The 42,204-nt window shown below is 73.4% G+C and carries 38 protein-coding genes (1 of these 38 cut by a window edge); 23 read left to right on the plus strand and 15 right to left on the minus strand.

The window, feature by feature from the left end:
- Positions 1-639, minus strand: the 5' end (the start) of a protein-coding gene (locus D7I43_RS07790) for a UDP-glucose dehydrogenase family protein (protein ID WP_120327711.1). It extends 789 nt beyond the left edge of the window; the window shows 639 of its 1,428 coding nt (coding positions 1-639); the start codon lies at positions 637-639; its stop codon lies off the left edge, out of view.
- A 245-nt stretch (positions 640-884) separates the two neighbouring features.
- Between D7I43_RS07790 and D7I43_RS07795 the strand changes: the two genes are divergently transcribed.
- Positions 885-2,048 (plus strand): acyl-CoA dehydrogenase family protein, encoded by a 1,164-nt coding sequence (locus D7I43_RS07795; RefSeq protein WP_120327712.1) that lies wholly within the window; start codon positions 885-887, stop codon positions 2,046-2,048.
- Positions 2,049-2,116: 68 nt separating this feature from the next.
- On the opposite strand, the gene D7I43_RS07800 is transcribed toward D7I43_RS07795, so the two are convergent.
- Positions 2,117-2,764, minus strand: a complete 648-nt coding sequence (locus D7I43_RS07800) for a hypothetical protein (protein ID WP_120327713.1) — start codon at positions 2,762-2,764, stop codon at positions 2,117-2,119.
- Between the two features lie 23 nt (positions 2,765-2,787).
- Here D7I43_RS07800 and D7I43_RS07805 point away from each other — a divergent pair, with 23 nt between their 5' ends.
- Positions 2,788-3,306: an acyl-CoA thioesterase gene (locus D7I43_RS07805; RefSeq protein ID WP_120327714.1), complete on the plus strand. Its 519-nt coding sequence runs from the start codon at positions 2,788-2,790 to the stop codon at positions 3,304-3,306.
- Between the two features lie 227 nt (positions 3,307-3,533).
- Entirely contained in the window at positions 3,534-5,552 is a 2,019-nt protein-coding gene (locus tag D7I43_RS07810) for an acetoacetate--CoA ligase (RefSeq protein WP_120327715.1), read from the plus strand.
- 149 nt (positions 5,553-5,701) lie between these two features.
- Here D7I43_RS07810 and D7I43_RS07815 read toward each other — a convergent pair whose 3' ends face one another.
- Positions 5,702-6,391 carry a TIGR03089 family protein gene (locus D7I43_RS07815; RefSeq protein ID WP_120327716.1) on the minus strand — a complete coding sequence of 230 codons (690 nt, stop codon included), beginning with the start codon at positions 6,389-6,391 and terminating at the stop codon, positions 5,702-5,704.
- A gap of 151 nt (positions 6,392-6,542) precedes the next feature.
- Here D7I43_RS07815 and D7I43_RS07820 point away from each other — a divergent pair, with 151 nt between their 5' ends.
- Entirely contained in the window at positions 6,543-7,688 is a 1,146-nt protein-coding gene (locus D7I43_RS07820; RefSeq protein ID WP_120327717.1) for a glycosyltransferase family 4 protein, read from the plus strand.
- Between the two features lie 51 nt (positions 7,689-7,739).
- Entirely contained in the window at positions 7,740-8,828 is a 1,089-nt protein-coding gene (locus tag D7I43_RS07825; RefSeq protein WP_120327718.1) for a mannose-1-phosphate guanylyltransferase, read from the plus strand.
- Here the strand turns inward: D7I43_RS07825 and D7I43_RS07830 are convergent.
- Positions 8,797-9,447 (minus strand): NUDIX hydrolase, encoded by a 651-nt coding sequence (locus D7I43_RS07830; RefSeq protein WP_120327719.1) that lies wholly within the window; start codon positions 9,445-9,447, stop codon positions 8,797-8,799. The genes D7I43_RS07825 and D7I43_RS07830 overlap by 32 nt on opposite strands.
- A 375-nt stretch (positions 9,448-9,822) precedes the next feature.
- Here D7I43_RS07830 and D7I43_RS07835 point away from each other — a divergent pair, with 375 nt between their 5' ends.
- A complete protein-coding gene (locus tag D7I43_RS07835) occupies positions 9,823-10,815 on the plus strand; it encodes an ArsR/SmtB family transcription factor (protein WP_120327720.1) in 993 nt (330 codons plus the stop codon).
- A gap of 219 nt (positions 10,816-11,034) precedes the next feature.
- Here the strand turns inward: D7I43_RS07835 and D7I43_RS07840 are convergent, their stop codons facing one another.
- A complete protein-coding gene (locus D7I43_RS07840) occupies positions 11,035-12,120 on the minus strand; it encodes a coenzyme F420-0:L-glutamate ligase (protein ID WP_120327721.1) in 1,086 nt (361 codons plus the stop codon).
- Entirely contained in the window at positions 12,117-13,064 is a 948-nt protein-coding gene (cofD, locus tag D7I43_RS07845; protein ID WP_120327722.1) for a 2-phospho-L-lactate transferase, read from the minus strand. Before cofD ends, D7I43_RS07840 begins: the two co-directional genes overlap by 4 nt.
- 97 nt (positions 13,065-13,161) lie before the next feature.
- Between cofD and D7I43_RS07850 the strand changes: the two genes are divergently transcribed.
- From D7I43_RS07850 to D7I43_RS07860, 3 genes are all read left to right on the plus strand, one after another.
- Positions 13,162-14,112: a hypothetical protein gene (locus D7I43_RS07850; protein WP_120327723.1), complete on the plus strand. Its 951-nt coding sequence runs from the start codon at positions 13,162-13,164 to the stop codon at positions 14,110-14,112.
- A 135-nt stretch (positions 14,113-14,247) separates the two neighbouring features.
- Positions 14,248-16,761 (plus strand): bifunctional FO biosynthesis protein CofGH, encoded by a 2,514-nt coding sequence (locus tag D7I43_RS07855; RefSeq protein ID WP_120327724.1) that lies wholly within the window; start codon positions 14,248-14,250, stop codon positions 16,759-16,761.
- 691 nt (positions 16,762-17,452) lie between these two features.
- Complete coding sequence (locus D7I43_RS07860) at positions 17,453-17,710, plus strand: WhiB family transcriptional regulator (RefSeq protein ID WP_120327725.1); 258 nt, start codon at positions 17,453-17,455, stop codon at positions 17,708-17,710.
- 183 nt (positions 17,711-17,893) lie between these two features.
- Here the strand turns inward: D7I43_RS07860 and D7I43_RS07865 are convergent, their stop codons facing one another.
- Positions 17,894-18,343, minus strand: a complete 450-nt coding sequence (locus tag D7I43_RS07865; protein ID WP_120327726.1) for a metallopeptidase family protein — start codon at positions 18,341-18,343, stop codon at positions 17,894-17,896.
- A gap of 165 nt (positions 18,344-18,508) precedes the next feature.
- Between D7I43_RS07865 and D7I43_RS07870 the strand changes: the two genes are divergently transcribed.
- Positions 18,509-18,871 carry a DUF3499 domain-containing protein gene (locus tag D7I43_RS07870; protein ID WP_120327727.1) on the plus strand — a complete coding sequence of 121 codons (363 nt, stop codon included), beginning with the start codon at positions 18,509-18,511 and terminating at the stop codon, positions 18,869-18,871.
- Between the two features lie 99 nt (positions 18,872-18,970).
- Here D7I43_RS07870 and D7I43_RS07875 read toward each other — a convergent pair whose 3' ends face one another.
- From D7I43_RS07875 to D7I43_RS07890, 4 genes are all read right to left on the minus strand, one after another.
- Complete coding sequence (locus tag D7I43_RS07875) at positions 18,971-19,324, minus strand: nitroreductase/quinone reductase family protein (protein ID WP_120327728.1); 354 nt, start codon at positions 19,322-19,324, stop codon at positions 18,971-18,973.
- A 177-nt stretch (positions 19,325-19,501) separates the two neighbouring features.
- On the minus strand, positions 19,502-20,878 hold the full coding sequence (locus D7I43_RS07880) for an NAD(P)/FAD-dependent oxidoreductase (RefSeq protein WP_192902102.1): 1,377 nt from the start codon (positions 20,876-20,878) through the stop codon (positions 19,502-19,504).
- Positions 20,878-22,224 (minus strand): aspartate aminotransferase family protein, encoded by a 1,347-nt coding sequence (locus D7I43_RS07885; protein WP_120327729.1) that lies wholly within the window; start codon positions 22,222-22,224, stop codon positions 20,878-20,880. The genes D7I43_RS07880 and D7I43_RS07885 overlap by 1 nt, the downstream gene beginning before the upstream one ends.
- Before the next feature lie 189 nt (positions 22,225-22,413).
- Positions 22,414-22,926 (minus strand): Lrp/AsnC family transcriptional regulator, encoded by a 513-nt coding sequence (locus tag D7I43_RS07890; protein WP_120327730.1) that lies wholly within the window; start codon positions 22,924-22,926, stop codon positions 22,414-22,416.
- 210 nt (positions 22,927-23,136) lie between these two features.
- Here D7I43_RS07890 and D7I43_RS07895 point away from each other — a divergent pair, with 210 nt between their 5' ends.
- The 8 genes from D7I43_RS07895 (at position 23,137) to D7I43_RS07930 (ending at position 32,155) form a co-directional block, all read left to right on the plus strand.
- A complete protein-coding gene (locus D7I43_RS07895; protein ID WP_120327731.1) occupies positions 23,137-24,321 on the plus strand; it encodes a polyamine ABC transporter substrate-binding protein in 1,185 nt (394 codons plus the stop codon).
- A 7-nt stretch (positions 24,322-24,328) separates the two neighbouring features.
- Positions 24,329-25,495 carry an ABC transporter ATP-binding protein gene (locus tag D7I43_RS07900; RefSeq protein WP_120327732.1) on the plus strand — a complete coding sequence of 389 codons (1,167 nt, stop codon included), beginning with the start codon at positions 24,329-24,331 and terminating at the stop codon, positions 25,493-25,495.
- Positions 25,496-25,651: 156 nt separating this feature from the next.
- Positions 25,652-26,566: an ABC transporter permease gene (locus tag D7I43_RS07905; RefSeq protein ID WP_120327733.1), complete on the plus strand. Its 915-nt coding sequence runs from the start codon at positions 25,652-25,654 to the stop codon at positions 26,564-26,566.
- Between the two features lie 58 nt (positions 26,567-26,624).
- Positions 26,625-27,461: an ABC transporter permease gene (locus tag D7I43_RS07910; protein ID WP_120327734.1), complete on the plus strand. Its 837-nt coding sequence runs from the start codon at positions 26,625-26,627 to the stop codon at positions 27,459-27,461.
- A complete protein-coding gene (locus D7I43_RS07915; protein ID WP_120327735.1) occupies positions 27,458-28,879 on the plus strand; it encodes an NAD(P)/FAD-dependent oxidoreductase in 1,422 nt (473 codons plus the stop codon). The genes D7I43_RS07910 and D7I43_RS07915 overlap by 4 nt, the downstream gene beginning before the upstream one ends.
- Positions 28,879-30,081 (plus strand): saccharopine dehydrogenase family protein, encoded by a 1,203-nt coding sequence (locus D7I43_RS07920; protein WP_120327736.1) that lies wholly within the window; start codon positions 28,879-28,881, stop codon positions 30,079-30,081. Before D7I43_RS07915 ends, D7I43_RS07920 begins: the two co-directional genes overlap by 1 nt.
- Positions 30,078-31,091: an agmatinase gene (speB, locus tag D7I43_RS07925; protein ID WP_120327737.1), complete on the plus strand. Its 1,014-nt coding sequence runs from the start codon at positions 30,078-30,080 to the stop codon at positions 31,089-31,091. The genes D7I43_RS07920 and speB overlap by 4 nt, the downstream gene beginning before the upstream one ends.
- A 215-nt stretch (positions 31,092-31,306) precedes the next feature.
- Entirely contained in the window at positions 31,307-32,155 is an 849-nt protein-coding gene (locus D7I43_RS07930) for a DUF559 domain-containing protein (protein ID WP_240032841.1), read from the plus strand.
- A gap of 114 nt (positions 32,156-32,269) precedes the next feature.
- Here D7I43_RS07930 and D7I43_RS07935 read toward each other — a convergent pair whose 3' ends face one another.
- The 3 genes from D7I43_RS07935 to D7I43_RS07945 form a co-directional block, all read right to left on the minus strand.
- Positions 32,270-32,629, minus strand: a complete 360-nt coding sequence (locus D7I43_RS07935) for a DUF779 domain-containing protein (protein WP_120327777.1) — start codon at positions 32,627-32,629, stop codon at positions 32,270-32,272.
- 269 nt (positions 32,630-32,898) lie between these two features.
- Positions 32,899-34,404, minus strand: coding sequence for an acetaldehyde dehydrogenase ExaC (exaC, locus tag D7I43_RS07940; protein WP_120327738.1), 1,506 nt, complete (start codon positions 34,402-34,404; stop codon positions 32,899-32,901).
- 40 nt (positions 34,405-34,444) lie between these two features.
- Positions 34,445-35,749, minus strand: coding sequence for a GAF domain-containing protein (locus D7I43_RS07945; RefSeq protein ID WP_120327739.1), 1,305 nt, complete (start codon positions 35,747-35,749; stop codon positions 34,445-34,447).
- A gap of 234 nt (positions 35,750-35,983) precedes the next feature.
- Between D7I43_RS07945 and D7I43_RS07950 the strand changes: the two genes are divergently transcribed.
- From D7I43_RS07950 to D7I43_RS07970, 5 genes are all read left to right on the plus strand, one after another.
- On the plus strand, positions 35,984-36,649 hold the full coding sequence (locus D7I43_RS07950) for a response regulator transcription factor (RefSeq protein WP_120327740.1): 666 nt from the start codon (positions 35,984-35,986) through the stop codon (positions 36,647-36,649).
- Positions 36,646-37,704 (plus strand): sensor histidine kinase, encoded by a 1,059-nt coding sequence (locus tag D7I43_RS07955; protein ID WP_120327741.1) that lies wholly within the window; start codon positions 36,646-36,648, stop codon positions 37,702-37,704. The genes D7I43_RS07950 and D7I43_RS07955 overlap by 4 nt, the downstream gene beginning before the upstream one ends.
- 133 nt (positions 37,705-37,837) lie before the next feature.
- Positions 37,838-40,135: a pyridoxal-phosphate dependent enzyme gene (locus D7I43_RS07960; protein ID WP_240032842.1), complete on the plus strand. Its 2,298-nt coding sequence runs from the start codon at positions 37,838-37,840 to the stop codon at positions 40,133-40,135.
- Positions 40,132-41,265 carry a D-alanine--D-alanine ligase family protein gene (locus D7I43_RS07965; RefSeq protein WP_120327742.1) on the plus strand — a complete coding sequence of 378 codons (1,134 nt, stop codon included), beginning with the start codon at positions 40,132-40,134 and terminating at the stop codon, positions 41,263-41,265. The genes D7I43_RS07960 and D7I43_RS07965 overlap by 4 nt, the downstream gene beginning before the upstream one ends.
- The gene (locus D7I43_RS07970; protein WP_120327743.1) at positions 41,262-41,897 is read left to right on the plus strand and encodes a M15 family metallopeptidase; all 636 of its coding nucleotides are present in this window, start codon (positions 41,262-41,264) and stop codon (positions 41,895-41,897) included. The genes D7I43_RS07965 and D7I43_RS07970 overlap by 4 nt, the downstream gene beginning before the upstream one ends.
- A 65-nt stretch (positions 41,898-41,962) precedes the next feature.
- On the opposite strand, the gene D7I43_RS34060 is transcribed toward D7I43_RS07970, so the two are convergent.
- Entirely contained in the window at positions 41,963-42,085 is a 123-nt protein-coding gene (locus D7I43_RS34060) for a hypothetical protein (protein WP_275670821.1), read from the minus strand.
- Positions 42,086-42,204 lie beyond the last annotated feature (119 nt).

Below are 42,204 nucleotides of genomic sequence, written 5' to 3' on the forward strand. Positions count from 1 at the left end.
GCCCTTGTGGGCGGCGTAGAGCATGCCGTTGGCCCACTCGCTCTTCACGCCCACCACGATCCGGTTGGGCCGCAGCACGTCGTCGACCGCGAAGCCCTCCTGGAGGAACTCGGGGCTCCAGGCCACCTCGACGCCGAGGTCGGCCGGCGTGTGCTTGCCGACGAGCTGCTCGACCCACTCGGCGGTGCCGACGGGGACGGTGGACTTGCCGACGATCAGCGCCTTGCGCCTCAGGTGCTGGGCCAGGCTCGTGACGGCGGCCTCGACGTACGACAGGTCGGCGCCCATGCCGTCCGCGCGCTGGGGGGTGCCGACGCAGATGAAGTGCACGTCGCCGAAGTCGGCGATCTCGGCGATGTCGGTGCTGAACCGCAGCCGCCCCGCGGCGAGATTGCGCTTCAGCAGCTCGTCCAGGCCGGGCTCGTGGATCGGCACCTGGCCGGCGTTCAGCATGGCGATCTTGTCGGCGTCCACGTCGAAGCCGAGCACGTCGTAGCCCAGCTCCGCGTAGCAGATGGCGTAGGTCGCGCCGAGATACCCGGTGCCCAGGAAGGTCACCCGGGGCCGGGAGGCGCCCGACGGCGGGGTCACCGCGGCGATGGGCGGTACCGGCTGGCTGTTGGGGTAGGGAACTGTCACGCCTGTCTTCTCCGCTCGCACTGGGCGGCGCACCGTTGCGTCGCGTACTGCTGCGGCGCCTGGCCGGGCACCGGAGAGCTAGCTCGCCTTCCATGGTCGCCGATCCCGCGGTGGTGCTCGCCGAGTACGAGCCTACGCCGCGGTAACTTGTATCTGAACCCTGGTCGCTACCCTTCAGTCTGCGCGGTCAGCGGTCAGGGGACGGTACAGACTGCGCATGATAGCGGTGAAGGGGAGGGGCCGGTATGCCCGCAGAGGAGTCGTTCGACGTCTACCGATTGCCTGAGGAGCACGAGGCGATCCGGGAGGCGGTGCGTGAGGTCTGTGCGGCGAAGGTCGCCCCGCACGCCGCCGAGGCGGACGAGACCGGCGAGTTCCCCAAGGCCTCCTACGACGCGCTGCGGGCGGCCGACTTCCACGCGCCGCACATCCCCGTCGAGTACGGCGGCGCCGGAGCCGACGCGCTGGCCACCGCCATCGTGATCGAGGAGGTGGCGCGGGCCTGCGCGGCGTCCTCCCTGATCCCCGCGGTGAACAAGCTCGGCACCATGCCGCTGCTGCTGGCCGGTTCCGAGGAGCTCAAGCGGCGCTACCTGACCCCGGTGGCCGCCGGTGACGCCATGTTCTCCTACTGCCTCTCGGAGCCGGAGGCCGGCAGCGACGCGGCGTCGATGACCACCCGGGCGGTGCGTGACGGGGATCACTGGGTGCTCAACGGCGTGAAGCGGTGGATCACCAACGCCGGTGTCTCCGAGTACTACACGGTCTTCGCCGTCACCGACCCGTCGGCGCGGTCCAAGGGCATCTCCGCCTTCGTCGTGGAGAAGTCGGACCCCGGGGTGAGCTTCGGCGCCCCGGAGAAGAAGCTCGGCATCAAGGGCTCCCCGACCCGCGAGGTCTACCTGGACGACGTGCGGATCCCGGCGGACCGGATGATCGGCGCCGAGGGGACCGGTTTCGCCACCGCCATGCGGACCCTGGACCACACCCGGGTCACCATCGCCGCCCAGGCCGTCGGCATCGCGCAGGGTGCGCTGGACTTCGCGAAGGGGTACGTGCGGGAGCGCCGGCAGTTCGGCAAGGCGGTCGCCGAGTTCCAGGGCGTCCAGTTCATGCTCGCCGACATGGGCATGAAGCTCGAGGCGGCGCGGCAGCTGACGTACGCGGCGGCCGGAAGGTCCGAGCGCGGTGACGCGGATCTCACCTACTTCGGCGCGGCGGCCAAGTGCTTCGCCTCGGACGCGGCCATGGAGATCACCACTGACGCGGTGCAGCTGCTCGGCGGCTACGGCTATACCAAGGACTACCCGGTCGAACGGATGATGCGCGACGCCAAGATCACCCAGATCTACGAGGGCACCAACCAGGTGCAGCGCATCGTGATGGCCCGCCAGCTGCTGCGCGACTGAGCCACCGGTCGGGGCTGGCCGAGCCACCGCTCGGGGCGGGCCGGTGACACCACCGGCCCGCCACGGTCTCAACGGATGCCGGTGGTGTCCTCCGGCTTGCGCGGCGGGGCGGACCACGGCGACTCGCCGCCCGTACGCCGGGGCAGCGGCTCGGTCGGCGTCGACGGGTACGCCAGCGTGATCGGTGGGGTGTCCGTGTCCCGGTCGGTCAGGGTCGGCGGCCAGTCGGCCAGCGTGGGGGCGTTGTCCTTGTCGTTCTCCGTGGCCACCGCCGCCGGCTCGGCGTCCGGCGCCGGCCAGCGGCGCCAGCGCTGCACGCTGAACGTCGCCATGAGCAGCAGCAGGCCGATCAGGAAGAGCGTGCCGTTCTCGACCGGCAGCTGGAGCGGCAGCGGATCGCCGAACACCGTCCAGCCGTCGGGCACGGCGTCGCGGACCGCGAACGGCGCGACGAACATCCCGACGTACGGGGTGACGAGCAGCAGCCCGGCCACCAGCGGGCCGAGCGGCGAGATGCGCAGCGTGCCGAGCAGGCCCAGGAGGATGCCGCCGACACCGAGGTAGACGGCCGGCTCGATCAGGTTGGCCGTGTTGAACGTCCCGATCTCCACCCAGCGGTCGATCGTGCGGCTCGACCCGTCCTGCCCGAGCGTGACCAGCACCCAGGTGATGGGCGCCACCACCAACCCGGCGAGGAAGCTCCAGAGATGTCGCATCCGCGCACCGTACCGTTTCCGTCATGACCGAGCACCCCTCCGCCGCCCCGGCCGGCAAGCCGACGTCGTACTCCCGGGTCACGTTGAGCCGCATCATGACGGCCGTCGACGTCAACCTCTACGGCACCGTGCACGGCGGCGTGCTGATGAAGTTCGTCGACGACGTGGCGGGGGCCGCCGCGGCCCGCCACAGCGGCGGCACGGCGGTCACCGCGGCGATCGACGAGATCGTCTTCTCCGAGCCCGTCCGCGTGGGTGACCTCGTGCACGCGCACGCGCAGGTGAACTGGACCGGCCACAGCTCGATGGAGGTCGGCGTCCGGGTGGTCGCCGAACGGTGGGACTCGGCCGAGGAGGAGCCCATCCGGGTCGCCACGGCGTACCTCGTCTTCGTCAGCGTCGACGTCGGCGGCACCCCGCGACCGGTCCGCCCCGTGCTGCCGGAGACCCCGGAGGACGAGCGCCGCTACCGGGAGGCGGAGATCCGCCGGGCGCACCGTCTCGCCCGCCGGCGCGCGATCCAGGCGCACCGCGCCGGCTGAGGCACACGCACCAGGCGCACCCGCGCCGGCTGAGGCACACGCAGGGCCCCTCGACAGCCGCCGTCGACGGGGGCCCGTGCCTGGACACACAGGTTCGCTGCTCGCCATGTGGATCGACCACGCCCCGTGGGCGGGGACGGGTGCGGACAATGGCGCTTCGAGGTGAGGCAAGATGGCGCCACGGCCCATTTCACAGTGTCGTGTCCGGGCCAGGGGAGGGTGGAGCAGTGGGTGACGTGCTGTGGACGCCGCCGGCGGACGTACGCGAACGGTCCCGCATCGGGGACTACCTGCGCTGGCTGCGGGAGCACCGTGGTCTGGACTTCGCCGACTACGACGCGCTGTGGCGCTGGTCGGTCACCGACCTGGACGCGTTCTGGCGCTCGATCTGGGACTACTTCGAGGTGGTGGCGCACACCCCGCCGACCGCCACGCTGGCCGACCGGGGGATGCCGGGCGCGCGCTGGTTCCCCGGGGCGACCCTGAACTACGCCGAGAACGTGCTGCGCATGCCGGGCCGGGCCGACGACGACCCGGTGGTGATCGCGCGCGGGCAGACCCGGCCGCCGGCCACCCTGACCGCCCGCGAGCTGCGGGAGCAGGTCCGCCGGGTCGCCGCCGGCCTGCGCCGGCTCGGCGTGGGCCCGGGCGACCGGGTGGCGGCGTACGCGCCGAACATCCCCGAGACGTACGTCCTGCTGCTCGCCACGGCGAGCCTCGGCGCCATCTTCTCCTCCTGCGCGCCCGAGTTCGGCACGCGCAGCGTCACCGACCGGTGGCAGCAGATCGAGCCGTCGGTGCTGGTCGCCGTGGACGGCTACCGGTACGGCGACAAGGCGGTGGACCGGCGCGCCGAGGTGGCCGCCATCCGGGCCGCCCTGCCGTCGCTGCGGCACACCGTCGGCATCGCGTACCTCGACGTTGCGGACGCCGACGGCGGCGCCGCGGACCGGACGCAGGCCGCGCCCGACGGCGCCATCCCGTGGGCCGAGCTGGCGGCGCCCACCGACGAGCCGCTGACCTTCACCCCGGTCGCGTTCGACCACCCGCTCTACGTGCTGTACTCCTCGGGCACCACGGGACTGCCGAAGCCGATCGTGCACGGGCACGGGGGCATCCTGCTGGAGCACCTGAAGATGCTCGCCCTGCACCACGACCTGGGCCCGGCCGACCGGTTCTTCTGGTTCACCACCACCGGCTGGATGATGTGGAACTTCCTGGTCTCCGGGCCGGCGGTCGGCGCGGCCATCGTGCTCTTCGACGGCAACCCGGGCCATCCGGACCTGGGGGCGCTCTGGCGGATGGCGGAGGAGACCGGCACCACGTACTTCGGCACGTCCGCGCCGTTCCTGCTGGCCTGCCGCAAGGCCGGTCTCGTGCCGCGGGAGATCGCCGACCTCTCCGCGCTGCGCGGTCTCGGCTCCACCGGCGCGCCGCTGCCCGCCGAGGGCTTCACCTGGGTGTACGAGAACGTCGGTGACCGCCTCCAGCTCCAGTCGCTGTCCGGTGGCACGGACGTCTGCACGGGTTTCGTGGGCGGTGTGCCGCTCGTGCCGGTGCACGCCGGGGAGATCGCCTGCCGGGCGCTGGGCGCCAAGGTGGAGGCGCGGTCGTCCGACGGCAGCCCGGTCCTCGACCAGCTCGGCGAGCTGGTGATCACCGAGCCGATGCCGAGCATGCCGGTGGGCTTCTGGAACGACCCGGACGGCTCCCGCTACCGGGAGGCGTACTTCGACGTCTACCCGGGCGTCTGGCGGCACGGCGACTGGATCACGATCAACGCGCGGGGCGGCTGCGTGATCACCGGACGCTCCGACGCGACCCTCAACCGGGGCGGCGTGCGGCTCGGCACCGCCGAGTTCTACTCGGTCGTGGAGGGGCTCGACGAGGTCGTCGACTCGGTGGTGGTGCACCTGGAGGACGACGAGGGCGGCGCCGGTGAGCTGCTGCTCTTCGTGGTGCTGGCCGAAGGGCTGGAACTGGACGACGAGCTGCGGCGGAAGATTTGCCGGGAGCTGCGGACCGCGCTGTCGCCGCGGCACGTGCCCGACGAGATCCACCAGGTCCGCGCGGTCCCGCGCACGCTCTCGGCGAAGAAGCTCGAGGTGCCGGTCAAGAAGATCCTCACCGGTACGCCGGTCGACCGCGCCGCCGCCAAGGGGGCCCTGGCGAACCCGGAGTCGTTGTCGGCGTTCGCCGCGTTCGCCCAGCGCCGCGCAACCGAGGACCACCCCGCCCGAGCCTGACCCCCGCCCCCTCCCGCGCCCCGGGATCTCTCCCCCGCGCCCCGACCCTCTCCCGCGATCTTGCACTTTCTGCCCCGGCATATGGGGCATCACGCCCAGAACGGGGGCACGAACTGCAAGATCGCGGGGGAGTGGCGGGGCGGGGCGGGTCAGGGGAGGCGCTTGGTGACCTTCTCCGCGGTCTCCCGGGTGGACTGGCGGGACGTGTCCAGGTTGCCGCAGAGCACCACGGTGGCGCCGGCCACGAGGGGCCCCAGCAGCCAGTCCACCGGGTCGGGATACCGCCCGGCGTCGATCAGCACCCGGTCGCCGGGGGCGAGGCCGAACTCCGCGGCACGGGCCCGCGCCGCGGCGACCAGCTCCGCGTCGGTCGCGCCACCCGGGGCGTACGGCGTGAAGCGGTCGCCGTGGCCGCGTACGTCCACGACGTAGTCGACGAAACCGGGAGGCACCTCGCGCAGCGGCAGCGCGAACGGGGCGAGCGCGAGCGCGTACCGCTCGTCGGCGGGCCAGGCGTCCGCCTCGGCGATCCGGTCGGCCGCCGAGAAGAGCACGTCGACCGGGCCGGCGGCCGCGGCCACGGTGAGCCCGGCCGACCAGCAGCCGAGCAGCACCGCGGCGGTCTGCCAGTGCGGCGGGAGCAGTACGCCGGCCGTGTCGTCGGGCCCGAGGCCGAGCCCGTCGACGAGCAGGTTGGCCGTCTTGGCCACCCAGTTGGCCAGTGTGGCGCCGGACAGTTCGGTCCGCTCGCCGGAGGCGTCGTCGTACCAGGTGAGCAACGGTCGGGTGGGGTCGGTGGCGATCGCGTCGGCGAAGACCCCGGCAATGTTCTCGGCCATCGGCGCGAACGATACGCCGTCCCGGTCCGTACCCGATGGCGATGACAAGTCCGCGTACGGTCGGGTCGCAGTCAGCGTCGGAGCGGGGCTCCGGCGTAGGCTTGCCACCGGAGTGTCGTTCCCCACAGACCCGCCAGCAAGGAGTCGCCCCGTGACCGCCGGTCGCCCGCCCCGCGTGCTCATCGACGCCACGAGTGTCCCCGCCGACCGTGGCGGCGTCGGTAGATACGTCGATGGCCTGCTCGGGGCGCTCGGCAAGGTCTGCGGCTCGGGGGTGGAGCTGGCGGTGGTCAGCCTCCGCACCGACCTGGAGCGCTACTCGCGGATGCTGCCGGGTGCGGAGATCATCCCGGCTCCGGCGGCCGTCGCCCACCGCCCCGCCCGGCTGGCGTGGGAGCAGACCGGGCTGCCGCTGCTCGCCCAGCAGGTCGGGGCGCAGGTGCTGCACTCGCCGTTCTACACCTGTCCGCTCCGCGCCGGTTGTCCCGTCACGGTGACCGTGCACGACGCGACCTTCTTCACCGAGCCGGAGCACTACGACAAGTCGCGGCGGACGTTCTTCCGCAGCGCGATCAAGACGTCGCTGCGCCGCGCCGACCGGGTGATCGTGCCGAGCAAGGCGACCCGGGACGAGCTGATCCGCCTGCTGGACGCGGACCCGACCCGGATCGACGTCGCCTACCACGGTGTCGACCACGCCGCCTTCCACGCCCCGAGCGAGGAGGAGAAGGCCCGCGTGCGTGCCCGCCTCGGGCTCGGCAACAGCAGCTACATCGCGTTCCTGGGGGCCAAGGAGCCGCGCAAGAACGTCCCCAACCTGATCCGGGGCTGGGCCCGGGCCGTCGCCGACCGCCCCAACCCGCCGGCCCTCGTGGTGGCCGGCGGCCAGGGGCACGACGACGACATCGACCGCGCCGTCGCCGAGGTGCCGTCGCACCTGCGGCTGCTGCGCCCCGGTTACCTGCGCTACGCGGACCTTCCCGGTTTCCTCGGCGGGGCGCTGGTGGCCGCCTACCCGTCCTACGGGGAGGGTTTCGGGCTGCCGATCCTCGAGGCGATGGCGTGCGCCGCTCCGGTGCTCACCACGCCCCGGCTCTCGCTGCCCGAGGTGGGTGGCGACGCGGTGGCCTACACGAGCGAGAACCCGGAGCAGATCGCCGCGGACCTCGCCGCGCTGCTCGACGACGAGCCGCGCCGGTTGTCGCTGGCCAAGGCCGGATTCGACCGGGCCAAGGAGTTCACGTGGGAGTCGAGCGCCGAGGTGCACATCGCGGCGTGGACCCGCGCCCGGTCCTGAGGTGGGGCCGAACCTCCCGTCCCGCGTGCGCCGTTCGGGCATGATGTGCTGATGCTCTACGCCGTCATCCCGGCGGGTGGCAGTGGCACACGGCTGTGGCCGCTGTCCCGGGCCGGCCACCCCAAGTTCCTCCACCCACTCACCGGGACGCCCGCCTCGCTGCTGCAGGCGACCGTGGAGCGGCTGGCGTCCCTGACCACACCCGAGCGCACGCTCGTGGTGACCGGGACGGCGCACGTGACGGCGGTGGCGCGGCAGCTCACCGGCCTGCCGGAGGAGAACATCCTGGTCGAGCCCTCACCGCGGGACTCCTGCGCGGCGATCGCGCTGGCCGCCGCGGTGATCGCGCGGCGCGACCCGGACGCGGTGATGGGCTCCTTCGCCGCCGACCACCTGATCGGCGACCCGCAGCGGTGGGCCGAGACGGTCCGCGAGGCGATGCGCGGCGCCGAGCAGGGGCTGCTCATGACGGTGGGCATCACCCCGACCCGGCCCGAGACCGGCTACGGCTACCTGGAGTGCGGGGAGCTGATCGGCGGCGGCCCGCTGCGCCGGGTGGCCGAGTTCAAGGAGAAGCCGGCCCTCGAGGTGGCCGAGGTGTACGTCCGTTCCGGGCGGCACCTCTGGAACGCCAGCATGTTCGTCTGGCGGGTGGACGTCTTCCTCGCGGAGCTGGCCCGGCAGCAGCCGGCGCTGCACGCCGGGGTCACGTCGATCGCGGCGGCCTGGGGCACCCCGGAGCAGGACGACGTGCTCGGGGCGGTCTGGCCGACGCTGCCGAAGATCTCCGTCGACTACGCCGTGATGGAGGGCGCCGCGACGGCCGGGCGGGTCGCCACGGTCCCGGGGGACTTCGGCTGGAACGACGTCGGCGACTTCCACACCCTCGGCGACGTGCTGCCGGCGGACCCGGCGGGCAACGTGGTGCTCGGCGCCCCGAAGCCGGGTGTCCTGCTGCACGACAGCAGCGGCCTCGTGGTGGTGCCGCACTCCGGGCGGCTCGTGGCCGCGCTGGGTGTCCACGACCTGGTCGTGGTGGACACCCCGGACGCCGTGCTGGTCTGCCCTCGCGAGCGGGCCCAGGATGTCAAGGCCCTGGTCGACGATCTCAAGGCGCGGGGCGAAGAGGGCTACGTCTGAGCGCCGCGCGGGCCGGCGCCACGAGGTGCGCGGTGCCGTGCGCCAGCGGCTCGGGGAGCCGGTCCGGCGGGAACCAGCCCAGCGCCTCGGACTCGTCGCTGACCCGCTCGACGGCGCCGTCCGGCGCGAGGACGGCGAAGCGGACGTCGTAGTGCAGCGATCCGCCCTGGCAGGCGACGGGGTGGATGTCCACGTCGATAGGGACCGGATCGATCCGCAGGCCGGCGATCCCGGACTCCTCCGTCGCCTCGCGCAGCGCGGCGCCGGCGAGGGTCCGGTCGCCGGCCTCGCAGTGCCCGCCGAGCTGCACCCAGCGCCCGAGCTTGCCGTGCAGGCAGAGCAGCACCCGCGCGCCGGTGGAGTCCAGCACCAGGGCGCTCGCGGTGACGTGGCCGGGCCGGTGCGTCCGGCTCATCGCCACCGGCCCGGCGGCGAGCAACGCCAGGGTGCGGTCCCGGGCCGCGGCAGCCTCGGGGCTGGTCGGCGCCCAGCCGGTCAGCAGCGCCGCCGCGTCCGCGTGCAGTGCCGCGTACGCCTGCAGGGAGGCTTCGGGAGACGGCGCGGAGGTTTCGGCATACGCCGGCGGAGAGGCGTCCGCGGCGGTCGGGGTGTCCGGCATCCCGCCACTGTACGAGTGCGCCGGCCGGTCGCGGCGTGGTGACCCGGCGGCTTGGCCGGCCCCGGCCAACTGCCGGTGCCCCGTCGATCGCGGCCGGATGACCGGGCATCGGGCGGGACGACCGGACGGCACCCCTGCGGTTCGTCTGGGCCGCAGACCCTCGTTGGTGCCGCCCGGTCGCCGGTCCTCCCCGGCCCCGGTGCCCCGATGCCGTGCACCGTCGACGGGCCGGCACCGCTGGCACTGGAAGCATGCCCAACGGGCCGTCGGGCCGTCGAGGTTTTTCAGCTCACGCTTAAAGATGGAGATAAGTGCCGGCCGGTAGAGTGCAGACGGTTGCCGGCAACCCCTGCCCGGCGATCGGGAGCGCGCGCCATGTTGAAGATCTACTTTTCGGGCGAGGACATCCTGCGGACCCGGGTCGCCCCGGCCGCCGATCCGGTCTGGGAACTGGTGCTGAGCCTTCACCTGCTCCAGGGCCGCAGCCGGGACCCGCTCATGGCCACCTGGCGCCGCACCGTCGCCCGCGGGCTGCGCCAGGACACGCCGCGCGAGAACTTCCGCCTCCTGTTCGCGCTCAACCCGCCCCGCGGGTACTTCCCCGACTTCCTCACCCCGTACGCCAGCCTCGGCGGCTTCGAGGCGGGCCTCGACGCGGTCCGGAGCACACCCGTGCCGCTGCTGCGGCGTGACCTGACCGTGCTCGCCGGCGAGAACGTGCTTCCGTCGTCGGCGTCCGCGCTCGCGCGGGGCGAGCCCGAGGTGTTGCGCCACCTGACCGAGTCGATGGAGCAGTACCGGTCGGTGGCGATCAACCCGTACTGGGGACGGATCCAGGCGGCCGTGGAGGCCGACCGGACGCGGCGGGCCCGTGCCCTGCTCGACGGCGGGGTGGAGGGGCTGCTCACCAGCCTGCGGCCGGCCATGCGCTGGGACTCCGGCGTGCTGGAGGTGCATGACTACCCGGACAGCCGCGAACTGCACCTCGACGGCCGAGGGCTGCTGCTCGTGCCCTCGTTCTTCTGTGCCCGTACGCCGGTGGCGCTGCTCAACCCCGCGCTGCCCCCGGTCCTGGTCTATCCGGTCGACCGGCTCGGCGGGCTCCTGCCGTCCGAGGGGGACGGCGGGCCGTCGCCGGGGCGGGAGGCGCTCGCCGCGCTCCTCGGCCGGACGCGGGCGGCCGTCCTGGAGGCCAGCGACGACGGCTGTACGACCGGCGAGGTGGCCCGCCGGCTGAACATCTCACCGGCCGCGGCCAGCCAGCACGCCACCGTGCTCCGCAACGCCGGGCTGCTCGTCAGTCAGCGCGACCGCAACACGGTGCTGCACACGCTGACCCCGCTGGGCCGCGCCATGCTCGACGCCTGACCCACCCACCCCCGCCCCCGCCCCACCCGCCCACGACCGGCCGACCGGCCGACCCGCCCCGACCCGCCGGCTCGCCCCGGTGATCATGAGGTTGGCGCCGGCGTGTCGCCGCGTGTCGCCCCGCCAACCTCATGATCACCGGGGCGAGGCGAGAGCGCGCCGAGGCGAGAGCGCGCCGGGGCGCGGCCGCGCCGGGCGAGCACGGGGCCGGGCGTGCGGTCAGAGGGCCAGGGCGGCGCTCGCCGTGCTGGCGGCGGGGGGCGGCAGGAGCAGGGAGCCGATCCCCTCCGCGGCCAGGGCGATGCGCAGCCGGTGCATGTCCGCCCCGAAGCGGACCAGGTCGTTCGGGTCCACCGGGGTCGGCGGGGAGCCGAGGACCAGCGCGGTGGCCTGCTCCGGCCAGCCGGGCACGGCGGCGGCCAGGCCGGGGCGTACCTCGTCGTCGACCAGGGTGAACACCGTGCCGGGCGCGACCGCGCCGGCCACCGCCTCGATGGCGCGGCGCACCGCGGCCGGGTTGGCCGGCGCGGGCCCGGGCCCGTCCGGCAGGGTGGCCCCGGACGCCAGGCCGGCGGCCTTCGCCTCGGCGGTGCCGAGGGAGAAGAGGTCCTGCGCCGCGTCCCGGACCAGCGCCGCCGCGCCGGCGCCGTCGTCCGGGCGGGTGGCGCCCAGGTAGCCGCGCACGACGGCCACCGGCACCTGGTCGATCTTGCCCTTGATCAGCTCGCCGGCGCCCGCCAGCTCGTCCACCACGGCCATCTGGGTCACGTGCAGCTCGTTGCCGTACGGGTCGGTCTCGCCCCGGTGGTCGCGGATGGGGTCCATGCCGGCCACCCCGAGCGCCACGTCGGTGAGCCCGTTGCGCCACGGCCGGCCCATCGTGTCGCTGATGATCACGGCGACGTCGCGGCCGTAGCGGTCCCGCAGCGCGGCGCGCAGCGCCCGGGCCGAGGCGTCCGGGTCCTTCGGCAGCAGCACCAGCCGGGTCTTGTCCACGTTCGAGGCGTCGATCCCCGCCGAGGCCATGACGAAGCCGTGGTGGGTCTGCACGATCCGGGTCGGGCCGCGGCTCGCGACCACGCGGGCCGTCTCCGCCGCCAGCACCTCGTCGCGGGCGACCTGCCGTTCCGGACCGTCGGCCGGGATGTCGACGAGCCGCCCCTCCGCCTTCGACACGATCTTGCTGGTGACCACCAGCACGTCGCCGTCGCGCAGCCAGGGCGCCGCGGTGGCGATCAGCGCCGCCAGGTCGTCACCCTCGGACACGTGGCCGATGCCCAGCACCGGCAGGATCTCCAGCTTCACCGCAACTCCACCGCGGCGCGGACCATCGCCGCCGTCGCCGCCTCGTCGGTCATCCGCAGCGGTACCGCGCGGACGGTCACCTCCGGCACCACCGTGCCCTCGTCCTCCTCGGCGACGAGCCAGCCGTCCAGCAGGCCACCGCTCGACCTGCCGCCGTAGAGGCCGCCGACACCGGCCGCGCTGCACTCGACGCCGAGCACGGCCAGGCAGCGGTCGGCCATCCCCCGTACCGGGGCGCCGCCGATGATCGGCGACACGCCCACCACCCGGCCCGGTCCGTCGACGACGGCCTCCCGCAACCCGGGCACGGCGAGCACCGGGGCGATGCTCACCACCGGGTTGCTCGGTGCGATCAGCACGACGTCGGCCGAGCCGATGGCGTCGAGGACCCCCGGCGCGGGCTTCGCGGTGTCCGCGCCGACGAAGACGAACCGGTGCGTGGGCACGTCCGCCCGGTAGCGCACCCACCACTCCTGGAAGTGGATGGCGCGCTGGCCGCCGTCGAGGTCGACCACCGCGTGCGTCTCCAGCCGGTCGTCCGTTGCCGGCAGCAGCCGTACGCCGGGCTGCCAGCGGGTGGCCAGCGCCTCGGTCACCGCGGAGAGCGGGTAGCCGGCGTCGACCATTGTCGTGCGCACCAGGTGGGTCGCGATGTCCTTGTCGCCGAGGCCGAACCAGGTGGGCTCCGCGCCGTACGCGGCGAGCTCCGACTTGACCGTCCAGCTCTCGCCCGCGCGCCCCCAGCCGCGTTCCGGGTCGGCGCCGCCGCCGAGCGTGTACATCACGCTGTCCAGGTCGGGGCAGATCTTCAGGCCGTGCAGGTAGAGATCGTCGCCGACGTTGACCACGGCGGTCACGTCGGCGCCCACCTGCCGGGCGTACGCGCGTACGCCGACCAGGAACCGGGCGCCCCCGATGCCGCCCGCGAGAACCACGATGCGCATGTCGACCATCCTCGCGCACGCCACGCCTACGGTCCGCCAGTGGCCCGGGAGACTAGGCTCACGTCGGCAACTGTCCGCTTCGCCCCAGGGAGAGCTCGTGACCAGCCCCGCCGAGCCCGCGTCCGCCGACGCGACGCAGGCCCGCCAGCTGACCAAGCCGTTACGCGAACTGGCCGCGCTCGCGTTTCTCGGCGCGAACGCCGTGCTGCTCTTCGTCGGCCTGATCCGGCTGCTGACACCCACCGAGTACAGCACCTTCAGCGACCGGGCCGGTGGTGCCTTCGGCGCGTTCATGGGCATCGAGGCGGTGGTGCTGCCGGTGCTGGCCGTGCTGCTCGCCACCCACATCGAGCCGGTCCTCGGCCGGGCCAGGACGATCACCCAGGTCGCCCTGATCGAGTACGCGGTCAGCGCGTTCTTCGGCGCGCTGACGTTCCTGATCTGGACGGTCGGGGAACTGGCCGAGGGCGAGGTGCTCGAAGCCCTGCTCGGCCTGCTCACCCGGCTGGCGTGGATCGCGATCTTCGCGGTCGCCGCGTACGTCGTCTACCGGCTCTGGCGGACCCTCTACTACGTGCCGAAGCCCAAGCCGCAGCCCGGCGTCTACGGCTCCCCGCAGCCCGGCTGGCCGCAGCAGCCCGGCGGCTGGCCCGGCGCCGGCCAGCCCGGTGGCTACCCCGCTTCCGGCCAGCCCGGTGGCTACCCCGTGCCGGGGCAGCCCGGCGCGTACCCGGCTCCCGGCCAGCCGAGCGGCTACCCGCCGGCCGGCCCCCACGCCGGCCAGCCCGGCCCGTACGGCCCGCAGACCCCGCCGTTCACCCCGCCGCAGTCGGCGCCGCCGGCCAACGCCGCGCCGCACTCGGCCCCGCCGGCGAACCCGGTGCCGCCCGCGGCCCCGCCGTTCGGGCAGCCGCCGTCGGCGGACCCCACCCAGGCCATCCCGCGCCAGTCCGCCGAGCCGACCCAGGCCATTCCCCGGCCGACGGACGGGGAGAGCGACCGTACCCAGCCGATCAACCCGGGTGAGGACCCGAACACCCCGCGCTGACCGAGGTCCGGTAACGCCGGCAGGACACCGAAGGAGCGGCCTCCCACGGGGCCGCTCCTTCCGTGTCCGGTGTGGTTGCCCACGCTCGGGCCGGACGCGGCGGGGGCACCGCCGATCACGGCTTAGGCTGAGCGAATGGTTGATCGCACCGACTCCGCGCCGACCGAGGCGAGTGTGCGCCGGGCGTTGCGCCGGGCCGCGACCGGGCGGGCGCTGGACGTCGACGAGGCGACCGCGCTGCTCGGTGCGCGCGGCGACGCCTTCGACGAACTGCTGGGCATCGCCGCCGGCATCCGCGACGCCGGGTTGCGTGAGGCCGGCCGGCCGGGCGTCGTCACGTACTCCAAGAAGGTCTTCATCCCGCTGACCCGGCTCTGTCGGGACCGCTGCCACTACTGCACGTTCGCCACCGTGCCGCACCGGCTGCCGGCGCCGTTCCTCGACCGCGACGAGGTGCTCGCGATCGCCCGGGCCGGCGCGGCGCAGGGCTGCAAGGAGGCGCTGTTCACCCTCGGTGACCGCCCGGAGGAGCGGTGGCCCGCGGCCCGGCGCTGGCTGGACGAGCGGGGCTACGAGTCCACGCTGGACTACCTGCGCGCCTGTGCCGTGGCCGTGCTGGAGGAGACGGGCCTGCTGCCGCACCTCAACCCCGGCGTGCTCTCCTGGGCCGAGTTGCAGCGGCTCAAGCCGGTCGCCCCGAGCATGGGCATGATGCTGGAGACCACGGCGACGCGGCTGTGGTCGGAGCCGGGCGGCCCGCACTTCGGCTCGCCGGACAAGGAGCCCGCGGTCCGGCTGCGGGTGCTCGACGACGCCGGCCGGGTGGGGGTGCCGTTCACCACCGGGATCCTCATCGGCATCGGCGAGACCCACGCCGAGCGGGTCGACGCGATCTTCGCGATCCGCCGCGCGCACCGCGAGTACGGCCACCTCCAGGAGGTGATCGTGCAGAACTTCCGGGCGAAGCCGGACACCGCGATGCGGGGCATGCCGGACGCGGAGCTGCACGACCTGGCCGCCACGGTGGCGGTGGCGCGGGTCCTGCTCGGGCCCCGCGCGCGCATCCAGGCCCCGCCGAACCTCATCGCCGGCGAGTACGACCTGCTGCTGCGCGCCGGCATCGACGACTGGGGCGGCGTCTCCCCGGTGACCCCGGACCACGTGAACCCGGAGCGGCCCTGGCCGCAACTGGACGAGCTGGCCCGGCGCACGGCCGAGGGCGGCTTCACCCTGCGCGAGCGGCTCACCGTCTACCCGGAGTACGTCCGCGCCGGCGACCCGTGGATCGACCCGCGCGTCCTGGCGCACGTCACGGCCCTGGCGGACCCGGAGACGGGGCTGGCCGTCGAGGACGCCCGCCCGGTGGGCCGGCCGTGGCAGGAGCCGGAGGAGGTCTTCGGCGGGCGGACCGACCTGCACGTCACCATCGACACCACCGGCCGTACGGGCGACCGGCGCGGCGACTTCGACAGCGTCTACGGCGACTGGGCCGAGGTGGCCACGAAGGTGACGGCCGGGCCGGTGCCGGCCGGTGCCGGTGACCACGATCTGCGGGCCGGCCTGCGGCTCGCCGCCGACGATCCGGCCGCGCTGCTGGAACCGCGGCACACCGACGCCGCGCTCGCGCTGTTCGCGGCGGACGGCCCGGCCCTGGACGAACTCTGCCGGATCGCCGACGACGTACGCCGCTCGGCGGTGGGCGACGACGTGACGTACGTGGTCAACCGCAACATCAACTTCAGCAACGTCTGTTACGTGGGCTGCCGGTTCTGCGCCTTCGCCCAGCGCGAGCGCGACGCGGACGCGTACCGGCTCTCGGTCGACGAGGTCGCCGACCGGGCCGAGGAGGCGTGGGCGGCCGGCGCCACCGAGGTGTGCCTCCAGGGCGGCATCGACCCCAAGATGCCGGTGACCGGGTACGCCGACATCGTCCGGGCGATCAAGGCGCGGGTGCCGGAGATGCACGTGCACGCGTTTTCGCCCATGGAGATCGTGACGGCCGCGGCGAAGGCCGGTGTGCCGGTGCGGGAGTGGCTGACCCGGTTGCGCGAGGCCGGGCTGGACACCATCCCGGGCACCGCCGCGGAGATCCTCGACGACGAGGTCCGCTGGGTGCTGACCAAGGGCAAGCTGCCGGCCGCCGCCTGGGTCGAGGTGGTCACCACGGCGCACGAGCTGGGGATCCGGTCCAGCTCCACGATGATGTACGGACACGTGGACCATCCCGGACAGTGGCTGGCCCACTTCCGGGTGCTGGCCGGTGTGCAGGACCGTACGGGCGGCTTCACCGAGTTCGTGGCGCTGCCGTTCGTGCACACCAACGCCCCGATCTACCTGGCCGGGATCGCGCGACCCGGGCCGACCTGGCGGGAGAACCGCGCGGTGCACGCCATGGCCCGGCTGCTGCTGCACGGCCGGATCGACAACATCCAGTGCTCGTGGGTGAAGCTCGGCGACGCCGGGACGGTGGCGATGCTCCAGGGCGGCTGCAACGACCTGGGCGGCACGCTCATGGAGGAGACCATCTCCCGGATGGCCGGCTCGGCCAACGGGTCGGCCCGTACCGAGGAGCAGTTGCGGGCGATCGCGGCGGCGGCCGGGCGTCCGGCGCGGCGGCGCACCACCGCGTACGGCGCCGTGCGCCCCTGAGGTCGAACCTTTCCGCGCCGCCGGCCGTACCACCTCCCGCCGGCGGCGGTCGCGGCGAGAACCGCCGCCGGCTCCCTCCGGCGCCGGCGGCGGCGTTCCTCCCGGACCCGCTGGGGGCGACTGTCCACTGTGTCCTTACCGGGGTCCGATCCGTACCGTGTGGTGGGACGACCGGTGCGGTTCGCGTCACGCGGTCGCGGCGGTCCGGGTGCGATGCCGAGCAGCGTCGGGCCACTCCGCGGCCGGGCGCGTCCACGGCGCGGTGTCCAGCATGTGGACAGAGGGCCGCGGACGCCGGTCGCTCGACGGGCGGTACGGCGAGAGTCGCGTTAACCTGTGCCCCACCAAGATCAGCATTGCTGTCCGGGGACCGTCCTCGTGGTGTTCCGCGGCCGTCCCGCCGGAACGCCACACAGAAAACTCCGGCAACTCGCCGGAGAGGGCGTTACTCGGCCGGGGTCTGAATCGATAGGGCAGGTTGCGAGGCCGGGTGGTCGGATGGCCGTCCGGGGCATGTCGGGAGGGCGACTCCATTATCAAGTTTGGCTTGACGGCGCACGCATTACACGCGTGTAATTTGAATGGGGTTGTTCGCACGGAACGCATCAAAACGGGACCGGACGGACAAGCACGCCTTTCGCGTGGGGGGTTGCAGCGGCGATGACGCCGGTGCGCGACAAGGAGGCATTTGATGGACGGCCAGCTTGAGGTGGCCGACCTGCTCGGAAACGCGCCGGAGTGGCAGGAGCGGGCGCTCTGCTCGCAGACCGATCCGGAAGCGTTCTTTCCCGAGAAGGGCGGCTCGACCCGCGAGGCGAAGCGCATCTGCTCGCGGTGTGAGGTCAAGGCGGAATGCCTCGAATACGCTCTCGGCCACGACGAGCGGTTCGGGATCTGGGGCGGCCTCTCCGAGCGGGAGCGGCGCAAGCTGAAGCGGCGGGCCGCCTGAATCGACGCCGGGTCCGGGCGGTGGGGGCCGCCCGGCTCAGCGTCGTCCTCGTGCGGCCGTCCGGCTCGGCGTGATCTTCACGCCGCCCGGCGTCGGTGGCCCCGGGGGCCGCTGTTCCGCGGCAGCGGATCCGTCGGCGTCGGCGGTCAATCGACCACCGCGAGTCTCCCGGGCGGAAGCCCGTCAGGCCAGCTCGTCCGGGTCGACCCCGAGCAGGTTCGCCACCTGCTCGATGATCACGTCGTGGACCAGGTCGGCGAGATCCTCCCGGTCCATCGCCCGGAACTCCAGCGGCCGCCGGTAGAGCACGATCCGGGGCGGGATCTCCTGCCGGCCCGGGCGGCCCGGCAGCAGGCGGGCCAGCGGCACCTCGCCGTCCTCCAGCACGTCCGAGTCGTAGACGTTCAGCTCCGGTGGGACGTCCTCCACGGCGAACTCGACCCCGGCCAGTTCCTTGGCGAACCGACGCTCCAGCGTCTCCACCGTGTCCAGGACGAGGTCGTCGAAGACCTCGGCCTTGGTCCGGGCCAGCGGCACGGTGGCCGGCACCAGCCGTCCGCGCAGGCCCCGCCCGTGGCGGTCACGGTGGGCGCGCCGGCCGGAGCCGGGGCGGCGGTGTTCCGGGCTCGTCATGAGGCACAGGGTAGCCCGCGTCCCGCCTCCGCCCACGGCAGCGCCGCCGGTCTGGCGCGGCGGGCGTCACGCCGGCTCGCCGGTGGTGCAATTGTGATCACCGTGACGGGCGTGTCGCAACGCGAACCGGTGCGCCGGACCCGGTAATGGAGATACCCTGCCGCCGTGAGGTCACCACGGCGCTGCTCCCGTAACGGCTGCCCCCGGCAAGCGGTCGCCACATTGACCTATGTCTACAACGAGTCCACCGCCGTGGTGGGCCCGTTGGCCGCCTTCGCGGAGCCCCACACCTACGACCTCTGCGAGCCGCACGCCCGCAACCTCACGGCCCCCCGAGGTTGGGACGTCGTCCGCCACGAGGGTGAGTTCGAGCCCCCGCCGCCCACCACCGACGACCTGGTCGCCCTGGCCGAGGCGGTCCGCGAGGCCGCCCGCCCCACGCCCCGCCCGCCCGAGGACGACCAGGACACGCAGGCGCACCCCACCGGGCGCCGTGGCCACCTGCGCGTGATCCCCCCGAACGTGTGATCCCGCCCCGGTGAGCCCGCGGCCGGCGCCGCGAGCCGCCGCGCGTGGGCGCCCCGCCGGCGCATGCCGCGAGCAGCCCCCCGGCGCGACCGTCGACGGTCAGCCGAGCGGCACCTGGACGGCTACGTCGTGCCTGGGGTAGAGGTCCCTGATCTGCTTGGCGCCGTACTTGTCGCGGAACATCGCGACCACGTGGTCGACGCGATCCGGTTCGGTGATGGGGGTGGCGGTCGAGTTCACCGCCGTCCCGTTCGCGGCCACCCTGATCACGGGCGTGTGGCGGATGTTCTTGTACCACTCGGTGTCCGACCCGCTGACCGGCACCAGGAACATGCTCTGCTCCTCCTGCACGAACCACACGGGATGCGAGATCTGCCGTCCGGTCCTGCGGCCGGTCACGGTGATCTCCACTTCGCGTTCACGGGCGAACGCCTCCATGGCCTCCGCGCTCATGCTGGCCTCCGTCGCTCTGCCGTGCTCCTGCCTGCCAGGCTAGGGAGCGCCCGGGCCGCCCGGTGGCGGTTCCGGCACACCCGCGTGAGCCGGTGCGGGCCGCCGCGACCGGGCCGGCGGCGGGCGTCAGTGTGAGCCGGTGGCGGCGGCCCCCGCGACCCGGGCCGGCGGCGGGCGTCAGTGACCGAGGAAGCGGCCGAAGAGGGCCGCCCGGCGCGACGGCCGGCCGGTGCGGGCCTCCGCCGCGTCGGCCGAGGACATCACCCGCAGCCCGGCGTTGACCGCGAGCCACCGCAGCGGCTCGGGCTCCCAGCGCGGCGACCGGTGCCCCACCCAGGGCAGCGCCGTGACGTCGCTCTCCACGCCCCGGATCAGGTCCGCGAGCGTACGGCCGGCGAGGTTGGTGGTGGAGACGCCATCGCCCACGTACCCGCCGGCCCAGGCGAGGCCGGTGGCCCGGTCCAGCCCCACCGACGCCGACCAGTCGCGGGCCACGCCGAGCGGCCCGCCCCAGCGATGGGTCACCGCCACGTCCGGTCCGAGCGTGGGGAAGAGCTCGCCGAGCGTACGGCGAAGTGCCGCGAACACCTCCGGCTCCCGGTCGTATCCGGGCCGGACGCGGGACCCGAAGTGGTACGGGGCGCCGCGTCCGCCGAACGCGAGCCGGCCGTCCGCCGTCCGTTGCCCATAGATGATCACGTGCCGGTGGTCGGAGAACGTCTCCCGCCCGGCCAGCCCGATCCGTGCCCAGACGTGCTCGGGCAGCGGCTCGGTCGCGATCATGAGCGAGTAGACCGGCACCACGGTGCGCCGCTGTCCGGGTAGCTGCGGCGTGTACCCCTCGGTGGCGCGGACGACCACGGGCGCCCGGACGAGGCCGGCGGGGGTGACGGCCGCGCCCGGCCTGATCTCGCTGACCGGCGTCCTTTCGTGGATCGTCACCCCGAGGCGTTCGACCGCACGGGCCAGCCCCCGGGCCAGTCGGGCGGGGTGCACGGCGGCACAGTGCGGGGTGTACGTGCCGCCGCGTACCCCCTCGGCGGCGCACCGGGCGGCGGCCTCGCCGGCGTCGAGCAGGGCGAGGTCGTCGGGACCGAAGCCGAACGCGCGTGCCTCCGCGACGGCGGCACGGGCCCGGCCGAGTTGGGCCTCGGTCCGGGCGAGCACCACCGTGCCACCACGCGCCCAGTCGCAGTCGATGCCCTCGGCCGCGACGACCCGTCCCACCTCGCGCACCGTCTCCTGCATGGCCCGCTGCATGGCGACGGCCGCGTCCCGGCCGTGCCGCCGGCCGAGCGCCGTGAGCGAGGTGGGGAAGAGGGTGGAGCACCAGCCGCCGTTGCGGCCGGACGCCCCGTACCCGGCGATCTCCCGTTCGAGCACGACGATCCGTAACGACGGGTCGGCGCGGGCCAGGTAGTACGCGGTCCAGAGGCCCGTGTAGCCGGCGCCGACGATCGCCACGTCCGCCTCCGTGCCACCGGGCAGGGGCGGACGCGGCGTGAGCGGTTCGTCGAGGCTGGACAGCCAGTAGGAGACGTCCCGGTAGGACATCAGAGGCGTCGCCATGCCTCGGTGAGCACGGCGCGCAGGATCTGCTCCATCTCGTCGAACTGCTGCTGCCCGGCGATCAGCGGCGGGGCGAGCTGCACCACCGGGTCGCCGCGGTCGTCGGCGCGGCAGTAGAGGCCGGCGGCGAAGAGGGCGGTGGAGAGGTAGCCGCGCAGCAGCCGTTCCGACTCCGCCTCGTCGAAGGTCTCCCGGGTCGCCTTGTCCTTGACCAGCTCGATGCCGTAGAAGTAGCCGTCGCCCCGGACGTCGCCGACGATCGGCAGGTCGCCCAGCTTCTCCAGGGTGGCGCGGAACGCGGCCTCGTTGGCCCGCACGTGGCCCACCAGGTCCTCGCGGGCGAAGACCTCCAGGTTGGCGAGGGCCACCGCGCAGGAGACCGGGTGGCCGCCGAAGGTCACGCCGTGGGCGAACATGCCGGTCTCGGTGAGGAACGGCTCCATGAGCCGGTCGCTGGCGATCATCGCGCCGAGGGGCGCGTACCCCGAGGTGATGCCCTTCGCGGTGGTGATGATGTCCGGCTGGTAGCCGTACCGGACGGCGCCGAAGTACTCGCCGACACGGCCCCAGGAGCAGATCACCTCGTCGGAGACGAGCAGCACGTCGTACGCGTCGCAGATCTCGCGTACCCGCTGGAAGTAGCCGGGGGGCGGCGGGAAGCAGCCGCCGGAGTTCTGCACCGGCTCCAGGAACACGGCCGCCACGGTGTCTGGGCCCTCCCGCTCGATGGCGCGGCCGATCTCGTCGGCGGCCCAGCGGCCGAACGCCTCGATGTCGTCACCGTGCTCGGGTGCCCGGTAGAAGTTCGTGTTCGGCACCTTGATCCCGCCGGGCACCAGCGGCTCGAAGTCCGTCTTGATGCCGGGCAGGCCGGTGATCGACAGGGCGCCCATCGAGGTGCCGTGGTAGGCGATGTAGCGGCTGACCACCTTGTGCTTGGTCGGCTTGCCGGTGCGCTTGAAGTACGCGCGGGCCAGCTTCCACGCCGCCTCGACCGCCTCGGAGCCGCCCGTGGTGAAGAAGACGCGGTTCAGGTCCCCCGGGGTCAGCGCGGAGATCCGCTCGGCCAGCTCGACGGCCTTCGGGTGCGCGTACGACCACAGCGGGAAGTACGCCAGCTCGGCCGCCTGCTTGGCGGCCGCCTCGGCGAGCTCGGTACGGCCGTGGCCGGCGTTGACGACGAACAGCCCGGCGAGCCCGTCCAGGTAGCGGCGGCCCTGGCTGTCCCAGACGTACGCGCCGTCGCCGCGCACGATCGTCGGTACCTCGCCGGCGGAGTAGCTCGCCATCCGGGTGAAGTGCATCCAGAGGTGGTCGGTGGCGTTGGCCATGTCAGCCCCATCGAGTCACGGGCCGGTCGGGGGGTCGTACCGGCCGCTCTGCCCACGGTTATCGCACAGTTAGAACCGCTGTGGCAAGTGGGATCGGTGGCACATAGGCGATTCGACAACGAATTCTGCGAGCGTGAGTTGTGGCTTGCGACGGATTCCGCACACCGGTCGGAGCGGGGGCGGGTCGGCTCAGGCGGTGCCCCAGGTGTAGGTCTGCTTGCGGAGCTTGAGGTAGACGAACGCCTCGGTGGAGAGCACGCCCTCGACGGCCCGCAGCCGCTGGAGGATCTCCAGCAGGTGGTCGTCGTTGCGGCAGACCACCTCGGTGAGCAGGTCGAACGACCCGGCGGTGATCACCACGTAGTCGACCTCCTCCAATTCGGCGAGGCGGTCGGCCACCGCCTCCAGGTCGCCGTTGGTGCGCAGGCCGATCATCGCCTGGCGCGGGAAGCCGAGCTGGAGCGGATCGGTGACGGCGACGATCTGCATGACGCCCGCGTCGAGCAGTCGCTGCACCCGCTGGCGTACCGCCGCCTCGGAGAGCCCGACCGCCTTGCCGATGGTCGCGTACGGCCGCCGGCCGTCCTCCTGGAGTTGCTCGATGATCTGCTTGGCCACGTCGTCCAACAGAGCGTGACTGGCACCTTCACGCACGGCGAGCCGCCGCGTGCCGTTGCCGTTCTCCTGCTGCCGGTTCGTCATCGACCGCTCCCCATGTCCGTTCCCGCCGTGTGAGCCTAGTGCCTCGCGCAGTCTGGCGTATTTCGTGGTCAAGGGCTATTCCCGCAACGGAATCCCTTGTAAGGAAGGTCACCCCATGCCAGGATCAGTCGTCAATCGCACATGACCCCTCCCGCCGGCGTCGTCACCCCCGTCCCCGCCGCCGACGATGACCCCTTAAGGAGTCGTCACATGCGCACTCCCCTCAGGCCCCTCACCCGGCGTGGTCTGCTCACCGGCACCCTCGGCTCGGCCGCGATGCTCGCCGTCGGCGGCTCGCTGGCCGGCTGCGGCACGAAGGGCGCCCAGCAGACCGAAGCGGGTTGCGCGAGCGAGGACCTCTCCGCCACGGAGAAGAAGCTCGCCTTCTCCAACTGGCCGCAGTACATGGACGTGGACGAGAAGGACGAGTCGAAGCGGCCCACCCTCGACGCGTTCATCGCGCGCAGCGGCATCCAGGTGACGTACACCGAGGACGTCAACGACAACAACGAGTTCTTCGGCAAGGTGCAGAACCAGCTCGCGGGCTGCCAGCCCACCGGCCGGGACGTCATGGTGCTCACCGACTGGATGGCCGCGCGGATGATCCGGCTCGGCTGGATCCAGCAGCTCGACACGTCCAAGATGCCCAACGTCAGCGCCAACCTGCTGCCCTCGCTGCGGGGGCGCTCGTTCGACAAGGACAACCAGCTCGCCGTGCCGTGGCAGTCCGGCCTCGCCGGCATCGCCTACAACGGCAAGGTCACCAAGGAGCTGCGGACGGTCGACGAGCTGCTCACCCGCCCCGACCTCAAGGGCAAGGTGACGGCCCTGTCCGAGATGCGCGACACCATGGGGCTCCTGCTCCAGTCGAACGGCCACGACCCGTCGAACTTCACGGCCGCGCAGTTCGACGACGCGCTCAACAAGCTGAAGAAGGCGGTGGACTCCGGCCAGATCCGCAAGTTCACCGGCAACGACTACGCGCCCGACCTGGCCAAGGGCGACATCGCCGCCTGCATCGGGTGGTCCGGCGACGTCATCCAGCTCGGCTTCGAGGACGACAAGATCAAGTTCGTGGTGCCCGAGTCCGGCGTGATGCTCTGGTCGGACAACATGCTGGTGCCGAACAAGGCCACCCACAAGGCCAACGCCGAACAGCTCATGAACTACTACTACGAGCCGGCGGTGGCCGCCCAGCTCGCCGCGTACGTCAACTACATCTGTCCCGTGCAGGGCGCCCAGGCCGAGATGGAGAAGATCGATCCCGAGCTGGCCGCCAACCCGCTGATCTTCCCCGACGACGCGATGCTCGCCAAGGCCCAGGTCTTCATGGCTCTGGACGAGAAGCAGGAGCGCGAGTACGAAAGCAAGTTCCAGCAGGTCATCGGGGCCTGACGAGGCGATGGGCGGAACGACAGTGGCACGCGAGACACCGGCCGGCGACCTGCGGCTGGCCAACCTCACCAAGCGGTTCGGCGTCTTCACGGCGGTCGACGAGGTCAACCTCACGATCCCGCAGGGCTCGTTCTTCGCCCTCCTCGGGGCGTCCGGCTGCGGCAAGACCACCACGCTGCGGATGATCGCCGGGCTGGAGGAGCCGACCAGCGGGCAGGTGCTGCTCGGCGACCGGGACATCGCGCGGCTGCGCCCGTACAAGCGGCCGGTGAACACCGTGTTCCAGAGCTACGCGCTCTTCCCGCACCTGGACATCTTCGAGAACGTGGCCTTCGGTCTGCGCCGGCGCGGCATCCGCGACGTCGGTGAGCAGGTCGAGCGGATGCTCGCGCTCGTGCAACTGGAGGGGTACGGCCGTCGCCTGCCCGCCCAGCTCTCCGGAGGTCAGCAGCAGCGGGTCGCGCTGGCCCGGGCGCTCATCAACCACCCGCAGGTGCTGCTGCTGGACGAGCCGCTCGGCGCGCTCGACCTCAAGCTGCGCCGGCAGATGCAGATCGAGCTGAAGCGCATCCAGACCGAGGTCGGCATCACGTTCGTGCACGTCACCCACGACCAGGAGGAGGCCATGACCATGGCCGACACGGTCGCGGTGATGAACGCCGGCCGCATCGAACAGCTCGGTGCGCCGGCCGACATCTACGAGTTCCCGGCCACCGCCTTCGTGGCGAACTTCCTCGGCCAGTCCAACCTGATCGCCGCGGAGGCGGCCGGCGCCGCCGGGGACGACGTCCCGGTGACCGCCCACGGCGCGCGCTACTCGGTGCCCGCCGCCCGGGCCCGGGTCGACCGGGGGCCGGTCCATCTGGGCGTACGCCCGGAGAAGCTGCATCTGGTCGGCTCCGCCGACCAGGTGCCCGCGGGCCACCAGCACGTCGCCGGGGTGGTCAGCGACGCCTCCTACGTGGGCGTCAGCACGCAGTACCTGCTGCGCACCGCGTGGGGGAGCGAGCTGTCGGTGTTCGCGGCGAACAGCGGCAGCGCCGAACGGTTCGCGGTGGGCGCCGAGGCGGTGGCCCACTGGGACCCGCGGCATGCGTTCCTGCTGCCCCGCGAGCCCGGGGCGGAGGACCAGACCACGCCGGTGCTCGACGAGCCGGTGGGAGTGAAGTCGTGAGCGAGCGCAGCGAGCGAATCATCAGGCTCAGCGCGGTGAAGGCTCATGGCGGCGCCGACCGGAGGGAGGCGGTGGCATGAGCGAGCGTAGCGAGCGAATCATCAGGCTCAGCGCGGTGAAGGCTCATGGCGGCGCCGACCGGAGGGAGGCGGTGGCATGAGCGCTCTGGCGCATGTGCCCACCGGGCAGTCGACCGGGGCGAAGCCGCCGCCGGCCGCCCGGCGCGGCCGGTACCGCGCACTGCCGTACCTGCTCCTGCTGCCGGGCGGGGGTTGGCTGCTGCTGTTCTTCGCCCTGCCGCTGCTCCAGCTCGCCGCCGCGAGCCTCTACGACCCCGGCGGCTCACTCGCCACCGGGTACGCGATGACCTGGGCGTTCGGCAACTACCCGGACGCGCTGGCGGCGTACTGGCCGCACTTCCTGCGCTCCTTCGGCTACGCCGGCCTGGCGCTGGTGCTCGCGCTGCTGATGGGCTACCCGCTGGCGTACGCCATCGCGCAGAAGGCCGGGCGGTGGAAGAACCTGCTGCTGGTGTGCGTGGTCGCGCCGATGTTCACGAGCTTCCTGGTCCGCACGCTGGCCTGGAAGACGATCCTGAGCGACAACGGCTGGGTCGTCGGGCTGCTGCGCGACGTGCACCTGCTGGGGCCGGACGGTCGCCTGCTGGCCACGCCGTTCGCGGTGGTGCTCGGTCTCACGTACAACTTCCTGCCGTTCCTCGTGCTGCCGCTCTACGCGAGCCTGGAGCGGCTCGACCCGCGGCTTCTGGAGGCGGCGAGCGACCTGTACGCGAGCCCGGTGCGGGCCTTCCGCCGGGTGACCCTGCCGCTGTCCATGCCCGGCCTCGTGGCCGGCACGCTGCTCTTCTTCATCCCGGCCAGCGGCGACTACATCAACGCCGAGCTGCTCGGCACCCCGAACGAGTACATGATCGGCAACGTCATCGACTCGGCGTTCCTGGTGCGGCTCGACTACCCGCAGGGCGCGGCGCTGTCGTTCCTGCTCATGGCGGCGATCCTCGCGGTGGTCTTCGGCTACCTGCGGCGGGCCGGCACGGAGGACGTCCTGTGACGGCGGCGCGGCGTGCGGCGACCGGCAGCCCCGCGGTCGCGAACGGAGGAAGGCTCTGATGGCGCGTTTCTGGCGTTGGGTCGCCGACCGCTGGGTGATGGGCGTGGCGCTGCTGGTGCTCGGCTACCTGTCGCTGCCGATCCTCGTGGTGGCCGGGTTGTCGTTCAACCGCCCGTCGAGCCGCCTGTCGTACGACTTCCACGAGTTCACCCTCGACAACTGGCGGAACCCGTGCGCCACCTCGGACATGTGCGACGCCGTGGTGCGCAGCGTCCAGATCGGCTTCATCGCCACGGTGGTGTCGACGGTGCTCGGCACGTTGATGGCGTTCGCCCTCGTGCGGCACCGGTTCCGCGGCCGGGCGGGGATCAACGTGCTGATCTTCCTGCCGATGGCCACGCCGGAGCTGGTCATGGGCACCTCGCTGCTCGCCCTGTTCGTCGCGGCCGGGGTGCCGCAGGGCTTCTGGACCATCGTGATCGCGCACGTGATGTTCTGCGTCTCGTTCGTGGTGGTGACCGTCAAGGCGCGGCTGGCCGGCATGGACTCGCGGCTCGAGGAGGCCGCCATGGACCTGTACGCGAGCGAGTGGCAGACCTTCCGGCGGATCACCCTGCCGCTGGTGCTGCCCGGCATCGTGGCCGCCGCGCTGCTCGCCTTCTCGCTGAGCTTCGACGACTTCATCATCACGAACTTCAACGCCGGCACCACCGTCACGTTCCCGATGTACGTCTGGGGCGCCGCCCAGCGGGGCATCCCGCCGCAGGTCAACGTCATCGGCACGGCGATGTTCGTGATCGCGTTGCTGCTGGTGCTGGGCAGCACACTCCGTGGCCGGCGCGCGCGCCGGGCGGCGCTGCCGGTCGCCGCGCCCGGGGCGGCGAAACGGCCATGACCGGCCCGCATCCCGGCCGGTCGCTGACCGACGCGGCGCCCGTGCCGTACTGGCTGGACCGGCCGGAGCGCCCCGACCCGCTCCCGCCGCTGCACGGCGCGGACACGGCCGACCTGCTCGTGGTCGGTGGCGGGTACAGCGGACTCTGGACGGCGCTGCTGGCCAAGCGGGACGACCCGGGCCGGGACGTGCTGCTCGTCGAGGCGGGCACGTGCGGCTGGGCGGCGTCCGGGCGCAACGGCGGCTTCTGCGCCGCGTCGCTGACGCATGGGCTGGCCAACGGCGTCGAGCGGTTCCCCGACGAGATCGACGTGCTGGAGCGGCTCGGCCGGGAGAACCTGGACGCCATCGCGGCGACGATCGCGGAGTACGACATCGACTGCGACTTCGCGCGTACCGGCGAACTGGCGGTGGCCGTCGAGCCGTACCAGCTCGACGGGCTGGCCGCCGACGCCGAGCTGGCCCGCCGGTACGGCCACGACGTGCGGCTGCTCGACGCCGGCGAGGTCCGCGCCGAGGTGAACTCCCCGACGTACCTCGGCGGGCTGTGGGACCGCGACCGGGTGGCCCTGCTCGACCCGGCGAAGCTCGCCTGGGGGCTGCGCCGCGCCTGCCTGAGCCTCGGGGTGCGGATCGTCGAGCACACGCGGGTGACCGGCCTGCGCCGCGAGGGTGCGGCGCTGCGGGCCACCACGGCCGGTGGACGCGACCACCTGCCCGGGTCGGTGCGGGCGGGACAGGTGGTGCTCGCCACGAACGCGTTTCCGCCCCTGCTGCGCCGGCTGCGGGCCTGGATCGTGCCGGTCTACGACTACGCGCTGATGACCGAGCCGCTCGCCGACGACGAGCGGCGGGCCATCGGTTGGGCGAACCGTCAGGGGCTCGCCGACACCGGCAACCAGTTCCACTACTACCGGATCACCGCCGACAACCGGATCCTGTTCGGCGGGTACGACGCCGTCTACCACTTCGGCAACCGGGTCGCCCCGACGCTGGAGCAGCGCTGGGACACCTTCTGCACGCTCGCCGGGCACTTCTTCACGACGTTCCCGCAGCTCGACGGCCTGCGTTTCAGCCACCGCTGGGGTGGCGTCATCGACACGTGCACGCGGTTCTGCCCGTTCTTCGGCACGGCGTACGAGGGGCGGCTCGCGTACGCGGCCGGCTACACCGGCCTGGGCGTCGGCGCCACCCGGTTCGGCGCGCGCGTGATGCTCGACCTGCTGGCCGGCGCCGACACCCCGCTGACCCGGCTCGACCTCGTCCGCACGGCGCCGCTGCCGTTCCCCCCGGAGCCGGTCCGGGCGGCCGGCATCCACCTCACCCGCTGGTCCCTGGCCCGCGCCGACGCGCGCCAGGGACGGCGGAACGTCTGGCTCCGTACGCTCGACCGTCTCGGTTTGGGGTTCGATTCCTGATGCGCATCCTGCTGGTGGGCGCCGGCGGCGTCGGATCCGCCGCCGTCGCGATCGCCGCCCGCCGTCCCTTCTTCGAGACCATGGTGGTCGCCGACCACGACGCCGCGCGGGCGTCGCGAGCCGTCGAGGGGCGCGGCGAGCGGTTCGTGGCCGCCCGCGTCGACGCCTCGTCGGCCGAGGCGGTGGCGGCACTGTGCCGGGAGCACCGGATCACGCACGTGCTCAACGCCGTCGACCCGCGCTTCGTCATGCCGATCTTCGAGGGCGCGTTCGCGGCCGGCGCCGACTACCTGGACATGGCCATGTCGCTGTCCCGTCCGCACCCCCGACGGCCGTACGCCGAGACCGGGGTGAAGCTGGGCGACGAACAGTTCGCCCTCGCCGACCGGTGGCAGGCGGCCGGGCGGCTGGCGCTCTGCGGCATCGGCGTCGAGCCGGGACTCTCCGACGTCTTCGCCCGGTACGCCGCCGACGAACTCTTCGCCTCCATCGACGAGATCGGCGTACGCGACGGCGCGAACCTCACCGTCGACGGCTACGACTTCGCGCCGTCGTTCTCCATCTGGACGACCATCGAGGAGTGCCTGAACCCGCCGGTGGTCTGGGAGGCCGGCCGCGGCTGGTACACCACCGAGCCGTTCTCCGAGCCGGAGGTGTTCGAGTTCCCGGAGGGCATCGGCCCGGTCGAGTGCGTGAACGTGGAGCACGAGGAGGTGCTGCTCATCCCGCGCTGGGTGCCGGCGAGGCGGGTCACCTTCAAGTACGGCCTGGGCGACGAGTTCATCCAGGTGCTCCGGACCCTGCACAAGCTCGGCCTGGACTCGACGTCGCCCGTGCGGGTCGGCGGCGTCACCGTGTCGCCCCGGGACGTGGTGGCCGCCTGCCTGCCCGACCCGGCCACGCTCGGCGACCGGATGCGCGGGAAGACGTGCGCCGGCACGTACGTCACCGGCACCGGGGTCGACGGCCGGCCCCGGCGGGTGTACCTGTACCACGTCGTCGACAACGAGTGGTCGATGCGGGAGTACGGCCACCAGGCGGTGGTCTGGCAGACCGCCGTCAACCCCGTGGTGGCGCTGGAACTGCTCGCCACCGGGGCGTGGACCGGGGCGGGGGTGCTCGGCCCCGAGGCGTTGCCGCCGAAGCCCTTCCTCGACCTGCTCACCGGGTACGGGTCGCCGTGGGGGATGGAGGAACGATGAGCCGCTACGGGGCCATGTACGGGCCGGACCTGACGTTCCTCGGCGTACCCGCCTGCGACCTGGCCGACCCGGCGTCCTTCGCCGACGCGGACGTGGTGGTCGTGGGTGCCCCGTTCGACGGCGGGACCTCGCACCGGCCCGGCACCCGGTTCGGGCCGTCGGCCATCCGGCAGGCCTGCTACCTGCCCCACGACGGGTCCCGCCCGTCGCTCGCGCTGCGCGTCGACGCGTTGCGGGACCTGCGGGTGTACGACGCGGGCGACGTCGAGATGTTCTCCGGCGACATCGAACGCTCGCTGTCGGCGCTGGAGTCCGCCGTCCACACGGTCGCCTCGTCGGGCGCGATCCCCGTGGTGCTCGGCGGCGACCACTCCATCGCGCTGCCCGACGCCACCGGCGTGGCGCGCCACCACGGGCTCGGGCGGGTGTCGCTGGTGCACTTCGACGCGCACGCCGACACCGGCGACGTCGAGTTCGGCAGCCTCCACGGGCACGGCCAGCCGATGCGGCGGCTCATCGAGTCGGGCGCGGTCCGTGGCGACCGGTTCCTCCAGATCGGCCTGCGCGGCTACTGGCCGGGGCCGTCGGTGCTGAGCTGGATGGCGGAGCAGCGGATGCGCTCGTACGAGATGACCGAACTGGTCGCCCGCGGCCTGGACGAGTGCCTCACGGAGGCGTTCGGGATCGCGGTGGACGAGTGCGAGGGGGTGTTCCTCTCCGTCGACGTGGACGTGGTGGACCCGGGCATGGCGCCCGGCACGGGCACGCCGGAGCCGGGCGGGCTGACCTCGCGGCAACTGCTCGACGCCGTGCGCCGCTGCTGCTACGAGCTGCCGGTGGTGGGGGTGGACGTGGTCGAGGTCGCGCCCCCGTACGACCACGCCGACATCACCGCGTACCTGGGCAACCGGGTGGTGCTCGAGGCGTTGTCGGCGATCGCACGGCGCCGCCGCGACGCGGCGGGCGGTCCCCCGTGGAACCCGAGACAGCCCCTCCTGGACGCCCGCTAACCCCGCTGCTTCCCCGCGATCTTGCACTTTCTGCCCCGACATATAGGGCATACAGGGTATATCTGGGGCCGAAACTGCAAGATCGCGGTGGACGGTTGGGGGCGGGGATAGCACGGGTCGGGGTTTGGGGGGTAGTTGTCCACAGGGGGTTTGGTTGTCCACAGGCTCGGGGTGGGAGGGCGGTTCCGGGGGCGGAGGTTCGCCATAGTGCCGGCGTGTCGATTCAGCTGTGGCGCGTCGAGGATCTGTTGCGGAGCCTGACGGTGAAGCGACTCCGGACCCAGGTGAGCAAGGCGGAGCTGCTCCGGGTACGGAGAGGCGTCTACGCCGACCGGCGCTGCGAGGAGGACGACGACGAACTCCGCGCACTGCTGCTGTGCCTGCCCGACGGTGCGGCACTGACCCGCCAGAGCGCGGCCCGCCGGCACGGATTCGGGGTTCTGCGAGAGGACCAGGTTCACGTCGTGCTGCCGGCCACGGTGCCCCGGCCACGCCTACCCGGGTTGGTCGTACACCACTCGGTCCTGCCCGTGCGGCCCGTCCTCGTCCGTGGGCTGCCCTGCGTCCCGGCGGCCCGGTGCGCCGTCGACCTCGCCCGGAGCGTCCGGCGGCTCGACGCTCTGCCGGTACTCGACGCCGCACTCCGCTCCGGTGCGGTCACGCGGGACGAGCTCGTGGCGGAACTGCCGCGACAGCGGAAGCTGCGCGGCATCCGGCAGGCGCGGGACCTCGTGGCACTGGCGGACGGGCGGGCGGAGTGCCGCCAGGAGAGCCAGTTGCGCCTGGTCCTGATCGACGGCCGGCTGCCCGCGCCCGAGCCGCAGCTCTGGGTCCACGACTCGTACGGCATCCGCCGGTACCGGCTCGACCTGGGCTACCGCGAGCGGCGGGTGGGAGTCGAGTACGACGGCCTGTCCCACCTGGACCGGGAGCGGCTTCGCCGGGACCGGGAACGGGTGAACTGGCTCGACGCCAACGGATGGCGGATGCGCTACTTCACCGACCAGGACCTCTACCGCCGCCCCCACCACATCGTCGCGACGGTCCGCGCCGCCCTCTCCTGACCCGCCCCCCTTTCACTCCCGCGATCTTGCACTTTCGGCCCTGACTTTCCTGGCATAAGCCTCATTCCAGGGGCACAAAGTGCAAGATCGCGGGAGTGGAGGGGGGATGTGGGGTCAGGCTAGGTGGGAGCGGATCAGGAAGCGGACGCCCTCGGGGGCCTCCAGGGAGAAGCCGCTGCCCCGGCCCGGCACCACGTCGATCGTGAGCCTCGTGTGCTTCCACAGCTCCCACTGCGAGCGGGACATCCAGAACTCGACCGGCTCCGGGACGCCGTCGACGGCCAGGGAGGCGAGCAGGACGTCGGAGCCGCCGGTGCGGAACTCGCCCGCCGGGTAGCACATCGGGGCGCTGCCGTCGCAGCAGCCGCCGGACTGGTGGAACATGAGCGGCCCGTGCTGTTCCCGCAGTGCTCGGATCAGGTCCGCGGCGGCCGGCGTCAGCGACACCGGGTCGGTGGCCGGCGGAAGCGACACCGGCGACGCCGCCCGGGGAAGCGGCACCGGACCGGACGAGGCCGTGCCAGACGAGGCCGTGCCAGACGAGGCCGTGCCAGACGAGGCCGCGCCGGACGACGCCGCGCCGGATCGCACGGGGCCGGACGGCACTCTGCCGGACGGCGAACCGGACCGCACCGGACCGGACGGCACTGCGCCGGACCGTGCCGCGCCGGACCGTGCCGCGCCGGGCGGCGCCGCGGCGCCCGGCGGACCGGGAACCGCGGCGCCTGACGGGTCGGTGCCCATCAGAAGAAGCCCAGCTTCTTCGGCGAGTAGCTGACCAGCAGGTTCTTGGTCTGCTGGTAGTGCTCCAGCATCATCTTGTGGTTCTCCCGGCCGATGCCGGACTGCTTGTACCCGCCGAACGCCGCGTGCGCCGGGTAGGCGTGGTAGCAGTTCGTCCAGACCCGGCCGGCCTGGATCGCGCGGCCGGCCCGGTACGCGGTGTTCATGTCGCGCGTCCACACGCCCGCGCCGAGGCCGTACAGGGTGTCGTTGGCGATCTTCACGGCGTCGTCGAGGTCGGCGAACGAGGTCACCGAGACCACCGGACCGAAGATCTCCTCCTGGAAGATCCGCATCGAGTTGTCGCCCTCGAAGATGGTCGGCTGGACGTAGTAGCCGCCGGACAGTTCGCCGCCCAGGTCGGCCCGCTCGCCGCCGGTGAGCACCTTCGCGCCTTCCTGGCGACCGATGTCCAGGTAGGACAGGATCTTCTCGAGCTGGTCGTTCGACGCCTGCGCCCCGATCATCGTCTCGGTGTCCAGTGGGTGGCCCTGGCGCACCTGACGCGTACGCTCGACGGCCGCCGCGAGGAAGTCCGCGTAGTGGCCCTGCTGGATCAGCGCCCGGGACGGGCAGGTGCAGACCTCGCCCTGGTTGAGGGCGAACATGGTGAACCCTTCGAGCGCCTTGTCGTAGAACTCGTCGGACCGGGCGCTCACGTCGTCGAAGAAGATGTTCGGGCTCTTGCCGCCCAGTTCCAGGGTGACCGGCTTGATGTTCTCGCTGGCGTACTGCATGATCAGCCGCCCGGTGGTCGTCTCGCCGGTGAACGCCACCTTGGCGACCCTCGGCGAGGAGGCCAGGGGCTTGCCGGCCTCGACGCCGAAGCCGTTGACCACGTTGACCACGCCGGGCGGCAGCAGGTCGGCCACCAGCGAGAGCCAGTAGTGGATCGACGCGGGGGTCTGCTCGGCCGGCTTGAGCACCACGGCGTTGCCGGCGGCGAGGGCCGGGGCGAGCTTCCAGGTGGCCATGAGCAGCGGGAAGTTCCACGGGATGATCTGCCCGACCACGCCGAGCGGCTCGTGGAAGTGGTAGGCCACGGTGTCGTCGTCGAGTTCGCCGAGGGTGCCCTCCTGTGCCCGGATGGCGCCGGCGAAGTACCGGAAGTGGTCGATGGCCAGCGGGATGTCCGCCGCCAGGGTCTCCCGGACCGGCTTGCCGTTCTCCCAGGTCTCGGCGATGGCGAGGTCTTCCAGGTGCTCCTGCATCCGGTCGGCGATCCGGTTGAGGATCAGCGACCGTTCGGCGACCGGCGTGCGGCCCCACGCGTCGGCGGCGCCGTGCGCGGCGTCGAGGGCCCTCTCGACGTCCTCGGCGGTGCCGCGGGCGACCTCGCAGAAGGTCTGCCCGGTCACCGGGGTGGGGTTCTCGAAGTACCGCCCGCCGTGCGGCTTGACGTACTCGCCGCCGATGAAGTGGTCGTAGCGGGTCTGCCAGTGGGTGGGCGCGTCGTAGCGCGTCATGGGTACCTCCGCCGTCCGTCACGGGTGGACGGCGGTGACGCTAGTTTCCGGGACGTTGCAGCCACGTTGCGCGCGGCAGGCCGTACTCCCCGGCGAGCTGGTGGACGCGGGCGACCGCGAGCGGCCGGCGGGGCGCGCCCGGCGGCAGCGCCCGGGCGAGCGCCTGCCAGGCGGTCAGGTCGTCGGCGCCGGCGGGCGTCGCCGTCCAGGCCGCGAGCAGCGCCGGGTCCCCGGCGGCGAGCACGGCCGCCCGGAGCTGGCCGTCGATGAGCCGGCGCAGTCGCGCCACTCCCGGCGCGTCGGAGGAGGGCAGCAGCGGTCCGGCGTACGCGTCGAGGGCGCCGGCGGGATCGCCGCGGTCGAGCAGGTCGGTGACGGTACGGAAGTCGGCGCGCACGGTGCCGCGCAGCCGGTACGGGCGGGAGTCGAGCAGTTCCGGGCCGAGCACGCGGCGCAGCCGGGACAACTCGGCGCGCAGGGTGACCGGGTGCAGCCGGTCGTCGCCGTAGAGGTCGAGGCCGAGCTGCTCCCCGGTCCGCCCCTCGGGGTGGTCGAGGAGCAGCACCAGCAGTTCGCTGTGCCGGCGGCCGAGCCGGAGCCGCCGCCCGTCCACCCGCAGTTCGGCCTCGTCGCGGCCGAGCGCGGCGACGGTGGCCACACCCGGTTCGGGCGGCCGGTCGGCGGCGAGCTGCGCCTCGGCCGCCCGGGCGGTGGCGCGTACCAGCGCGAGGCTCTGCGGGGTGGCCAGGTGGTCGCCGCCGGTGATGTCGACGGCCCCGAGCAGCCGGCCGGTGACCGGGTCGTGGATGGGCGCGGCCGCGCACGTCCACCGCTGCACGGGCCGGCTGAAGTGCTCCGTGGCGAAGATCTGGACGCTGTGGTCGACGGCGAGGGCCGTGCCGGGGGCGTTGGTGCCCGCGTGTGCCTCGTCCCAGCGGGCGCCCGGCACGAAGTTCATCCGCTCGGCGCGCCGGCGTACGCCCGGGTGGCCCTCCACCCAGAGCAGCCGGCCGTAGGCGTCGCAGACGGCCATGAGGTGGGCGCCGTCCTGCGCGATCCCGCCGAGCAGGTCACGGAAGAGCGGCAGCACCCGGGCCAGCGGGTGCGCGGCCCGGTAGCTCTCCAGCGTGTCGTCGACCAGTTCGACGGGCGGGGTGCCCTCCGGATCCAGCAGCGCGCCGGCCGAGCGGCGCCACGACTTGGCCACGACGTCGCGCAGGTGCCGGTCCATCCGCCGGGCGGCCTCCGGCCCGCCGGCGAGGAACGCCTCGTGCGCGGCACCGACCTGCGCGATCCGCTCCGCCGGATCGACGCCGATTTCCAGGGCGAGCCACGGGTCGGCCATGGGCGACCTCCTCGCGCCCATCGTGACGCAGCTCACCCCGGATCGCCAAGTGTGCGGCGGCGGATGGGACGGAGCGCGCCAGACGACGCGGCGGGGACGTCCCCGCCCGGCTGCGGCTTGACCGTGTTTGTCCTGGCCGGCGGGGCGTGGAGGATGGCTGGCGGGTGCTTACGGAACCCTTATCTCCTGCTTGAGACCGTATGCCGGACAACGAGGAACCACGGGGGCGGAAGCGTGCGGGTGCTGGTGGCGGACGACGAGCGGTTGTTGGCGGACACGATCGCCCAGGGGCTGCGTCGCCTCTCGATGGCGGTCGACGTCTGCTACGACGGCGACGGCGCGCTGGAGCGGATCTCCGTGAACCGGTACGACGTGGCCGTCCTGGACCGGGACATGCCGGGGCGGACCGGCGACGAGGTGTGCCGGAGCCTCGCCGGGTCCGACGCCGGTACGCGGGTCCTCATGCTCACCGCCGCCGCCGGTATCCGGGACCGGGTGGAGGGTCTCGGCCTGGGCGCCGACGACTACCTGACCAAGCCGTTCGCCTTCGCCGAACTGGTCGCCCGGGTGCAGGCCCTCGGGCGGCGGTCCGCGCCGGCGCTGCCGCCCGTGCTCGAACAGCACGGGGTGGTGCTCGACGTGGCCCGGCACACGGTCACCCGCGACGGCCGCCCGCTGGCCCTGAGCCCGAAGGAGTTCGCCGTGCTGCACGTGCTGATGCGGGCGAACGGTCGGGTGGTCAGCGCGGAGGACCTGCTGGAGCAGGCGTGGGACGAGTTCGCCGACCCGTTCACCAACGCCGTCCGGGTGACGCTCATGACGCTGCGCCGGAAGCTCGGCCAGCCCGCCATCATCCACACCGTGCCCCGGGCCGGTTACCGGATCGGCGGGCCCGAATGAGCCCCCGCCGCCGGATCGTCCTGGTCGGCGTGGTCGCGCTGCTCGTCGGGTTCTTCCTGCCGGGCCTCGTGAAGTGGCTGCTGGGCATCGTGTGGCTGCCCGCCCGGGAGATCTGCGGCCTGGCCGAGCCCGGGCTGAACCTGATCTGCGAGCCGGCCCGCCAGCTCGACGTGGCCATCCCGCAGATGGCCTCGCTCGTCCTCAGCGCCGTCGCGGTGCTGGGGATCTGGGGCGCCGCCGCGTGGTGCCTGCGTCCCGTGCGTGATCTCGCCGAGCCCATCGCGCACGTCGGGCCGCAGAACCTCGGCTACCGCATCCGGCGGTCCGGCAGCGACGAGCTGGCCCAGCTGTCCCGGGCGATCGACCAGATGATGGAGCGCATCGCGGCCGGCTACGAGGGGCAGCGGCGGTTCGCCGCGAACGCCTCGCACGAGCTGCGTACGCCGCTGGCCGTCCAGCGGACGCTCATCGAGGTCGGCATGGCCCAGTCGCTCACCGGCGAGCAGCTGGAACTGCTGACCGCCCAGCTGTTGCAGACCAACGAGCGCAACGAACGGCTCATCGAGGGGCTGCTCGCGCTCAGCGAGAGCGACCAGGGGCTGCGCTCCTCCACACCGCAGCGCCTCGACGAGATCGCCGGCAGCGTGCTGGCCGCCTACCAGGACCGCGCCACGGCGGCCGAGGTGACGATCGAGAGTCACCTCGCCCCCCGCGTCGTCATGGGGGAGCGGGTGCTGCTGGAGCGCCTCGTCACCAACCTCGTGGAGAACGCGATCAAGTACAACCGTCCCGGCGGGCGACTCACCGTCGTCGTCGGGCGGACGCCGGCGCTGACCGTGGTCAACACCGGTCAGGTCGTACCGGCCGAGGCGGTCGCCGGGCTCTTCGAGCCGTTCCGGCGGCTGGCCCGGGACCGCACCAACCACAGCGGCGGCGCCGGACTCGGCCTCGCCATCGCCCGCTCCATCACGCAGGCGCACGACGGCGTCATCGCCGCCCGGCCCGCCGACGGCGGCGGGCTCCGCGTCGACGTCCAGCTACCGATCCCGCACTAGACCCAGGTCACAGCCACCACACCGAACCAACCAGGCCCCGGGACCCGTGTGTACGGCGTCCCGAGCTCCGGGCTGCCCGGAAGCGTCCCGCTCAGGGGCCACCGGTTCCGCCCGGAGCCGGAGAGGAGAAGCCGTGACGACCCGCACCGAGCAGCCGCCGGTGGGTGCCACCTCGACGGCGGCGGGCCGCGAGACGTGGGCCGACGTGGCCAAGGGCGCCTGCATCGTCCTCGTGGTGCTCTGGCACGTCGTCGTGAAGGACTACCTGCGTATCGACTGGCGCGCCGGCGTGCCGGTGCCGGGGGCGTGGGGGCTCCTCGGCGAGCAACTGCTCCCGCTGCGGATGCCGCTCTTCTTCACCATCTCCGGCATCTTCGCGGCGAACGCCGTCAACCGGCCCTGGCGGGCCGCCGCCCGGTCCCGGGTCGCCGGCAACCTCTACCTGTACGCCGCCTGGCTGCTCATCCACACGGCGCTGCTGGCCCTCGTCCCCGGTTTCCCGACCGACCGCGCCACCAGCCCCGGCGACCTGCTGGCCCAGCTCACGGTCACCCCGTCCAACCTCTGGTACCTGTACGCGCTGGCGCTCTACTTCGTGGTGGCCAGGGCGTCGCGGCGGGTGCGGCCGGCCGTGCTGCTCGCGCTCGCCGGGGCCCTGTCGGCCGTGGCGGCGGCGGGTCTGCTGGACACGCCCGGCAACCGGGGCGGGGTCTACCAGAACCTGGTGTTCTTCCTGGCCGGCGTCCACCTCCGGCCGTACCTGACGGGCTGGGCGGCGACCGCGACGCGCCGGCGCCTCGTCGGTGTCTCCGCCGCGTACGTGGCGGCACTCGCCGCCATGGGGCTGGCCGGCGCCGAGCGGTGGTTCGGCGTGTGGCCGGCGGTCTCCGTCGTGGCCGTGGCGTTCGGCCTCACCGTGGCGGCCGTGGCCGCCCGGCGGCGGGGCGCGTCCACCACGGCGCTCGCCGCCCTGGGACGCCGGACGCTGCCCGTCTACGTGATCCACATGCCGGTGCTCGCGCTGCTGCACCGGCTCCTCGCCGGTCCGGTCACGGACCTGCACGGACCGGTACGGGCCGTGCTGGTGGCCGGCTACCCCGTCCTGCTCACCGTGCTCGTGCTGGCGCTCAGCCTGGCCGTCCACCGCGGACTGCTGGCGGCCGGCGCGGGGTGGCTGTTCACGCCGCCGTCCCGGCACAACCTCGAAGGAGAGACCATGTCCCGCACAGATCCACCTACCCCGGCCGTACGGCTGGACCGGGCCCGCGTCCAGGAGGCGGCCCGGTGGCTGTCCGGCCGCGTGGTGCGTACGCCCCTGTTGAACTCCCCGGCGATCGACCGCCTGGCCGGCGTCCGGATCCTGTTGAAGGCCGAGAACCTCCAGGCCGGCGGCTCGTACAAGATGCGCGGCGCGATGCTGGCCGTGGGGCGGCTCGCCGCGGCCGGGCACGGCGGGGTGGTCGCGCAGAGCACGGGCAACCACGCGGTGGCCGTGGCGCTGGCCGCCCGGCGGCACGGGCTGGCGGCGACCGTGGTGCTGCCGGTGGACGCGGCGCCGACGAAGGTCGCCCGGGCCCGGACGGCGGGCGCGGAGGTCGTCTTCGCGGGCACCTCCCTGGAGGAGCGGCTCGCCGCGGCGCGCCGGATCGCCGGCGCCCACGGGCACCCGCTGCTCGACGCCTACGACCACCCGGACGTCATCGCCGGGCAGGGCACCGCGAGCCTGGAGCTGATCGAGGAGGCGGAGCGCGCCGGAACCCCGCTGGACGCGCTCGTGGTGCCGGTCGGCGGCGGCGGGGGCGTCGCCGGCGCGTGCCTGGCCGCGGCCGGGACACCGATCGAGGTGTACGGCGTCGAGCCGGTCGGCTGCGACTCGCTGGCCCGTAGCCTCGCGGCCGGCCGGCCCACCCCGGTCGCCCCGGCGCCCACGATCGCCGACGGGCTGCGTCCCGCCTGCGTGGGCGAACTCCCGTTCGCCGTGGCGCGGGACGCCGTGCGGGGCGTCGTACGCGTCGACGACGACCAGATCGCCGAGGCGTTCCAACTGCTGCTCATGGAGTTGAAGGTGCTCGCCGAGCCGTCCGGCGCGGCCGGCCTGGCCGGCGCGCTGCGGCTGGCCGCGGACCTCGGCGCGGCGGACCTCCGCCCGGCGGTGGACCCGCGCGCGGCGGTGGACCCGCGCGCGGCGGTGGACCCGCGCGCGGCGGTGGACCCGCGCGCGGCGGTGGACCCGCGCGCGGCGGTGGACCCGCGCGCGGCCGTGGACCCGCGCGCGGCGGCCGGGCGGTTCGGTGCCGCCCCGCCGGGACGGGAGCGCTACCGCACCGTCGGCGTCGTGCTGACCGGCGGGAACGTCGACAAGGAGCTGGTCGCCCGGTTGGCGGCCCGGCAGTTCGCCGACCTGGCGGCGCGAGAGGGGGTGGCGGCATGAGCACGCCCGTTCGGATCGGAGTCCTGTTCGGTGGCCCGTCGGCGGAGCACGACGTGTCCTGCGCCTCGGCGCTCGGCGTCGCCCGGGCACTCGCCGACGCCGGCCACCGGGTCGTCGCGATCGGCGTCACCCGTACCGGAACCTTCCGCCTCGTGCCGGACGCGGTGCTGGCCGAGCTGCGCGCCGGCGGCGGCGCCGGCCGTGCCATCGACGACCGGTTGACCGTGACCGGTCCGGCGGTGGAGCTGCGCGTCGGCAACCGCCCCGGCACGGCCCTGGTCGCGGCGGCGAACGCGCCCGGCGCCGTCCACGCGGAGGTGGACGTGGTCTTCCCGGTCCTGCACGGCCCGTACGGCGAGGACGGGGTGGTGCAGGGGCTGCTCGAGTCGCTGGGCGTGCCGTACGTGGGGTGCGGCATCCTCGCCTCGGCCGTGGGCATGGACAAGGTGGCCATGAAGCGGGCGCTGCGGGCCGAGGGGGTGCCGACCACCCCGCACGTCTCCTTCGACGCGCACACCTACCGGGCGGCGGACGGCCCGGAGAAGCTGGTGCTGGGGCTGCGCCGGCCGCTGTTCGTGAAGCCGGCCCGGATGGGTTCCTCGATCGGGATCTCGCGGGTCACCGAGGGCGACGACCTCGGGGCGGCCGTCGAGGAGGCGTTGCGGCACGACACCGTCGTCCTGGTCGAGCAGGGCGTGACCGGCCGCGAGCTGGAGTGCGGCGTGCTCGGCGGCTGGCGCCCGGAGGCGTCGGCGGTCGGCGAGGTCCGGGTGGCCGGCGGCTGGTTCGACTACCGGCAGAAGTACTACGGCGACGACGACCCGATGGTGGTCCCCGCGCCCCTGCCCGACGAGGTCACGGAGCGCGTCCGGGAGCTGTCGCTGCGGGCCTTCGCGGCCATCGGCGGCTGGGGCCTGGCCCGCGTCGACTTCCTCTACGACGAGGCGAGCGGCGACCTCTACGTCAACGAGCTGAACACGATGCCGGGCTTCACGGCGCACTCCATGTACCCGAAGGTGTGGGCGGAGTCCGGCGTCGACTACCCGGAACTCGTGGACCGGCTCGTCGGCCTCGCCCTCGCCCGGCACGCCGAACGGCCGGCCGGCGTACGCCCGGGGGCGCTCCGATGATCCTGCTCTCCGACCCCCGTGTGGCCGCCGTGCCGAGCAGCGACGACGGCGAGCCGCTGGTCGATCTCCGGGAGGTGCCGGAGCTGCGGCTCGACACCCGTGCCGCCGATCCCGCCGGGGCGTACGCCCGGGTGCGCCGTGGGGTCGCGGAGCGGCTGCTGGCCGCGCAGCGCGCGCTGCCGGCGGGCCTGCGCCTGCTCGTGGTCGAGGGGTACCGGCCGCACCACGTGCAGCGGGACATCTTCACCGGCTACCGGGAGGAGCTGCGCCGCCGGTATCCACAGTGGTCGGCGGGGCGGCTGCACCGGGAGACCACGAAGTTCGTCTCGCCCGTGGAGGTGGCGCCGCACAGCACCGGCGGCGCCGTCGACCTGACCCTCTGCGACCTCGACGGTGTCGAGCTGGACATGGGCACCGCCGTCGACGCGACCCCGGAGGCGAGCGCCGACGCGTGCTTCACGGCCGCCGGGAACATCCCGGCGGCGGCCCGCCGGAACCGGCAGATCCTCGTGGCGGCGCTCACCGGTGCGGGGATGGTGAACTACCCGACCGAGTGGTGGCACTGGTCCTACGGCGACCGGTACTGGGCGCTCATGACGGGGGCGCCGGCGACCCGCTACGGACCGCGGTGACCTGGCCGGCGCCCCGCGGCCCGCGCGGGCGCGCGCGGTGACCCAGGGTCCTCGACGGACGGCGGTCAGCGGAACGCGTCGAGGTGGTCGCGGACCCAGTCGGCGAAGCGGCGGGGCGGCCGGCCCAGCACGTCCTCGACGGTCCGGGTGACGGTGTACGCGGCCGGCGGCGGGTTTCCGTGCCTCAATGACAACCTGGGTGGGCCGCTCTCGGGCGGCGCTGATGCGGTAGCGGACTGACTCGTTCCCGTGCTGTCGCCCTACTGGGGGTTCGGAGCGGGCCAGTTCCGCAGCCGTGGTAGATACG

Source organism: Micromonospora globbae (assembly GCF_003610785.1).
In the GTDB taxonomy this organism is placed as follows: Bacteria; Actinomycetota; Actinomycetes; order Mycobacteriales; family Micromonosporaceae; genus Micromonospora; species Micromonospora globbae.

Bases quoted from the DNA above. Each gene is read 5' to 3' on its own strand.
- D7I43_RS07795 (WP_120327712.1), top strand. From the start codon at position 885: ATGCCCGCAGAGGAGTCGTTCGACGTCTACCGATTGCCTGAGGAGCAC.
- D7I43_RS07800 (WP_120327713.1), bottom strand. From the start codon at position 2,764: ATGCGACATCTCTGGAGCTTCCTCGCCGGGTTGGTGGTGGCGCCCATC.
- D7I43_RS07805 (WP_120327714.1), top strand. From the start codon at position 2,788: ATGACCGAGCACCCCTCCGCCGCCCCGGCCGGCAAGCCGACGTCGTAC.
- D7I43_RS07815 (WP_120327716.1), bottom strand. From the start codon at position 6,391: ATGGCCGAGAACATTGCCGGGGTCTTCGCCGACGCGATCGCCACCGAC.
- D7I43_RS07825 (WP_120327718.1), top strand. From the start codon at position 7,740: ATGCTCTACGCCGTCATCCCGGCGGGTGGCAGTGGCACACGGCTGTGG.
- D7I43_RS07830 (WP_120327719.1), bottom strand. From the start codon at position 9,447: ATGCCGGACACCCCGACCGCCGCGGACGCCTCTCCGCCGGCGTATGCC.
- D7I43_RS07835 (WP_120327720.1), top strand. From the start codon at position 9,823: ATGTTGAAGATCTACTTTTCGGGCGAGGACATCCTGCGGACCCGGGTC.
- cofD (WP_120327722.1), bottom strand. From the start codon at position 13,064: ATGCGCATCGTGGTTCTCGCGGGCGGCATCGGGGGCGCCCGGTTCCTG.
- D7I43_RS07855 (WP_120327724.1), top strand. From the start codon at position 14,248: ATGGTTGATCGCACCGACTCCGCGCCGACCGAGGCGAGTGTGCGCCGG.
- D7I43_RS07860 (WP_120327725.1), top strand. From the start codon at position 17,453: ATGGACGGCCAGCTTGAGGTGGCCGACCTGCTCGGAAACGCGCCGGAG.
- D7I43_RS07865 (WP_120327726.1), bottom strand. From the start codon at position 18,343: ATGACGAGCCCGGAACACCGCCGCCCCGGCTCCGGCCGGCGCGCCCAC.
- D7I43_RS07875 (WP_120327728.1), bottom strand. From the start codon at position 19,324: ATGAGCGCGGAGGCCATGGAGGCGTTCGCCCGTGAACGCGAAGTGGAG.
- D7I43_RS07880 (WP_192902102.1), bottom strand. From the start codon at position 20,878: ATGTCCTACCGGGACGTCTCCTACTGGCTGTCCAGCCTCGACGAACCG.
- D7I43_RS07885 (WP_120327729.1), bottom strand. From the start codon at position 22,224: ATGGCCAACGCCACCGACCACCTCTGGATGCACTTCACCCGGATGGCG.
- D7I43_RS07890 (WP_120327730.1), bottom strand. From the start codon at position 22,926: ATGACGAACCGGCAGCAGGAGAACGGCAACGGCACGCGGCGGCTCGCC.
- D7I43_RS07895 (WP_120327731.1), top strand. From the start codon at position 23,137: ATGCGCACTCCCCTCAGGCCCCTCACCCGGCGTGGTCTGCTCACCGGC.
- D7I43_RS07900 (WP_120327732.1), top strand. From the start codon at position 24,329: ATGGGCGGAACGACAGTGGCACGCGAGACACCGGCCGGCGACCTGCGG.
- D7I43_RS07905 (WP_120327733.1), top strand. From the start codon at position 25,652: ATGAGCGCTCTGGCGCATGTGCCCACCGGGCAGTCGACCGGGGCGAAG.
- D7I43_RS07910 (WP_120327734.1), top strand. From the start codon at position 26,625: ATGGCGCGTTTCTGGCGTTGGGTCGCCGACCGCTGGGTGATGGGCGTG.
- D7I43_RS07915 (WP_120327735.1), top strand. From the start codon at position 27,458: ATGACCGGCCCGCATCCCGGCCGGTCGCTGACCGACGCGGCGCCCGTG.
- D7I43_RS07920 (WP_120327736.1), top strand. From the start codon at position 28,879: ATGCGCATCCTGCTGGTGGGCGCCGGCGGCGTCGGATCCGCCGCCGTC.
- speB (WP_120327737.1), top strand. From the start codon at position 30,078: ATGAGCCGCTACGGGGCCATGTACGGGCCGGACCTGACGTTCCTCGGC.
- exaC (WP_120327738.1), bottom strand. From the start codon at position 34,404: ATGACGCGCTACGACGCGCCCACCCACTGGCAGACCCGCTACGACCAC.
- D7I43_RS07945 (WP_120327739.1), bottom strand. From the start codon at position 35,749: ATGGCCGACCCGTGGCTCGCCCTGGAAATCGGCGTCGATCCGGCGGAG.
- D7I43_RS07955 (WP_120327741.1), top strand. From the start codon at position 36,646: ATGAGCCCCCGCCGCCGGATCGTCCTGGTCGGCGTGGTCGCGCTGCTC.
- D7I43_RS07965 (WP_120327742.1), top strand. From the start codon at position 40,132: ATGAGCACGCCCGTTCGGATCGGAGTCCTGTTCGGTGGCCCGTCGGCG.
- D7I43_RS07970 (WP_120327743.1), top strand. From the start codon at position 41,262: ATGATCCTGCTCTCCGACCCCCGTGTGGCCGCCGTGCCGAGCAGCGAC.